A 57,105-nucleotide genomic window follows, 5' to 3' on the forward strand; every position below is an offset into this window, starting at 1 on the left:
GTGAAATGCCCACTTCCGTCATGCCAGCCCTCCCTGCGGATGCAACGCATCCGTCATGGTTTCCTTTTTCATCGTCCCCATCCTTTTCATTGATTGAACAAGCTACCTACCGGTAGGCAGTAAGTGTACAATAAAAAACACGGCGGCGTCCATGCCGTGTTTTTGAACGATGAAGGAAGCACAATGCAGCAGCAAACCACTCTCCCCGCCGCCAGTCTCGCTCTAGCGGCTTCCCTGGCCTTGGTGGCCGTGCTCGGTCCGGCCGGCATCGACATGTACCTCGCTTCGATGCCCGCCATGGCGCGCGAACTGCACACTTCGTATGCGAACGTGCAGCTGAGCCTGACCGTCTTCCTGCTGGCCCTGGGCGGCGGGCAGCTGCTGTGCGGGCCGCTGACGGACATGCTGGGCCGGCGCCGTCCGCTGCTGGCCGGCATCGCCGTCTACATCGTGGCCGCCGTATGGGCGTCGCAGGCGGAGCAATTGCACACCCTGCTGCTGGCGCGGGCGGTGCAAGGCCTGGGCGCGGCGCTGACCCTGGTCGTGGTGATGAGCATGGTGCGCGACGTGGCCGACGGCGTGCAGGCGGCGCAGCTGTTTGCCCTGTTGATGACCATCGTGGGCCTGGCGCCCGTGCTGGCACCCGCCGTGGGCGGCTTGCTCGATGCGCACTACGGCTGGCGCGCCGTGATGCTGGCCCTGGCCGCGCTGGGCGCCTTGACCCTGCTCAATAGCGCGCTGTTCCTGCCGGAAACCTTGCCGCCGAAGCAGCGTGTATCGCCGAAAGGCATGCACCGCACGTATGCGCGCATCGCGCTCGACCGCGCCTTCCTGCTGCCCGCGCTGGCCCTGTCGGCCGCATTCTTTTTCCTGTTTGCGTATATTGGCGGCGCGTCGCTCGTGTACCAGCGCGATTTCGGCCTGTCCGCCGGCAGTTTCGGCCTCGTGTTCGGCGCGACGGGCGTGGCCGTGCTGCTCGGTGCCATGGCCAGCGGCCGCCTGGTAAGCCGCCATGGCGTGGCGCGCTTGAGCGTGGCGGGCAGCGCCGCCATGCTGGCCGGCGCGGGGCTGGCCCTGCTCGGTGCCTGGGCCGGAGGGGGAATCATGGTCGTCGTCCCCGGCATGTTCGTGGCCCTGTTTGGCCTAGGCATCGCGGAAGCGGCGCTGATGGCCATGGCCATGGGCTCGCAGCAACGCGCGCTCGGCTCCACGGCCGCGCTGCTGGGCGCCATCCAGATGAGCTTGTCGTCGCTGGCCACGCCGCTGGCGGCCGGCCTGTCCGAATGGGGGCCATTGCCCTGGCTGCTGTTCTTGACCGTGGCCGGCCTGCTGGTATCATGGCTGACTCTGGCCACTGCGCGCATCCATCCGGCACACGCCAGCAGCCTGGGAGCGCACTGACGCTTCACCCAACTACTACCCTCATATGAAGAAACGCTCGGCCTCGGCCGATAACATCTGCGCCGTCGCCGTCGTGCATTTTTCGGAGCACGGCTACGACGCTTCCTCCCTCAGCGACATCGCCGCGCAGGCAGGCATGCGCAAGGCCTCGCTGTACTCGCACTTCGCCGGCAAAGACGCCCTCTTCCTCGACGTCTTTGCCGACGCGCTGGCCGAAGAGCAAGCCTTCATGGACGCCTGCTTCGCCGACGAGGCGGCGCTGGCGGTGCCGGGCGGACAGCGGGCCGGTGCCCTGTACTGCGACCGCATGGCGCAGCGCTATGCGGAGTCAGCCCATTTGCGCTTTTTGCTGCGCACGGCGTATTTGCCGCCCGCGCCCCTGCGCGTGGAAGTGGGCACGGGCTACGAAGCCTTGCTGGCGCAATTGCAGCGGCACTACGTGGCCAGCCTGGGCCGGCTGGCACCCGCGCTGCCGCCGCAACGCGTCGACCTGTACGCGCAAGCCTACCTGGGCATCGTCGACAGCCTGCACGTGGAACTGATCTACGCGGGCGGCGCCGCGCTGCAGCAGCGCCATGCGGCGCTGTGGCAGATATTGTCCGATTCGCTGGCGATGGCGGCGCAACCGGCCTGATGCGGTATAGCTAACTGTCACACGCTGAACCGACAACCAGGTCTGACACAAGCCGCCATCGACTCTTCGGAAGCAGCGGTTTGCCACCTTCAAATGTGGTGCGGCTTGCTGCCGGATTTTTCGCATGCGAAGTTCCGCGTGCGCCGTTTTCCGTCGTTGGCAGGCTCCGCCCCGTTGCATGCATTGCTTACTGTTTGCAACTGTCGCCCAGCCAGAGCTGATGAGCAGTTCAGCAGTGTCTAGTGAAATCGTGGCAAGTTAAGCATCCAGGAGCATCATCACAGCCGACAATACCAGCAACTGAAAAAAAGCGAGAAACAAAGCTCGTGGTATCGGCGGCATGAACTGCCATTGCAAGCTCTTCGTCGGTGAAATCAACGCAGACTTATTGCTTCCTACACAATAAAACAATGCCGATACAGCCAAGGAAAAAAACCTTACATTAGCCGGTACAACTTCAGGAGCAAAGGCGCAGCCAAAGAAAATTAAGGAGAAAAAAAATAAGGAAATGCGGGAAATTTTCTGTCCCAACTGAAGCTGTATTTGAGATTCCATAATTTTTAGCATTGATTTGAGTTACTCAAGTTGCGCTTCGAACGACTGCTCCTTGCCGTTGTTGGCAGGTCACGCCCTTTGATGTTGAAAAACTCAGGTACGTACACCATTAGATCAATATTCTGCGAGCCCAGCCCGGCCAGTACCGCCGCCGGTGAACGACCACCGGCGGCCTGGAGGTTGGAGACCTCCCAAAACTGTTGCCACTCAATTTCTTCAACACAATAAACCGAAAGACGTCGGCCGCTGCCAATAGTGCTGGCCGTATAACACTTATTCACGGGTTTCTACGCATGCGGAGCAGCAGCATCGTGGAAGCTGGCAGGGAACGCGCAGCCTTTAGCGAGGCGCGCCACGCCAAAAATGGATCAGGTTTAGGCGTGCACCAGTAGAAAGCAAGTCAGCGGAACGACGGCAAACAGCACAACAACGCCAAGGCATCCTGATCTCGAGCCGGATCTGAAACCTGCAGGAGTAGCGCGTCAGCGTACCCGAGCATAACGGATTGCCAAGCAGAAAGAATCACACATTGTCACAACAACGTGAATGGCCGTGGCATCGGACTTTCGTGTTCGTCCACGCCCACATTACACTTTGGAAACCTAAGATTTCTTCAGTTGACACTGTTGCAGCGCATCCATAAGATGCCCTCATTATTCATTTACGGAGTCCCACGTGGGTACTTGTTCTAGTGACAGTAGCCGATCTTGTATCGGTGATTGCCTCGGCAGCTAAGCAGCAAGCAACGCGGAATTCCCTTTCCTCCGTGCCTTGCTGAGCAAGGTGCGGTGTCTCGCGCGGCTACTCCGGCTGCGCGGCTCTCCCCCCTCTTTCCGATCGCGACCGGCTACTGACCCGGATTGCCCGCCAGCACGATTGTGTCTTGGCGGCACGCAAGTCTTGCCTGCGGCTGCGCCGCCCGTCAACACCTCGTCGTGAAAGGAAGAGCCATGAATCTCTTCACCCGCTTATTCGAATCGTTCCTGCGCAAGCGCCATACGGCCAGCAATTTCCGCCGCCGCGCCATGCCGCTGGAAAACAGCACGGCACGCCCCGTGCCCGACCACCTGGCGCGCCAGCTGCTGGCCGCCGCCCATGAAGACCTGGACAGCGCCCTGAACCGCCTGCACACGCGCCTGGAAGGCTTGCGCGATGCCGAGGCGCAAGTCATCGGCGCGCAAACAGGACCGAACGAGGTCGAACATGAAAAGCCGCTGGCCTGGTACCAGCACCTGTGGCTGTGCTACAAGAATCCGTTCAACCTGCTGCTCACCGTGCTGGCCATCGTTTCCTACCTGACGGAAGACCCGAAAGCGACCATCGTCATCGGCACCATGGTGATTTTGTCGACCCTGCTGCGTTTCGTGCAGGAAGGCCGCTCGAACCGGGCCGCCGAACGCCTGAAAGCCATGGTCAGCAATACCGCCACCGTGCTGCGCAATGGCCAGCAGATCGAGCTGCCCATCCGCCAGCTGGTGCAGGGCGACATCATCGTGCTGTCGGCCGGCGACATGATCCCCGCGGACTGCCGTTTGCTGTCTGCCAAAGACCTGTTCGTCAGCCAGGCTGCCATGACGGGCGAATCCTTGCCGGTGGAAAAGATGGCCGAGCTGGCCGACGCCCATGGCAAAGACCCGATGGAACTGGCCAATCTGCTGTTCATGGGCACGAATGTGATCTCGGGTGCCGCCACGGCGCTGGTCTTGGCTACCGGAAACCGCACCTATTTCGGCACCATCGCCACCCGGGTGACGGCCACCGAGCGCACGCCGACGGCGTTCGAGGCGGGCGTGAACAGCGTCAGCTGGCTGCTGATCCGTTTCGCCCTCGTGATGGCGCCGCTCGTGTTCCTGATCAATGGCTGGACCAAGGGCGACTGGATGGAAGCATTCCTGTTCGCCCTGTCCGTCGCCGTGGGCCTGACGCCGGAAATGCTGCCGATGATCGTCACCAGCACCCTGGCCAAGGGCGCCGTGAAACTATCGAAAAAGAAAGTCGTCGTGAAGCGCCTGGATGCGATCCAGAACTTCGGCGCCATGGACGTGCTTTGCACGGACAAGACGGGCACCTTGACTCAGGACAAGATCGTGCTGGAACGCCATACGGACGTGTTCGGCCAGCCGTCCGACGAGGTGCTGCAATTTGCCTATTTGAACAGCCACTACCAGACGGGCCTGAAAAACCTGCTCGACCGCGCCGTGCTCGACCACGTGGAATTGCAGACGGAAATGCAACTGGCCCGCGATTACGTGAAAGTCGATGAAATCCCCTTCGATTTCGTGCGCCGCCGCATGTCCGTTGTCGTGTCTGAAAAGAATGACCACCATGAACTGATCTGCAAGGGCGCCGTCGAGGAAATCCTTGCCGCCTGCAGCCACCTGCGCCTGGGCGGTGTCAACATTCCGCTCGACGCCGCCCTGCTGGACAAGGTACTGGAAACCACGCATGGCCTCAACGCGGAAGGATTGCGCGTAGTGGCCGTGGCCGTCAAGGAAGTGCCGCCCCATAAGACCGTGTACGGCGTGGCCGATGAAACGGCGCTGACCCTGATCGGCTATGTGGCGTTTCTTGATCCGCCGAAGGAATCGACGGCGCCCGCCCTGCGCGCGCTGGCGGAACATGGCGTCACCGTGAAAGTATTGACGGGAGACAACCACCTGGTGACGGCGAAGATTTGCCGCGAAGTGGGCCTGGCCGTGCACGGCGTGCTGCAAGGCCCGCAACTGGACGACATGGACGACGCCACTTTGGCCCGCGCGGCTGAAGACAACACGGTGTTTGCCAAGCTCAGCCCGCTGCACAAGGAACGCCTGGTGCGCGCCCTGCGCGGCAATGGCCATATCGTCGGCTTCATGGGCGACGGCATCAACGACGCGCCCGCCCTGCGCGCGGCCGACATCGGCATTTCCGTCGACTCGGCCGTCGATATCGCCAAGGAAGCGGCCGACATCATCCTGCTGGAAAAAAGCCTGATGGTACTGGAAGAAGGCGTGCTGGAAGGCCGGCGCACCTTCAGCAACATGCTCAAATACATCCGCATGACGGCCAGCTCGAACTTCGGCAATGTGTTTTCCGTGCTGGTGGCCAGCGCCTTTTTGCCGTTCTTGCCCATGCTGCCGCTGCACTTGCTGGTGCAAAACCTGCTGTACGACGTGTCGCAGATCGCCATCCCGTTCGACAATGTCGACGCCGAGCTGATCCAGCAGCCTTTGACCTGGAACCCGCGCGACATCGGCCGCTTCATGGTGTTCTTCGGGCCCATCAGCTCGATCTTCGACATCAGCACGTTTATCCTGATGTGGCATGTGTTCGGCGCGAATACGCCGGAACAACAGACCCTGTTCCAGTCCGGCTGGTTCGTCGTCGGCTTGCTGACGCAGACGCTGATCGTGCACCTGATCCGCACACCCAAACTGCCCTTCATCGACAGCATCGCGTCCGTGCCCCTGCTGGTGGCCACCACCGTCATCATGGCCGTGGGCGTGTTCCTGCCGATGGGACCGCTGGCGACCTACTTCAAGCTGCAAGCCTTGCCGTTGGGCTATTTCCCATGGCTGCTGGGCATCCTCGTCTGCTACACCGTGCTGACGACGTTCATGAAACGCGTGTATCTGCGCAAATTCGGCTGGCAATAGTATGATGAGCCGCTCTTTCCCCTACAAAAGGCACGCATGAGCGGCTCCTCCCTTTCCAAACGTCATCTCGCCCTACTGCTGTCGGCCCTGGTCTTCCCCGGCAGCGGGCATTTTGTCTTGCAACGCAAGGCCCGTGGCTGCCTCTTCCTCGTGCCGGCCCTGGTCGCGCTGGCGATCGTAGTGCGCCAGATCATGGCACGGTTAGACCAAGTTATGGCACAGATCGACAGCGGCGCCCTGCCCCTCGACGTGCAGCTGATCATGGAAAAAGTGGAGGCCCTCTCCACCAACGACGGCCCCGCCATGACGGTGGCCGTGTGTGTGCTGGTGGCGTGTTGGATAGGCAGCCTCATCGATACATGGTTCCTCAAACCATGACGGCGGAAGCAGAGGCGCGCAAACTGCGCAAGGAAGCGAAGATGCAGACGCGCCGCGCGCAGCTGGCGCTCAAGCGCCAGGACCATGGCGGCCCGCTGGCCTGGCGCGGCTGGTTCGACGGTTCCGCCCACCCGAACCCGGGCAAGCTGGGCATAGGGGCCCTGCTGCTGGGGCCGAACGGCGAACGCATCGAAGTGAGCGAAGCGGCCGGTTATGGCAGCAGCAGCGACGCGGAATACGCGGCCCTGACGGCCTTGCTGCAGGCGGCACTCAAGGTGCGTCCGCCGCCCGAGCAGTTGCTGCTGTACGGCGACAGCCAGGTGGTGATCAATGACGTGCTGGGAACGACGCCCGTGGGCGCCAGGGGGCTGGAAATGCACAGGGCCACCGTAGTGGCCCTGCTGGAACAATTCACGGATGTAAGCTTGCGCTGGCTGCCGCGCCACAGGAATGGCGAGGCGGACCGGCTGTCGCAGCTGGCGATCGCAAGCTTCACCCCAGAGGCTTAAATACCGGGGTCGTACCCTCAGGGTACGACCCCAGCCGTTACTGGGTAAGCAACTTAGGCGGCGCGGCCGAGCTGCAATGCTTCTGCTGGCGCCTTGGCTGCCGGACGCTTGGCCCCCTTCAAGCCGCCGGCACTGGCCTGCTGCCCATTCAATTTGAACACGCTGACCACCTGCGCCAGGTTGTGCGCCTGGTGCTGCATCGATTCGGCGGCGGCCGCCGATTCTTCCACCAGCGCCGCATTCTGTTGCGTGACGGCATCCATCTGGCCGATGGCCCGGTTGATCTCGTCGATGCCCACGCTTTGCTCGCTGCTGGCCGCCGTGATTTCCGTGATGATGTCGCTCACGCGCTGCACGCTGTCGACGATGTCGTTCATGGTCGAGCCTGCCTGCGCCACCAGCATGCTGCCCGCGTTGACTTGCTCCACGGACGCGCCGATCAGGGTCTTGATCTCTTTCGCGGCGCTGGCCGAGCGCTGCGCCAGGTTGCGCACTTCCGAGGCCACCACGGCAAAGCCGCGGCCCTGTTCGCCTGCACGGGCCGCTTCCACGGCCGCATTCAGGGCCAGAATATTCGTCTGGAATGCGATGCCGTCGATCACGCTGATGATGTCGACGATCTTGTTCGACGAGGCATTGATCGATTGCATCGTGCCCACCACTTGCGCCACCACCTCGCCGCCCTTGACGGCCACTTGCGCCGCCGATGCCGCCAACTGGTTCGCCTGGCGCGCATTGTCCGCATTCTGCTTCACGGTGCTGGTCAATTCTTCCATCGAGGACGCCGTCTCTTCCAGGGAACCGGCTTGCTCTTCCGTGCGGGAAGACAAGTCCTGGTTGCCTGCAGCAATTTCCGTCGACGAGGTCGCAATGCTGTCCGTGCCCGTACGCACTTCGCTGACGATGTTGAGCAGGCTCGTGTTCATGTCCTTCAACGCTTGCAGCAATTGCCCCGTTTCATCCTTGGCGCTGGCATCGATCTGCGCCGTCAAGTCGCCATCGGCCACCTTGCGGGCGATATCCACGGCCGTGCGCAGAGGACGCACGATGCCCATCGTCAGCAACCAGGCGCACACGACGCCAAAGCCCAGCGCCAGCACGGCCAGGGTCAGCAGCAAGTTGCGGCTCGTCTTGGCGACATCGTCGATCTCGCGCGCCGTCGTGTCGATGCTGGCGCGCTGGTGCTGCAGCATGTCGTTGACCACTTTCAGGTATTTCGTCGAACCGGGCACGAAGATACCCTGGAAAGCCTTCTCCGCTTCCGCTTCCTGTCCATCCGCCTTCAGCTTCGATACTTGCGCGCGTGAATCGAGGTAAACCTTGCGCTGTTCGCTCACCAGGCGGAACAGTTCCTTTTCTTCCGGGCTGGAAATCAAGGCTTCGATTTTCTTTTGCAGTTCGCCCGAGACGACGGACGACTGTTTCGCCTCTTCCGCAAAATACGCGCCCAAGGTCGTGTCGCTGCTGCGCGCGATGGCCGTGGTGCGGCGCACGCCGCTATCGATCTTGGAATACCAGTCGGAAATATAGCGTTCCTTCGCCAGCGGCAGTTCCATCATGGTGCGCGTGGCCGTGGCCACGTCGTGCAAACGCCACACGCTGATGCCCGTGATCAGCATGGAAAACAGCAAAATCACGGCAAAACCCAGGCCGAGGCGCACACCAATACTGACGTTTCTTAACAAATTCATGTGAATATCCTAAAAAAGCGGAACCAGACTATATAAAAGGGGGACAGCAGAAAGCGGCCGCACGGGGCGGCCGCGGCGGCATCAGCGTGTGCCGATGCGCAAGGCGGTTTGCGGCGCTGCCGGGCGTTTCAGCGCATGTGTGACACCGTTCGCACCGCTGGCCTGCTCGCCGTTGAGCTTGAACACGCTGACCACCTGCGCCAGGTTGTGCGCCTGGTGCTGCATCGATTCGGCGGCCGCCGCCGATTCTTCCACCAGCGCCGCATTTTGCTGCGTGACGGCATCCATCTGGCCGATGGCCCGGTTGATCTCGTCGATGCCCACGCTTTGCTCGCTGCTCGCCGCCGTGATTTCCGTGATGATGTCGCTCACGCGCTGCACGCTGTCGACGATGTCGTTCATGGTCGAACCGGCTTGCGCCACCAGCATGCTGCCCGCATTGACTTGCTCGACGGACGCGCCGATCAGGGTCTTGATCTCTTTCGCGGCGCTGGCCGAGCGCTGGGCCAGGTTGCGCACTTCGGACGCCACCACGGCAAAGCCGCGGCCTTGCTCGCCCGCGCGCGCCGCTTCCACGGCCGCATTCAGGGCCAAAATGTTCGTCTGGAAGGCGATGCCGTCGATGACGGAAATGATGTCGACGATCTTGTTCGACGACGCGTTGATCGATTCCATCGTGCCCACCACCTGCGCCACCACTTCGCCGCCCTTGACGGCCACTTGCGCCGCCGAGGCCGCCAACTGGTTCGCCTGGCGCGCATTGTCCGCATTCTGTTTCACGGTGGAAGTGAGCTCTTCCATCGACGACGCCGTCTCTTCCAGGGAACCGGCCTGCTCTTCCGTGCGGGAAGACAGGTCCTGGTTGCCGGCGGCAATCTGCGTCGAGGAGGTCGCGATGCTGTCCGTGCCGCTGCGCACTTCGCCAACGATGTTGAGCAGGCTCGTGTTCATGTCCTTCAACGCCTGCAGCAATTGCCCCGTTTCATCCTTGGCGCTGGCGTCGATCTGCGCCGTCAAGTCGCCATCGGCCACCTTGCGGGCGATATCCACGGCCGTGCGCAGGGGGCGCACGATGCCCGTCGTCAAGACCCAGGCACAGACAACGCCAAAAGCCAGCGCCAGCGCGGCCAGCACCAGCATCAGGTTGCGGCTGGTATTGGCGACGGCGTCGATCTCGCGCGCCGTCGTGTCGATGCTGGCGCGCTGGTGTTCCAGCAAGTCCTGCACCATCTTCTGGTACTTGGCGGCGGCCGGCACGAAGGTCTTTTCAAACACGTCATTGGCGGCATCGACCTGCGCTTCGCCCTTGAGCTTGTAGACCTGGTCGCGCGAACCGATGTACACCTTGCGCTGCTCCAGCAAGCCCGCGAACATGGCTTTTTCCTCGGGCTTGTCGATCAAGGCCTCGATTTTCTTTTGCAGCTCGGCCGAGCTGGCCGACGAGACCTTCGATTCTTCGGCGAAATAACCGCTGAGCGAGGTATCGCTGCTGCGGGCAATGGCGATGGTGCGGCGCACGGCGCTGTCGATGCGGCCATACCAGTCGGAAATATAGCGTTCCTTCGCCAGCGGCTGCTCCATCATGACGCGCGTGGCGCTGGCCACGTCGTGCAGGCGCCAGACGCTGATGCCCGTAATGAGCATGGAAAACAGCAAAATCACGGCAAAACCGAGTCCGAGGCGGACACCGATGCTGACGTTGCGTAATACATTCATGTGACTATCCTAAAAAGCCCTGATGCCAGCATGCCGCACGGCTGATGGCTTCCCTTTGGCGCGCTGGCTGGCGGCGGTGTCAAGGCGGGTGTAAAAGTGAAACTGAAGTGAAACTGGCGCACGGTTCGGCGGAACCGTGCGCCAGGAAATGCGCTAGCGTGCGCCTTGCAGAAAAACCAAGCAATGTCGAGAGTCAATTGTTTTTAAGAAACCCTCTCGGATTAGGATGTCGGGAAATGTTCAGGGGCAATGCAACGCCGTCCCGGACTTTTCCTGGCGGCCTAGGCTGCGAGTTTTTCGATCAGGCCCATGTCGGCGCTGGACATCAGCTGGTCGATATCGACCAGGATCAGCATGCGCTCGTCGATGGTACCCAGGCCGATCACGTATTCCGTGTTGATCGAACGGCCCATGTCCGGCGCCGGCTTGATCTGTTCCGGCATCAGGGTGGTGACGTCGGAAACGCGGTCGACGACCATGCCGACGACGCGGTTGCCGATATTGAGGATGATGACGACGGTAAACTGGTCATAGCTGGGCGTGCCCAGGTTGAACTTGATGCGCATGTCGACGATCGGCACGATGATGCCGCGCAGGTTGACCACGCCCTTGACGAACTCGGGGGCGTTGGCGATGCGGGTCGGCGTTTCATAGCTGCGGATTTCGCTGACTTTCTGGATGTCGATGCCATACTCTTCCTGGCCCAGGGTAAAGGCTAGGTACTCGGCAGCCTTGGCAACGGTGGCGCCAGTGTCGCTGGAATTGGTGTTCATGATGATCCTTTCGTTAACTCGCCTGGGGCGCAGTCAAGGCACGCTGCGCGCAACCTTGGATGTGACGCGCCATGCACGATGGAATGGCCGCCACTGCTATGTTTTTGCAAATACTTTCTCGCAATTAGCTTATGCTTCTAATTTCCGTGCGGCAATGTTACCCCATGTAAATTTTACATGCACTAAAAAAGAGCGGTCGTCTGATTTTGGCTTTTCAAAAATACAATTTATGTGGCGAATACGGCACGCCGCGGCGTCACGCTCCCCGCCGCACGGGGCGGCGTTTTATGCCACACTGGCGGCCCCCGCTTTTTATGATAGTGAACCATGCATTCTTTGCTTTCCCAATGGCAGCCACGCCTGCTGGCGCTGGCCACGGCCGGCCTGGGCGATGACAGCGCCCACGACATCAACCACCTGCACCGCGTCTGGCGCAATGCCAGCGTTCTGCTGCAGGAATATGCGCAGGCCGACGCCCTCACCGTGATGGCTGCCTGCTATCTGCACGACCTGATCAATCTGCCGAAAAACCACCCGGAACGCCATCTGGCCTCGCGCCAGGCGGCCGCGCTGGCTTGCCGCCAGCTGGCGGAACTGGATTTCCCGGCAGAAAAACTGGCCGGTGTGGCCCACGCCATCGAGACGCACAGTTTTTCCGCCAACTTGACGCCGCACACGATCGAAGCGCAGATCGTGCAGGATGCCGACCGTATCGACGCGCTGGGCGCCGTCGGACTGGCGCGCCTGTTCTACACGGCTGCGCGCATGGATAGCGCGCTGGCGCATGGCACGGATCCGCTGGCAGCGCATCGCCCGCTCGACGACAAGGCCTACGCACTCGACCATATCGTCACCAAGCTCGACAAGCTGCCCGGCAAGATGCAGACGGCGGCGGGCCGCGCGCTGGCTGAACGGCGCCTGGCCGTGCTGACGGATTTCCGCGCCGCCTTTGCCGACGAATGGGGAATGGGCGCATAAGCTTGGCGGCGATAGCCAGCAACGCGCATGCTGTCTATAATGCAAGCCTCAGCTATCGCGCCGCGCGTCAGCAGCATCCTGTAACGCGCCGGCGCGATGCCAACGCGCCGAAAGCATGCATGTCCGATAAAACCAGCCCCGACAGCCATTCCCCGTCCTCGCCCGCCGCGCCCGCGCGCGCCGGCAATCTCAATTTCATCCTCGTCTGCGTCTTCATCGACATGCTGGGCATCGGCCTGGTGGTGCCCGTGCTGCCCATCCTGATCGGCGACTTTGTCGACGGCAAGGATGCGCAGGCATTCTGGTACGGCATCATGGCGGCCGTCTTCGGCTTGCTGCAGTTCATCTTCATGCCCATGCTGGGCGCCATCAGCGACCGCGTGGGACGCCGTCCCGTGCTGCTGTACTCGATGGCCGGCATGGGCATCAACTTTCTCGCCACGGGCTGGGCGCCGAACCTGGCCTGCCTTTTCATCGGCCGCATCATCGGCGGTGTCTCGTCGGCCAGCATGTCGGTCGCGTCCGCCTATGCCTCCGATATTTCCACGCATGACAACCGTGCCAAGAGTTTCGGCAAGATCGGCGCCGCCTTCGGCCTGGGCTTCATCTGCGGGCCCATGCTGGGCGGCCTGCTGGGTGAGGTCAATCTGCGCCTGCCGTTTTACGTGGCGGCAGGCCTGTCGGCGGCCAATTTCCTCTACGGCTATTTCTGCGTGCCCGAATCGCTGCAGCCCGGTCCCCGCGCGCCCTTTACCTGGGCGCGCATCAATCCGTTTGCCACCCTGCTGAAACTGGTGCGCCGCGTGGAGATCCGCGGTCTGGTGCTGGCCTTCGGTCTGATGACGTTTGCGCAAATGATGCTCAACACCACCTGGGTGCTGTACACGCATTTCCGCTTCGACTGGACGCCGCGCCAGAACGGCATCGCCATGTTCTGCGTGGGCCTGTGCGCGGCCGTCGTGCAGGCGGGCTTGCTGGGCATCCTCATCAAGCGCTTCGGCGAAGTGCGTTTGTCCCTGCTGGGCATGGCCTCCGGCGCCCTCACCTACCTGCTGTACGGGCTGGCGACGCAGGGCTGGATGATGTATGCGCTGATCCTGTGCAACCTGCTGGCCTTTGCCGCCGGTCCGGCCCTGCAGGGCATCATCTCGAAATCATCGAACGCCGGCGAACAGGGTGAACTGATGGGCTCCCTGCAATCGATCAGCAGCCTGGGCATCATCATCATGCCTTTGCTCGGCAGCATGATCCTCGGCGAGGTGAGCCACTTGCCAGCACAGGACTGGCGCATCGGCAGCACCTTCTATCTGTGCGCCATCATGCAAACCCTGGGCATCGTGGTGGCCTGGCGCTACTTCCAGGCGCAGCGCCTGGCCAGACTTGCGGTTTCCACCACAAAGTAGTCGGCAGGATAATATTGCATTTGAGAAATAGATAGGCGAGAATGGGATAATCAAGCGGACGTTGCCGACGCCCGCGATTCGATGGTGAGCAAGGATGGGTATGACTGACTTTTATTCCAGCGCCTGGCGCCGGACCATGGCCATGCTGGCGCTGGCGCTGCCGACCCTGGCGGGCGCGCAATGCTCGCGCGACATTCAGGTGCCCGTCTCGGCCATCGGCGCCAGCGTGGTGGTCAATGGCGCCGCCATCGGCGGCATCTACCCCGACTTGCTGCGTAGCATGGGCGCCAAGCTCGGCTGCAATTTCATCTTCACGGCCGTGCCCCGTGCGCGCCTGGAGGCGATGTTCGAGGCGGGCAAGGCCGATATGCTGATTCCCGCCAGCAGCACGCCGCGGCGCGACCAGCACGGCCTGTTCATCCCCTTGATGGGCAACCGGCCCCTGCTGATCTCGCTGCAAGGCGCGCGCGCGCCCATCAACACCATGCAGGAATTGCTTGAGCGGCGCGACTTGCGCGTGGCGCTCGTGCGCGGCTACGACTATGGCGCCTCTTACCAGGCGCTGGCCAAGGAACTGAGCAGCCAGGGCCGCCTGTTCTACGAGGTCGATGCGCTGTCCGTGGCGCGCCTGATGCAAAGCGGCTTCATCGACGCCACGATCATGAGCCCCACCATCCTGGCCGGCGTGGCGCAAAACGATGCGCGCGTGTATGGCCTGGCCGACCGCCTGCGTCTGGAAGCCTTGCCGGAATTGCCGTGGGGCATGAGCGGCGTCTACCTGTCGCGCAAGTCGCTGACGGCGGATGACCAGGCGGCCCTGCGCGAACTGCTGGAAAAAGCCAGCCGCTCGGGCACCCTGATGGAAGGCTTCCAGCGCCATCACCGCCAGGAACTGTTGTCGCAGAGCATACGCCCGCGCTAAGGCCTGCATGTCCGGTTTCGTCGTCGCCGTCGTCCTGTTTGCCGCCCTGCTGCATGCCAGCTGGAATGCCATCGTCAAGTCGGGCAAGGATACCTTCCTCACGACCGTGCTCGTCTCCGCTGGCGCGGCCCTGATCTCGCTGGCAATCCTGCCCTTCGTCGATGCTCCCGCGCCCGCCAGCTGGCCCTACGTGGCCGCCTCGGCCGTGGCGCAGCTTGCCTATTATTCTCTGCTGGCGGCCGCCTACAAGGCGGGCGACATGAGCCACGCCTACCCGCTGATGCGCGGCAGCGCCCCGCTGATCGTGGCGCTGGCCAGCTGGCCGCTGATCGGCGAACGCCTGTCTTCCATGCAAATGGGCGCCATCGCCTGCATCTGCGCGGGCATCCTCGGCCTGTATATTGCCGCGCGCGGGCCCGCCACGGCCATCGCCGCGAAAAACACGGGACGCGCCACCGCCTTTGCACTGGGCAACGCCTGCGTCATCGCCAGCTATACCCTGATCGACGGCATCGGCGTGCGCCTGTCCGGCGCGCCGGCCGCCTACACGATGTGGATTTTCGTCTTGAACGGAACCGGGCTGCTGCTGTGGACGGTGCTGCGTCGCCGCGCCGGCCTGCTTGCCTATGCGCAAACGCAATGGCGTTTGGCCGCGCTCGGCGGTTTCGGCACCCTGGCCTCGTATGGACTGGCCCTGTGGGCCATGACGCAGGCGCCCGTAGCCGCCATCGCGGCCCTGCGCGAAACGTCGATCCTGTTCGCCATCGCCATTGCGGCCCTGTTCCTGCGCGAAAAAATCAGCCCCCGCCGCTATGTGGCCATCGGCCTGATCGCGGCGGGAGCAGTCTTGATGCGCATCGCCTAGCGGGCGTCGAGCGGCGCGATAGGCAACTCGATGGCGCTGGCCGCCCCTGCCGCGTGGTACACGCGCTGCGTCGCCTTTCTATAATGGCCCGGGTCGGCCAGGAAGATGTTCGGCACGTAGTTTTGCGGGTTGCGGTCGTACAGCGGGAACCAGCTCGACTGTACTTGCACGGCAATGCGGTGACCGGGCAGGAAGACATGATTCGCGTTCGGCAAGGCGAAGCGGTAGCGCTCCACTTTGCCCGCCGGTATCGGTGTCGGGTGCTCGAAGCTGTCGCGGTAACGGCCGCGGAAGATATCCATGGCCACGCCCAGCTGGTAGCCGCCCATGGCCGGCTGCGACGGTACTTCGTCCGGATACACGTCGATCAGTTTCACCACCCAGTCGGCATCCGTGCCGCTGGTGGCCGCGAACAGGTTGACCATCGGTGCGCCGGCGATGCGCACGGCCGTTTTCAACGGTTCCGAAACATAGCTGAGCACGTCCGTGCGGTCCGCATAGCCGCGCTGGTCGCTGACCAGCCATGGCTTCCACACGTCGCCATCGGCGAGGCGCACGGGACGGGGCACGAAAGGCACGGGTTTGGCGGGATCGGCCACGTATTCGTCGAAGGCGCCTTGCGCCGCATCCGCAGCGCCCGATGGCGCCGCAAAGCCCAGCCTGGAACCGTCCTGCAGGTAGATCGGCGTCAGCTTGGTGTCGCAGGTCTCGCAAGCCAGCGGCCACTGCTGCAGGCGCTGCCATTGGTTGGTGCCGCTCTGATAGGACACGACGGGCGCCGTGTTCGCTTCCGGCGCGCCATCCTTCAGGTATTGATTGAGGAATGGCTGCATGACTTTTTCGCGGAACTGGCGCGCCGTATCGCCGTCAAACTTCAGGGCGCCCAGGCTGGAACCGTCATAGTTGACGCCGCTGTGACGCCACGGGCCGATGGCCAGGTAATTGAGGTTGTTGTGCTTGTCGCGCCCTTCCATCGCCGTATAGGTGGCATAGGGGCCATAGATGTCTTCCTGGTCCCACTGCCCCACCACGTGCATGGTGGGCACGATCAACGGACGCTTGGCGAGGATTTTATCGAGCGCCTGTTCCTGCCAGTAACTGTCGTAGGCCGGATGCTCGAACAGCTTTTTCGTGTAGGTCAGCTTGTCGATGCCAAATTTCTTCGCGAAATCACCGGCCGAGCCGATGCGCAGATACGCGTCGTAGTCGTCGTAGACGCCCAGCACGGGCGCCTCACCGCTGCCGCGCACGCTCGTTTGCCACGCCAGGTAAGACAAGCTCGGCATGCGGAAGGCGCCGTTATGGAACCAGTCGTCGCCGCGCCAGCCGTCGACCATGGCGCTCATGGGAATGGCCACCTTCAGCGCCGGATGCGGATCGACCAGGGCCATCAGCACCGTATGTCCCTCATATGAGGAACCGAGCATGCCCACTTTGCCATTGCTTTCCGGAATATTTTTCGACAGCCACTCGATGGTGTCCCACGCATCGGTCACGTTATCGACCTTGGTATTGTTCAGCGGGCCGCGCACGGGGCGCGTCATCACGTAATCGCCTTCCGAGCCATGCTTGCCACGCACGTCCTGGAAGACACGGATGTAGCCGTTCTCCACCAGGGTGTCGTCGCCCTGCGGCAAGGTGGCCAGCATGCTGGCGCTGGTGGCGCGCTGGGCGCGGCGCGCCGCGTTGTACGGCGTGCGCGTGAGCATGATGGGCGCCCGCTTGGCGTCTTTCGGCACGACGATCACCGTGTACAGCTTGACGCCGTCGCGCATGGGGATCATCACCACGCGCTTGACGTAATCATTCATATCGGGCAGCACCAGCTTGGCGCCGATATCGGGCGTCATCGGCGGCGTTTGCGCCATCGCCGGTACTGCAAACAAGGAACTGATAACAAAAGCCAGGCCGGTGAGCCGGACGGGGGACGACACGCGCATACTGTTCTCCAATGATTCATGCCACGCAAAAGTGGCCGAATGGCAATAGTACCCGGAAAGCAAGTTCCACAATAGGCTAGCCTCTGACGCAGCGCAGCAGATATATGGGCACGCAACTTGACAGAACGCGCCCGAACTGCAACCATAACGCCATGAAATTTATCCCGTCACAACACGCCTGCTTGAATTGGTGGTCCCGCTCACTTTCGCGCGGCCACTCTATAGTGATGTGAATTTGATCCACGCCGCCTCGATCGGTGGCGTAACAGGCTCAGCCTGGATCATCCCCGATGCAGGCGGCTCAAAAGGAAACTTGATGAGCTTGCCTAACACCCCAGATACCCAAGACCAGAACGACGCACCGGCAGCACCGCTGTCGCCCGCCGCCATCGCGTCGCAATCCGTGATCCTGACGGGCGACCGCCCGACCGGCCCCTTGCACCTGGGTCACTACGTGGGCAGCCTGCGCGACCGCGTCCGCTACCAGAACAGCTACAAGCAATTCATCATGCTGGCCGACGCGCAAGCGCTGACGGACAATATGGAAGACATCGACAAGGTGCACCGCAACGTCGTCGAAGTGGCGCTCGACTACCTGGCCGTCGGCATCGACCCGAGCAAGACCACGGTCTTCATCCAGTCGCAGATCCCGGAACTGGCCGAGCTGACCTTTTACTACCTGAACATCGTCACCGTGGCGCGCCTCGAGCGCAATCCCACCGTCAAGGAAGAAATCCGCCTGCGCGGCTTCGAGCGCGACATTCCAGCCGGTTTCTTGACCTACCCGGCCAGCCAGGCGGCCGACATCACGGCATTCAAGGCGGGCGTGGTGCCCGTGGGCGAAGACCAGATCCCGATGATCGAGCAAACGAATGAAATCGTGCGCCGCTTCAACCGCATGTACAACCGCGAAGTGCTGATGGAATGCAAGGCGCTGGTGCCGGACATCGGCCGCCTGCCCGGCATCGACGGCAAGGCGAAGATGAGCAAGTCGCTGGGCAACACCATCAACCTGGGCGCGACCCCGGCCGAAATCACGGCTGCCGTGAAAAAAGTCTATACGGACCCGCTGCACCTGCGCGTGGAAGACCCGGGCCACCTGGAAGGCAACATCGCGTTTACCTATCTGGACGCGTTCGATCCGGAAAAAGCGGCACTGGCCGAAATGAAAGCCCATTACGTGCGCGGCGGCCTGGGCGACAGCATCGTCAAGAAGCGCCTGGACGTGGTCTTGCAGGAAATGCTGGCGCCGATCCGCGCCCGCCGCGAAGAGTTCGCCAAGGACAAGGGACAAGTCATCCAGATGCTCAAGGAAGGCACCTTCAAGGCGCGCGAAGTGGCGGCCCGCACGGCCGACGAAGTCAAGTCGGCGCTGGGCCTCAACTACTTCTGATCGCCCGCAGCAATAGCAAACTGATATAGCAAACTGATGCGCTCAGGCGGAGTCGGGTAAAATCCCGCTTCCGCCTGGGCGCAATTCGTTTGTCACCGTGGCACCAGCAATCCGTAGAGAAGACAACGCGCCATGACCGAGACCCCTATCGAACAGCTGCTGCAGCAGCATTTTTCCATCGATGCGCTACAGCAGGCACCCGCGCCCTTGCAGCAGGCCTTGCGCATGCTGGGCGGCTGGCTGGCCGCCGAACGCGCCGAACCGTATCCGCACACGCCGTATGCGGAACTGCTGACGCAGCTGTCCGATACCTGCCTGCCCGCGCATGGCATGCCCGTGGCGCAATTCCTGCAGGAGCTCGACACCACCGTGCTGGCCAATACGGCCCAGCTGAACCATCCGCAATACATCGGCCACATGACGCAGGCCTTGCCCTGGATCAGCGTGCTGGCCGAAGCGTTTACGGCCACCCTTAACCAGAACCAGGTCAAGATCGAGACGGCGTACGTATCGACCCTGATCGAAAAGCAGATCCTGGGCTGGCTGCACCGCCAAGTCTACCAGCAGCCGGACGCCGTCTATGCGCAGGCCATGGCCGCCACCAGCGGCGCGCTGGGCAATGTCGTCAATGGCGGCACCATGGGCAACCTGACGGCGCTGGCCGTGGCGCTGGAAAAACAATTGCCCGGCACGCGCAAGCGCGGTTTGTTTGCCGCCATGCAAGAATCCGGCTACGCGGGACTGGCTGTGATCGGTTCGGCCCGCAGCCATTATTCCGTGAAAAAGGCGCTGGCGACCTTGGGCCTCGGCGAAAACGCCCTGCACCTGGTGGCCGTCGACCGCGACAACCGCATCGACATCCAGGCGCTGGAAGCGACGATTGCCGACTTGAAATTGCGCAATATCAAGGTCGTCGCCATGATCGGCATCGCCGGCACGACGGAAACAGGCGCCATCGACCCGCTGGCCGCCATGGCGGCGATTGCCGCGCGGGAAGGCATCTGGTTCCACGTGGATGCGGCCTGGGGCGGCGCGCTCTTGATCGCGGAACAGTACCGCCCGCTGTACGACGGCATCGCCCTGGCCGACTCCGTCGTCATCGACGGGCATAAATTGCTGTGGGTGCCGATGGCGCAAAGCATGGTGCTGTTCAAGGATGGCGCCAGCCTGAACCTGCTGAAGCACAACGCCAACTACATCTTGCGCGACAATTCGGGCGACCTGGGCCAGACCTCGCTGGAAGGCTCGCGCCGCTTCGACGCCTTGAAACTGTGGACCTCGTTCAAGGTGCTGGGCGTGTCCGGCTACACGACCTTGCTGCAGCAGGCGGCCACCCTGTCCGGCCAGTTGCAGGACTTGTTGGCCGACCAGCAGGATTTCGAACTCGTCACGCGCTCCGACACCTTCATTCTGACCTACCGCTACGTGCCCGCGCCCTTGCGCCAGCGCATGGACAGCCTGCTGGCCGGCGGACAGGTCGAGGCGGCGACCGAGCTGAACAAGCAACTGAACACCTTGAACGCCAAGCTGCAAAACCGCCAAAAGGCGCAAGGCCACAGTTTTGTGTCGCGCACGGTCCTGGAATCGACGCGCTACCCTGGCCCGACGAATGTATTGCGCGTGGTCATGACGAATGTCAAGACGCGACCCCACCACCTGCGCGCCATTTTGGCCGAACAGCGGGCCATCGGCCAGGCGCTGGTGGCGGAACTGGGCCTGTAAGAAACACCCACCCATCGCCCATGACTGGATGACTGATGCACCGCCTGAGCGCCCTCACCGATCTGCTGCAGCATCTGTTGAAATGGCTGCTGCTGGCCTTTGTCGTGGCCGTGCTGGCTGGCACCGCCTCGGCCGGTTTCCTGTTCGCCCTCGACTGGGCAACCGCGACGCGCCTGGCGCACGCCTGGCTGATCTGGCTGCTGCCCGTGGCGGGCTTTGCCGTCGGCTGGCTGTATCTGCGCTACGGCAGCAGTGTCGAGGGCGGCGCGAATCTGCTCATCGATGAAATCCACGACCCGAAAAAAATCATCCCGCTGCGCATGGCGCCGCTGGTGCTGGGCGGCACCGTCATCTCGCATCTGTTCGGCGCCTCCGTCGGGCGCGAAGGCACGGCCGTGCAGATGGGCGGCGCGCTGGCCGACCAGCTCACGCGCATGTTTAGCCTGAACAATGAAGACCGCCGCATCATCCTGATGGCCGGCATCAGCGCCGGCTTTGCCTCCGTCTTCGGCACGCCGCTGGCGGGCGCCATCTTCGGCCTGGAAGTGCTGGCCATCGGCCGCTTGCGCTACGAAGCCATGCTGCCCTGCCTGGCCGCCGCCGTCATCGCCGACCAGGTAGGCTTGCTGTGGGGCGTCCAGCATACACATTACGCCGTGCCCTTGATCCCCGCCCTCTCCGCCTGGACTTTATCCGCCATGGTGATCGCGGGCGTGCTGTTCGGCGTGACCGGTAAACTGTTTGCGCAAGCCACGCACGGCTTGAGCGGCTGGATGAAGCGCAAAATTGCCTACGCCCCGCTGCGCCCGCTGATAGGCGGCCTCGCCGTCGCCGTCGCCGTGTGGCTGCTGGGCACCGACAAATATATCGGCCTGGGCATCCCCACCATCGTCGACGCCCTGAAGGAACCGCTGCCCGCCTGGGATTTCCTCGGCAAGATGGCGTTTACCATCGTCTCGCTGGGCACCGGTTTCAAGGGCGGTGAAGTGACGCCATTGTTCTTCATCGGCGCGACCCTGGGCAATGCGCTGGGGCCGCTGCTGCACCAGCCCGTCGCCTTGCTGGCCGCCATCGGCTTCGTCGCCGTGTTCGCCGGCGCCGCCAACACGCCGATCGCCTCGACCCTGATGGCGATGGAACTGTTCGGCGCCGAGATCGGCGTGTACGCAGCCATCGCCTGCGTCGTGGCCTACCTGTTTTCCGGCCACGCTGGCATTTACAGGGCGCAGCGGGGCGGACATGCCAAGCGCAGCGCCCACCAGGATCTTGAACCATGACACAAAATATCTACGACAACGACGCCTTTTTCACGGCCTACAGCCAGCTGCCCCGCTCCATCGGCGGCCTCGACAGCGCGCCCGAATGGCCGGCCCTGCGCGCCATGCTGCCAGACGTGCAAGGCAAGCAAGTACTTGACCTGGGTTGCGGCTATGGCTGGTTCTGCCGCTGGGCGGCAGAACAGGGTGCGGCGCGGGTATTGGGCGTGGACGTGTCGGAAAAGATGCTGGCGCAGGCAGGCGGCATGGGAGAATATGCGGCTGTCAGCTATGCGCGGCTTGATCTGGAACAACTGGTCTTGCCGCCAGCCGGCTACGACCTCGTCTACAGCTCGCTGGCCTTCCACTATATCGCGGATTTCGCCACCTTGCTGGCCGCCATCCGCCACGGCTTGAAGCCGGGCGGCAAGCTGGTGTTTTCCATCGAGCACCCGATCTTCATGGCGCCGCGCCAGCAGGGCTGGCTGACGGATGGACAGGGCCGCAAGCGCTGGCCCGTCGACAGCTACCAGCAGCAAGGTCCGCGCGTGTCGGACTGGCTGGCGCCTGGCGTGATCAAGCAGCACCGCACCCTGGGCACGACCATCAATGCACTGCTGCAAGCGGGTTTCCAGCTGGAGCATGTGGAAGAATGGGGGCCGAGCGACGAACAGGTGGCGCAGCAGCCGGCCCTGGCGGAAGAGCGCGAGCGGCCGATGCTGCTGCTGGTGGGCTGTAGCCTGCGCTAGTCCCTGGCCCGCTCGAACAATTTGCCCGCCAGTTCCTCGATATCGTCGCGCATGGCCAGCGCATCCAGCCATAGCGGGGGAATCGCCTGGGCGCCATAATACGCGCCGGCAAGCTGGCCGACGATGGCGCCGGTCGTATCGGCATCTTCGCCCAGATTGACAGCGCGCAATACCGCCGCTTCCAGTGAGTCGGTATGGAAGAAGCACCAGAGCGCCGCTTCCAGCGATTCCACGCAATAACCGGTGCCGCGTATCTGCTGCTCCGTTTTGGCGAGGAAACTGCCGCTGGCCAGCTCCACCAGCTTCGGTTCCGCAGGCCGGAACGCAATGCTGTCCAGCAGCGCGTCTTTCGCCGTGCCCGCCAGCGCGCTGCACAGCAAGGCGGCGAGCAGCTGGCAGCTTTCGACGGCTTCCGGCGCCGCGTGGGTGGTGCGGGAACTGTCGGCAGCGCAGGCCATGGCCGCTTCGGCATCGGGATAGGCAAACAGCACGACGGGGACCAGGCGCATGAGCGACCCATTGCCCGCCGTGTCAGGCGCGGCGGAGCCGCTCCAGGGATTGCCCGTCTCCTGGAAACTGGCCAGCGCGCTCCTTACCGTGCCGCCGATATCGAAGCAGGTGCCGGTGGAACTCAGGTAGCCCCATTGCCACCAGTTCAAGTACCGCACCATCTGGTCCGCCGCATCGAACGCCCCTTTCTGGACCAGGCTTTCGGCCAGGCACAGCGCCATCGACGTATCGTCCGTCCATTGTCCCGGCCGCAAGCCGAACGGACCGCCACCAGTCATGCCCGTCACCGGCGCAAAGCTGCCGCGCGGAGAAAATTCCACTGTGGTACCGACGGCATCGCCGCAGGCAAGCCCCAGCAAGGCGCCCAGATAGCGCTTGTGCAAGGTTGGTTTGTGCAAAGTTGCCGTCATGATGATTCTCCGTGGATTCCTGGCGGGCCACACTCATCCGGTTTCCGCTGCCAGCACAATTAGGCGCCTGCAGGCACTGGCCATCGCGCCATAAGGTCAGGCCTCCTTACGCCGCAGCGCCGTATCTCCATGCAGGGCCAGCGGCATGGCCCTGGCCCAGCGGTTAGACGACAGCGAAAACGTCAGCGCGCGCACCTGATGGTACCAGCCGGCGGGCACGTACAGCATGTCGCCCGGCTCGACGAGGCATTCGATCATGGTCGCCTGGCGCGCCAGGGGGAAGCGCTGGAAATCGGGCGCTTCCGGGTCGAAGGGCGAACCGAACAGGATGGCGTTCGCTTCGCTGGGATACAGGAAGGCGTCGTGGTGCGGCGGCGACAGGAAAATGCGCTTGCGGCCCCACACTTGCGCGAAAATATTATCGTCGTAATCGCAATGCAATGGCGTCACCGTACCGGCCGGCCCCACCCAGAAACGGGGCGGGCCCATCTTGTCGAAATACGTGGGCCAGTGGCACAGGCGGTTCAGCTCGCGCAATTCCAGGTTGCCCAGGTATGGCGGCAACGCGTACTCGCCCTCTGCCACCAGGTCCAGGTATTGCCCCATCGACATGTCCTGCATGGCACGGTCGGCCGCGAACGCCGTATTGATATAGTCGCCCACCCGCGCGCGCACGGGCACGTGGCTGAACCGTTCGCGCAAGACCTCTGGCCCCAATGCCGACAAAGGCCAGCGCCGCACCAGCCCGCGCATCAGGAAGGGCAAGCCCAGCGCGGCGCGCGCGCGGAAGGCGGCGGCGTCCAGCATGGCCAGGCGCGGCACTTCGGTAATGGCGGGCAAGTCACGCGCCGCCCGCTTGATGGCCTCGCGCATGGCGTCGATGGACGTGACGCCGCGCACCTGCGCATCCTTGTCTTCGCGCGCCAGCTTGCGTGCCAGGGCCGCTTCGGGCGAGCTGAATTCGGCTGGCGGCCGGGGCGGCAGCGCGCGCGGCGCGATGGGGGCGGCCGCAAGCGGGAGCGGCACTTCTTTTTCTACAGACATAAACCTTCTTTGCGATCAAGGCGTCACATGGCATGGCATGGCGAGACAGTGCGCCATTTTAAGCCAGCAAGGCCCGCATGACATATTCCCCCGACGTATCGACACCTGACAAAACCGGCGCGAGCGGAAGGTAGAGGTGGCTAAAAAGCGCAACCGTGCTGTAGCACGGTGAGCATCGCAGGCTACCTATACCGACGCGCAGCAGGTTTGGTCAGGTGTCCTCAGACAGGTGTTTTGAAGATCGGATCGACGATAAACTGCTGCGCCTTGATGCGCAAGGTACGTTCTTCGTCCAGCTCGGCGCGCGTTTCGCCCAGCTCTTCGCGTTCCGCTTCCAGTTCGAGGCGGGCGGCCGCCAGTTCCGTTTCCACGCGCGTCAGGCTTTCCAGCTTCAGCTGGGCCTGGATCAGTTCCGCGCGCGCCGCTTCGGCAGCCTCTTCCAGGCGCGGGATGCCTTCGAGCTTGAACTGCGCCTTGGCCAGGTCCATGCGCGCCTGCTCGGCCGCCTCTTCCAGGCGCGGCAAGCCTTCCAGGCGCAGCTGCGCCTTGGCCAGGTCCGTTCTAGCCTGATTCGCCACCTGCCGCTCGCGCTCGAGTTCCTCGCGCAAGGTTTCCAGCTCGCCCGCCTGCAGGTCGAGCAACTCTTGCTGGCGCTCGTTCTCGCTGGCCAGGTCCATCAATTCCTGTTGATTGTCGTTCATCTCGGCTTCATGCGCGCTGTGGCTGGCGCTTAATTCCTGTCCTACATAATCGAGGATGGCTTGCTGCAGCACGGGCGACAGTTCGGCGGCGGCGGCGATCTGGCGCTGCGCGCCCGCCTTGCGGCGCTGCAAGAGCTTGCTGATGGTGCCCAGGCAGGCAGCGTTGCCCAGCCGTTCGCGCAAGGCGCGCACCGTGATGGCCTGGCCTTCGCCGGCCATCGCTTCCATTGCCGCATTGATCTGTTCCGCGCTTACTTTTGCCATGTCGTCTGCTCTTGAATGTTGCCCAGGGCAATCTTGCCCAGGGGCATTATCTTATGCCAGCGGTGGCAAAGCGTAAAGTATTTCTCAATAGAAATTGCAATTGCACAACGGAAGCGCGAGAAAACATGCGGCCTGGCGTGTCTACTCTTCCAGCAAGCCGTTTTCCGTGAGCATATCCTGAACCAGTTCCAGGCGCAGCACGGGATTGTCCTGGCTCAGCAGCAATTGCTTTTGCATGGCGCTCAGCGACAGCAGCTCGCACCACCGGTTCGCCACCCAGCCGCACTCGTCGAGGCGGTACGGCGGCTGCAGGGGCATTTGATCGGGCGGAATCTTTTGCTCCTGCAAGGTGCGGATCAGGGCACCGAGTGCGTCGGCCACGTTCTGCTGCTCCTGGGGGATGGGAATGGTTTTATCGGGCGGCAAAGTTTCGACCTGCGCCATCCACAAGCCGTTTTTCAGCTGTTCGCTGGAGACGATATGAAAGCGCTGCATGCCCATGCATTTGATTTGCAGCAAGCCCGACAAGGGCGCGGCCCAGTCGATGACGCGCGCCAGGGTGCCCACGGGCGCCAGGGTTTCCAGCTGGCCCGGCTTGCGCACTTCCGCGCCGTCCAGCAGCTGCACCACGCCGAACGGCTGCTCGCCCATGATGCACTGACGTATCATGTCCAGGTAGCGTACCTCGAAGATCTGCAGGGGCAGATAGCCATCGGGATACAGCACCGTATTGAGCGGGAACAAAGGTATCGAGGTCATGGCGCATGATGGCACGAATGCGATATCCGTGCTGCGCGCCTTGTGCATCCCTTACTTATAAAAACGGCGCTTTTTCGCCCGCTCCGCCGCCTTCGGCGCCAGCACTTTCACGATCTTTTTCTGAATCGTGCCTCCGGCGGACGTGCCCGGCACGCGGTGTTCCGCCTCAAAACCAGGCTCCTCGTTGCGTTTGAGGGTTTGCCGCGTCAGCGCTTCCACGGCCGACAGCAACTCCACCTCGTCGGCGCAGACGAGGGAAATGGCTTCGCCCGAAGCGCCCGCGCGGCCCGTGCGGCCGATGCGGTGGATATAGTCTTCCGCCACGGTCGGCAAGTCGAAATTGACGACGACGGGCAATTGGTCGATGTCGAGGCCGCGAGCGGCCACGTCGGTAGCCACCAGCACCTGCACTTCGGCGGATTTGAATCGGGCCAGCGCGCGCAGGCGGTTCGGCTGCGTCTTGTCGCCGTGAATCGAATCGGCGCGCACGCCCTGCTCCAGCAAGGTGTTCACCAGCAGCTCGACACCCTTGCGCGTCTTGACGAAAACTAATACCTGGCCCCAGCGCTTTTTCTTCAGCAGGTGCAAAAACAGCTCCGGCTTGCGTTTCTTGTCGCACACGATGACCGACTGCTTGACGGCCTTGACCGTGCTGTTGCGCGCGTTCACTTCCACCGAGACGGGATCTTTCAGCATGGTTTTCGCCATGACGCGAATCGCGTCCGAGAAGGTGGCCGAGAACAGCAGGGTCTGGCGCTGCTTGGGCATGGTCATCAGCAATATATCGAGTTCGCGCTCGAAGCCGAGGTCCAGCATGCGGTCCGCCTCGTCCAGCACCAGCGTCTGCACTTGCTCGAACTTGACGGCGCCCTGCGTCTGCAAGTCCAGCAAACGGCCCGGCGTGGCCACCAGCACGTCGAGGCCCTTGCGCAGCTTGCTGATCTGCGGCTCGATGGGCACGCCGCCATAGGCGACAAAGCTGCGCAGCGGCAAGTTGCCGCCATAGCTGCGGAAGCTGGCATAGACTTGCTCGGCCAGCTCGCGCGTGGGCACCAGCACCAGCACGCGCACGCATTGCGGCGCCACCACGCCTTCCAGGGTCAGGCGCTGCAGCAGCGGCACGGCAAAGCCGGCCGTCTTGCCCGTGCCCGTCTGGGCGGCGGCCATCAGGTCGCGCCCGGCCAGCACGGCCGGGATTGCCTGTGCCTGCACGGGCGTGGGCTTGGCATAGCCGAGCTCATCGAGTTTGCGGGCCAGGGGATCGATCAGGCCGAGGGAGGAAAACGTCATGGGGAAAGCAATCTTGGCAAATGAAAAGGCGGCGCGCACGGGCTGGCCGCGCGCGCAATTGCCGAGATTATAGGCCAGCGGGGATGCCGGCCGGGGTTTTCAGCGCGAGAACATCGCCATCAGAACTTCATTTCCAAGGTGGCGCGCGCCTGCGGCGAGCTCGGCGAGATGCTGTTGCGCACGATCGTGCCGCTGGCATCCGTATAGATGGTGTCGCTTTCGAAGTCTTGCGCCAGCAGGTTAGACACGGCCAGGCGCAGCTGGTTCTTCGCATCGAATTTCCACAACGCATAAATGTCGAGGTCGCGCCGCGGCGACGTATAGGCGCTCTGGCGCTCGGTGATGCGCACGGGGCCGCCATTGCGGAAGTTGAAGCTGCCGCCCGTGGTCAAGATGCCGTCCGGCGTCTTGTAGTCGAGACCGACATTGCCGCTGACGGGCGTTTGCTGGTCGAGCCGGTTATTTGGCCCCGGCACCTGCTCCACTTGCGACCAGTTGCGGCTGACGCTGGCGCGCAGGTCGATGGCCGGCACGGGCGCGGCCAGCACGGCGCGCAGCGGGAACTTCGCTTCCAGTTCCAATGTCTGCGTATTCGCGCGGCCATCGTTGACGGGCGTGGATACCCAGCGGTCATTGATAAACAGCAAACCCTGGCGCGTATAGCCGTCGATGCGGCGGGCCGAGGCGCGCGCGCTGAGCAAGGCACCTTCGGCCCAGTAGTGCTCGTACGAAGCATCGATGCCCAGCGCCAGCTCCGGTTTCAGATAGGGATTGCCTTCGCGGTCGGGGTCCGTCTGGCTGTTGTTCGTCGAGGTATTGCGGCGCGGAATCAGGCTCGCCGTGGGCTGCGCCTTGTAGGTGCGCGTCAGGGCCAGGCGCACCTGGTCGCCCTTGGTATCGGGCAACTTCCACAGGGTTTGCAGCAGCGGGCTCCACACGCTGGTGCGCTGGTTCACTTCGTCGTAGGTATCGCCCGCGCTGCGCGTATCGATGCCTTCCCAGCGCACGCCCGCATACATGGACCAGCGCGGCGTGATTTCCCATTCATCCTGCACGTACAGGGCCAGGCGCTTGATGGTGGCGTCGAAACCCTCGTCGCTGTTGACGGGCGGACGCACGCCCAGGGCCGCTTCGCGCTGGCGGCGCGTTTCCTCGCGCTCCGTGTAGGCGCCATCCCAGCCCATCGACAGGGCATGGCCGGGCAGCAGGGGCGAGGAATACTTGCCGGTGGAACTGACGCCGTTTTCCGTCGCCTTCACGCCCACCTTGCGCTCGAGCGCCAGGCCCCCGCCGTCGATAAAGCCTTGCTGCAGGCTGTCAGACGTATTGCGGGCGGCCGAGGCGCCGATTTTCAGTTCCAGTTTGGCGCCGCCGGCCAGCTTGTGCATCCACGTCAAGTCGCTGCGGCCAAAGGCATTGTGGTTGCTTGAGCTGCCCGTGTTGGTATCGTAGTCGGGGCGCACGCCCTGCTCCGTTTCCGCGCGGCTGAAGTTGCGATGATTCGAGCGCCCGCCGTTGAAAAAGAATTGCGCCGTCACGTTGTCGCCGTTGGCCAGCACCCAGTTCAGGCGCGGCGACAGATTGATGCCTTCCGGGCGGCCATCGCCCGTGCCGTTCGTGCGACGCAGCAGGTTTTGCCGGCCGTCGGGCGCGTAGCCCAGTTCCAGGCCGGGATTGTCGTAATGGTAGTCGTAGCGGTACAGCGAACCGGCCAGCGAGTATGAAAAATTGCCGTCGCGGTCAGACAGTTGCAGATTCACGCTGGGCGAAAAGCTCACGTCGCTGCCTTGCACGCCCAGCTTGAGTTCGCGCTGCGCCGTCTTCACGGCTTTCTTGAGCACCACATTGATGGTGCCGGCGATCGACTGCGTGCTGTATTCGGCGCTGGCCGCGTGCAAAATCTCGATGCGCTCGATCACGTCGGGCGACAGGGTGTCGAGTGAAAAACCGGCCGGCGCCCGTTCGCCGTTGAGCAATATCTGCGTATAGCCGCTGCCCAGCCCGCGCATGCGGATTTCGCCGCCCGAGCGCCCGGCCGCGCCGGACACGGTAATGCCGGGCAAGCGTTTGAGCACGTCGGTGACGTTCGTGTCGCCATACTTGAGGATTTCCTCGCTGCCCACGATCATCTTGCTGGCGGTATCGTCGCGGCGCGGATCGTAGCCGCTGCCCTTGACTTCGACGGTTTGCATGGGATTTTCAGCCTTTTCGGCCTTCAACGGCACGGCGGCGGTATCAACGGCCGGCGTTTCGGATTGCTGGGCATGGGCATTCCATGCAAGTAAAACGGCGGAACAAAGGACGGTGAGGCGGAGGCAACGGCGTGGCATCATGACCTGACTGAGAAAAGTTGGCTGAATAAAAATGGCTGAAAGCTAAAAAACAGGCCGCCGTATTGTGCTGTAATTTTTTCTGACTGGCACAGTTTCCCGAAAATATTTCCTATAGCAAATTAAATTCGGCGGCAGGCTGCGATACGTCCCCTTGCATACGGCGCATATCATTGCGCGCCACATCGCCGCTATAATGCGTTTTCACCATTGTTCCCATCACCCCGTCAAAGGCTTCCCATCGTGTCTGACCGTCTTGCCGTCCTGCCTCAATATCTGCTTCCAAAAGGAGCATTGACCAACTTTGCCGGCCGGATCGCCGGCGCCAAAGGCGGCGCCATGACCACGCGTTTGATCCGCTGGTTCGTCGGCCGTTACAACGTCAACATGGATGAGGCGCTGGACCCGGACATCACGCACTACACGAGCTTCAACGACTTTTTCACGCGCGCGCTGCGCCCCGATGCCCGTCCGCTGGCCAAGGCCGACTACATCTGCCCCGTCGATGGCCGCATCAGCCAGTTCGGCAAGATCGACAAAGACCAGATCTTCCAGGCCAAGGGCCACAATTTCAGCACCACGGCCCTGGTGGGCGGCGACGCGGCCCTGGCGGCCCAGTTCGAACATGGCAGCTTCGCCAACCTGTACCTGAGCCCGCGCGACTACCACCGCATCCACATGCCGTGCGACGGCCGTTTGACGCGCATGATTTATGTGCCAGGTGAATTGTTCTCCGTCAACCCGACGACGGCGCGCGGCATTCCCGGCCTGTTCGCCCGCAACGAGCGCGTCGTCTGCGTGTTCGACACGGCCAACGGCCCCTTCGTCATGACCCTGGTCGGCGCCACCATCGTCGGCAGCATGGCCACCGTCTGGCACGGCGTCGTCAACCCACCCCGCACGGGCCAGGTGCGCGACTGGAGCTATGCGAACGACAATGTCGTGCTGAAACAGGGCGAAGAGCTGGGCCGCTTCCTGCTCGGTTCCACCGTCGTGATGCTGTTCCCGAAAGACACCGTGCAATTCAACGCCAACTGGCAACCGGCCGGCCCCGTGCAACTGGGCGAAGTCATGGGCAACCTGCCCAAGTAAGGCATCCGGACGCGCGCCTATACGGGCGCGTCAGTCTGGTACATCTCCTCCATCAGATCGAGAAACGCGCGCGTCTTGGCCGGCATCAGGCGCCGGCCGGGAAATACGGCCCAGCCCGTGACCAGCGGAAAACTCCACTCCGGCAACACGCGCACCAGCTCCCCCGTCGCCACATAGGCCTTGGCAAAGCGGTCCGTGCTGGCCGCGATGCCCACGCCCGTGCAGGCCATGCGCACCAGCAATTCCGGCGAGTTCGCCAGCAGGCGCACGGGCAAGTCGCGCTCCCACGTCGTCTTGCCGCGGATCAAAGTCCAGTGCACGAGGCCATGCACGGCACGCGGCAAGCTCAGCAGATCATGGCCATATAAATCGTCGGGATGCTCGGGCAAGCCGTGCACGCTCGTGTATTGCGGCGAGGCATACAAGGCCAGCGTACTGAAGGCCACGCGGCGCGCGGACAGGCTGGCGTCGTCGGGCAAGTTGCCCATGCGGATGGCCAGGTCGAAGTTCTCTTCCAGCAAATCCACGCGGCGCGCCGACAAGTCCAGTTCCAGCGAAATGGCCGGATAGCGGCGCACGAATTCGGCCAGCACCTGGCGCATCAGCGCGTCGCCGAAGTCGGCCGGCATGGAAATGCGCAGCAAGCCGCTGGGCCCCGCCTGCCGGTGCTGAGCCAGGGCGCCGGCCGCCTCCGTTTCCTCGACCACCTTGCGCGCATGCTCGAGCAGGCTGGCGCCAAATTCCGTCAGCGCCAGCTTGCGCGTGGTGCGCAGCAGCAGCCGTTCGCCCAGCTTCGCTTCCAGCTGCGAGATGCGGCGCGACAGGGTCGACTTGGGCAAGTCCACGCGCACGGCGGCGCGCGAAAAACTGCCGCACTCGACGACGCGGGCGAACAGCAATAAATCTCCGGGATCGATATCCATAGCTTTGATTGTTCCATGGGTGGATTAATGTTATCCATTTTAACGGCTTCCGGATGGTTTTTGGAATTGCTATAGTTCATCCATCGCAAGACACCTCACACGGAGAAAACAAGATGAACATCCTGCAAATCAATTCCAGCGCCCGCAGCACCGGTTCCGCCTCGACCCGCCTGGCTGACGCCATCGTTGCCCGCGTACAAGCGGCCAATCCCGGCGCCACCCTGGCCCGCCGCGACCTGGCTGCCCAACCGCACCCCGTGCTCGACGAGCCGACCCTGCAAGCGCTGTTCACCCCGGCCGACAAGCGCACGCCGGAACAGGCGGCCCGCATCGCCCTGGACGACGCGCTGATTGCGCAAGTACAAGCGGCCGACGTCATCGTCATCGGCGCGCCGATGTACAACTTCGGCATCACCGTGCAACTGAAAAGCTGGTTCGACGCGATTGCCCGCGCCAATGTCACCTTCAAGTACACGGAAAACGGTCCCGTGGGCCTGTTGACCGGCAAGAAAGTCTACGTGGGCCTGTCCCGCGGCGGCTTGCACCGCGATAGCGCCAACGATAGCCAGGTGCCTTACCTGAACACCATGTTCGGCTTCCTGGGCCTGACCGACGTGCAATACGTGTATTCGGAAGGCATGGGCATGGGCCCGGAAGCTGTGGCCAAGGCGCAGGCGCAAGCGGACGCCGAGATCAACGCGATCCTGGTGTAATTCCCAGCAGTGAAAGGGACGGCGCACTGGCGCCGTCCCGGCCTAGAGGAGAGAACAATGAGCGACACCACCACCGTCAACAAGCCACGCGCCGTCGAGCGCGTGATCGCCGGCCAGGCCGTCATGGATGGCGCCGGTGTGAAGATCAACCGCGTGCTGACGCAGCAGCTGCAGCGCCGTCTCGACCCGTTCTTGATGCTCGACAACTTTGCCAGCGACAAGCCGAACGACTATATCGCCGGCTTCCCCGAGCATCCGCACCGGGGTTTCGAGACGGTCTCGTACATGATCACGGGGCGCATGCGCCACAAGGACAGCGCGGGCCACGAAGGCTTGCTGACGTCGGGCGGCGTGCAATGGATGACGGCTGGCAGCGGCGTGATCCATTCGGAAATGCCGGAGCAGGAAGAAGGCGTGATGGAAGGTTTTCAGCTGTGGCTGAACCTGCCCGCGCGCGACAAGATGCGCACGCCGTGGTATCGCGATTTCACGAGCAGCGAAATCCCCCGCTACACGACGGACGCAGGCGTGGCCGTGCAGGTGATCGCCGGCGAGAGCCATGGCGTGACGGGCGCCGTGCAGCGCGAATTGACGGAACCGCTGTACCTCGATATCGACTTACCTGCCGGCAGCAGCTTCGAGCAGCCCTTGCCACCAGGCCATAACGCTTTCCTGTACACGTTCCGTGGCGAAGTGCGGGTCGATGGCAAGGCCGTACCCGCCCTGCGCATGGCCATCTTCGCCAATACGCCAGGCAGCGACGGCGTGCGCATCGAAGCACCGGAAGGCGGCCGCGTGATCCTCGTCGCCGGCCAGCCCTTGAACGAGCCCATCGCTCAGTATGGCCCGTTTGTCATGAATACCCAGGCGGAAGTATTCCAGGCCGTGCAGGATTTCCGCGAAGGCAAGTTTGGCGAGACGGCCGCATAGTAACTGACGTGTACCAGCAAAAACCTGCAGCGCCCCCGGGCCTGCGGGTTTTTTTACGTGCCGCCTATATTGTTGCTTTTCAATTACACTGACGGCAACCTCATTCAACAAAGCACTCCATGCAGCCGACGCACACCGAACACGACGCCACCCATTTGCACGCCCACCTGAAAGGCGACGCCAAGCACACCCACTCTTTCGAGGGCCGCAGCCAGAGCATCCTCGCGTGGGCGCTGGGCCTGACCCTGTCCTTTGCCGGCATCGAGGTGGCAGCCGGCTTCCTGTCCAATTCACTGGCGCTGATTTCCGACGCGGGCCACATGGTCACGGACGCGGCCGCGCTGGGCCTGGCCCTGCTGGCGCAGATCATCGCGCGCCGCCCGCCCTCGCCGCGCCACTCGTTCGGCTTCGGCCGCGCCGAAGCACTGGCCGCCTTCGTCAACGGCCTGGCCATGCTGTGCGTGGTGGGCTGGATCTGCTATGAAGCCGTGCTGCGCTTTTCCGCCCCGCAACCCGTCAAGGGCGGCATGGTCTTCATCGTCGCCTTCATCGGCCTGGCGATCAACGTGGTGGTGGCGTGGGTATTGTCGAAAGACAAGCAAAGCGTGAACACGCGCGCGGCCCTCGTGCACGTGATGGGCGATTTGCTCGGCTCAGTCGCCGCCATCGTCGCGGGCGCCGTGATTTACTTTACGGGCTGGATGCAGATCGACCCACTGCTGTCCGTGCTGGTATCGCTGCTGATCCTGAAATCGACTTTCGGGGTATTGAAAGAGTCCTACCACTTCCTGATGGAAGGCGTGCCCCTGCACATTGACTACATCGAAGTGGGCACGGACGTCGAGCAAGTGGACGGCGTAATCGCCGTGCACGATCTGCATGTGTGGGACATGTCGCCGGGCCAACCGGCCCTGATCGGCCATGTGGAAATCGAGCACCTCGACCATTGGCCGAAGGTCTTGCGGGCGATCAAGAAGATGTTGCTGGCCAAGCATGGGATAGACCACATCACCCTGCAGCCGGAGACGGCGGCGATGGCGGGGTTACATCAGGGTGACAAGACGCATTAATTGAACCCAACGGCAAAGACCGGGGTCAGACCCGCCGGGTCTGACCCCAGCCTCTGCTCTCGGGGTAACTCCAACTAACTGCGCCGCGCTTCCAGGACCCCACTCACATCCTTGATCACATTCAGCGCCTTCAACAGCTGCGCCGTCGAGCTGATCTCGGCCGTAAACGTCATGCGGGCCTGGCCCTTGGCGCTTTGGGTGTTGACGCCGATCACGTTGATCTTTTCGCGCGAAAAGATTTCGGAGATGTCGCGCAGCAAGCCCTGGCGGTCGCCTGCCAGAATAAAGATGTCGACCGGATACACGGTGTCGTGGCCGCCCGTGCTGCCCCATTCGGTAAAAATCACGCGCTCGGGCGACTTGGCGCGCATTTCCTCGAAGTTTTTACACGTGGCGCGGTGGATGGAGACGCCCTTGCCGCGCGTCACAAAACCGACGATGCTGTCCGGCGGCGCCGGCTTGCAGCACTTGGCCAGCACCGTCATCAAGCCTTCCGTACCGACCACCAGCACGCCGGACTTGGCGCCCTGCTCCACGCTGGAAGCGCGGCTTTTACCCACCAGCACGGCGTCTTCCGGCACCACCACTTCACCATTGTCGTGCAGCGCCTGCTCCACGTGGCGCAGGCTGAATTCATCCTTGCCGACAGACAGGAACAGCTCGTCGACCTTGGCAAAGCCCAGCTTTTGCGCCAGCGCCTCGAGGTTGACGGCCGTCTTGCCTTCGCGCTGCAAGGATTTTTCCACCAGCGCGCGGCCGTGGGCCAGGGTTTCCTGCATGTCGATGGCGTGGAACCAGGCGCGGATCTTCGAGCGCGTGCGCGTGCTGACGGCGTAGCCGGCGCTGAGCCAGTCGCGCGACGGCCCGGCCGTGCCCGGCGCGCCCTTGGCCGTGATGATTTCGCAGGTCTGGCCGTTCTTCAACTGCGTATTCAGGGGTACCATGATGCCGTCGACCTTGGCGCCGCGGCAGCGGTGGCCCACGTCCGTATGCAGGTGATAGGCAAAATCGACGGGCGTGGCGCCGACAGGCAATTCCAGCACCCGCGCCTGCGGCGTCATGACGAAGATGCGGTCGTCCAGGGTGGCGGACTTGAGCTTTTCCACCCATTCGCGCTGGATTTCCTCCTGGCCCACGACGGCGTCGGCCACCTCCGTTTTCCAGGCCAGCAACTGGCGCAGCCAGGCGATCTTTTCATCGTACTTCTGGCCGGCAAAGTTCGAGCCGCCCTCTTCCTTGTAGCGCCAGTGCGCAGCCACGCCGTATTCGGCAAAGCTGTGCATTTCATTCGTGCGGATTTGCACTTCCAGCGGGCGGCCGTCCTCGGCCGTCACCACCGTGTGCAGCGACTGGTAACCGTTCGGTTTCGGGCGCGAAATGTAATCGTCGAATTCCTTCGGGATGGGGGTCCAGATATTGTGGACCACGCCCAAGACCGTATAGCAGGTTTTCACGTCGGCAACGATGACGCGGAAGGCGCGCACGTCGTACAGGGCCGTGAAGTCCAGTTCCTTGCCGCGCATCTTGTTCCAGATGCTGTAAATGTGTTTCGGGCGGCCAAACACTTCCGCCTGGATACCGGCCGAAGCCAGTTCCGTCTGCAGGCGCAGAATCGCCGAGGACACGAAGCCCTCGCGCATCATGCGCTTTTCTTCCAGCATCTTGGCGATGCGTTTATACGCTTCCGGTTCGATGAAGCGGAACGACAAATCTTCCAGTTCCCACTTCAGTTGCCAGATGCCGAGGCGGTTGGCCAGCGGCGCGTACAAATCCAGCGTTTCCTTGCCGTACTCGCGCGTCATTTCATTGAATAGCTTTAAATCGGCAAAGTAACGCAAGGTCGTCACGCAGGCGGCCAGACGCACCAGCACGACACGCATGTCGGACGCCATCGCCAGCAACATCTTGCGCAAGGTTTCCACCTGGGCCACGGCTTGCTGCGCAGCATTCTTGCCGCGACCGGCAGCGCCGCCGTGCTGCGCCTGGGTCAGCGCACGCAAACGGATCAGCTGGCGCACGCCTGTCGCCAGGTCGCACACCTGCTTGCCGAAGCGCGGCTCGATGTCGGCCGCCGTATCGGGTTCCAGCAGGGTCAGCTCGAACATCAGGCCGGCGATGCGTGTTTCCGCATCGCTGCGCAGGAACGCCAGCGTCGTGGCCACGCCGATGGCGAAGTCCAGCGCGGAGCGGCCGGCAAAGGTCTGCTTGTCGCCATACGCTGCGGTGGCATACGCGAGCGCGTCCAGCACGCGCGCGCAGTCCGGCGCACTCAAGCCCTCTACCAGTTGTTCCGAGGTGGCGCTATTCGGGGCCGAGATGGAAACCATGTGATACCTTATAAACTTAACAACTCAATAACTTAGCGCTCTGCAGCGATGATGACGATTTCTACCAAGCAAGCCGGATTGGCCAGTTTCGCTTCCACGGTGGCGCGCGGCGGCGTGTGGCCGGAAGCGACCCAGTCGTCCCACACTTCATTCATGCCGTCGAAATCCTTCATGTCGGCGATGTAGATCTGGCACGACAGGATGCACGTCTTGTCGCTGCCCGCTTCCATCAGCAAACGGTCGACGTGGCCGAGCACTTCACGCGTCTGGCCAACGATGCCTTGCGTGGTGTCTTCCGCGATCTGTCCCGCCAGGTAGATGGTGTTGTTGTGTATCGCTACTTCAGAAAGGCGTTTGCCTACGTGCAGTCGTGTAATTTCCATGCTTCTTCTTTCGGTTGTTTCAAAATCTGTACAGCGGTATTGCTTGTTGCCTTCTTACTTGCCCAGCAAAAACTTGCGCGCGATGGCGATCTGGTCGTCGTGGACGAAAGTGGGCGCATGGCCCACGCCGGCGATTTCCACCAGTTCCGCTTTCGGGCCGCGGCCCAGCATGATCTGAGCCGTCTCGTGCGACAGCAGATCGGATTCCGACCCGCGCACCAGCAAGGTGGGGCAGCGCACGGCATCGTACGCGGCCCACAGCATGGCTTCGTCGCTGGCCGCCGATTCCGGCGTGGCCGAGCGGAACGGCATGGCCAGTCCCATATCATAGTGACGGCGCCAATGGCCATCCTTGTCCTGCCGCAACACATCGACTGCCAGTTTATGCCATTCCGCATCCGTGTGCGGGCCAAAGCTGGCGGACACGTCGCGCACAAATTTGGCGCCCTGCTCGAAGGTATCGAAACGCAAGTCCTGGCCGATGTAGTCGCCGATGCGCTGCAAGGCTTCCGGCGCCAGGGTCGGGCCGATATCGTTCAATACCAGCTTGCTGATCGGGCTGTGCGGCAACGAGGCCAGGCCCAGGCCGATCAAGCCGCCCATCGAGGTGCCGAACCAGTCCACCGTCTGGCGCTCGCCATTGGCCAGCACGCGCGCCAGCAGGGTCACCATGTCGCTCACATACTGGGGCACGCGGTAGAACTGGGGATTGGCCAGCCAGCCCGAGCGCCCGCGTCCCACCACGTCGGGGCAGATCACGCGGTAATCGCTGGCCATGGCGCGCGCCAGGTTGTCGAAGTCGTCCGCCACGCGCGTCACGCCATGGGCGCAGACGAGCACGTTCGGATTGTCGGGCGCGCCCCACTCCTTGTACGACATGGTGTGCAGGCCTGCGGGGGAGATGCACTGGACGGATTTGATGCTCGCTTCGATCATTCGATTTCCTTATTCGATATAAAAAGAGCACCGCTTTCTGCCTGCCAAGGGATGTCCCGCGCGCGACGCTACGGCAGTGTAGCGCAGCGCGGGCAATGCTCCAAGCGCGCGGCTGAAATGCTGCGCCGCAGCATAGCACTGGCACATTCGCCATGGCGCAATACCCGATATAGCGAAACTGCATATCTGCGGTTATCCACAATTGAGCACGCCTGCCAATGGGCGGATGATTCGCAGCATCAACCCGCAAGAGGAGACCACTCGTGAAAAAACCATTCTATAAAATCCTGTACGTGCAGGTGCTGTTCGCCATCGTGGCTGGCGTGCTGCTGGGGGTGTTCTACCCATCGAACGCCGTCGACATGAAACCGCTGGGCGACGGCTTTATCAAACTGATCAAGATGATCATCGCCCCCGTGATCTTCTGTACCGTGGTCTCCGGCATCGCCGGCATGCAGGACGTCAAGAAAATCGGCCGCGTGGGCGGCAAGGCGCTGCTGTACTTCGAAGTGGTCTCCACCTTCGCGCTCGCCATCGGCTTGCTGGTTGCTAACATCCTGAAACCGGGCGCCGGCTTCAATGCCGATCCGGCCCACCTCGATGCCAAGTCGATCGCGCAATACACGCACGCCGAAGGCATGAGCACCGTTGACTTCCTGATGAATATCATCCCGAAGACCTTCGTCGATGCCTTCGCCAAGGGCGACATCCTGCAAGTGCTGTTGATCGCCATCCTGTTCGGTTTCTCGCTGTCCCTGCTGGGCGAGCGTGGCCGTCCCGTCACCAAGCTGATCGACGAGCTGTCGCATGCCATCTTCGGCATGGTCAACATCATCATGAAAGTCGCACCGATCGGCGCGTTCGGCGCGATGGCCTTTACCATCGGCAAATACGGCCTGGCGTCGCTGATCCCGCTGGCTAAACTGATGGGTTCGTTCTACCTGACCTGCTTCCTGTTCGTCTTCGTCGTGCTGGGCCTGATCGCCAAGTACACGGGCTTCTCCATCGGCCGCTTCTTGTTGTACATCAAGGAAGAATTGCTGATCGTGCTCGGTACCAGCTCGTCGGAATCGGCGCTGCCGGCCCTGATGAAGAAACTCGAGCGCCTGGGCTGCTCCAAGCCAGTCGTCGGCCTGGTCGTGCCGACCGGCTACTCGTTCAACCTGGACGGCACCAATATCTACATGACCATGGCCGCCCTGTTTGTTGCACAGGCAACCAACACGGAACTGACGATCTGGCAAGAGCTCACCATCCTGGGCGTGGCGATGCTGACGTCGAAAGGCGCGTCCGGCATCACGGGCGCCGGCTTCATCACCCTGGCCGCCACCCTGGCCGTGGTGCCGACGATTCCCGTGGCCGGCATGGCGCTGATCCTGGGCATAGACCGCTTCATGAGCGAATGCCGCGCGCTGACCAACTTTGTCGGTAACGGCGTGGCCACCATCGTCGTGTCGAAATGGGAAAAGGAACTGGACATGGACAAGCTGCACAGCGAGCTGGCCCATCCCACCCACCCGGCCGAGGACGCCTACGTTGCACCGACCGTCAATATCGTCAAGTAAACCCGCCAAGCAAGCTGTACTCTCCATTGAAAAGCCCCGCAGAGCGATCTGCGGGGCTTTTTGCATGCGAGAGGGGTTTTTTATTGCATCATCAACATATGGTAAATCATGCATCAATATTTCATCGGATGATCAATGAATGAAAAACCATTACAGTGCTGTCTATTGTTCGCCGCCAGGCTCCCGCATAATGACATTACGTTAATGCAAGCCAGACACCGAACCATCCACCTTTGAATGGAGTACGCCATGTCCCTCTCGCCCGCCCTCTACGCCACCTGGTCCCCACGCTTGCTGGGCTTGCTGCGCATCATCCTCGGCTTCCTTTTCCTGCAACATGGCACGGCAAAACTGTTCGGTGCGCCGCACGTGGCCATGTTCGACGGCTTGCAACTGTTTTCCCTGATGGGCGCGGCCGGCGTCATCGAGCTGGTAGGCGGCAGCTTGCTGCTGGTCGGCCTGTTCACGCGCCCCGTCGCCTTCATCCTGTCGGGCCAGATGGCGGCCGCCTATTTCATCGCGCATGCGCCTGCCGGCTTTTTACCGATCCTGAACGGCGGCGAAATGGCCGTGATGTACTGCTTCACCTTCCTGTACTTCGCAGTTGCTGGCGCTGGCGCCTACAGCCTGGACGGCTTGCGCGGCAAGGCTGGCGCCGCATAAACGACCGGGCTAGCGCGAGCACTCCAAAGGATAGGGCCGTTGCTCGATCACACCCTGCATGCGCAACGGCGCGCTGCCGGCAACGGTCCTCACTTGCAGGGCCGGGGCCTGCATGGCGCCGTCGGGCAATACCCTGTCCTCGCAATGGCTGAACAAATTGGCCGGCCGGTCGCCGATCGACCAATGCGCCAGGCCCAGCGGATCGCCAGCCAGCTGCAACGGCGGGAGCGCATAATCTTGCGCCAGGCCCGTCATCATCCACGCCAGCGACAGGTCGGACAACGACCGTGAATCGGCGTAACCACCACCGATATCGGCATGCGATCCGGGAAACCAGAGTTCGCTGACGCTCGTGTAGTCCGCATTAATGGGCGGACACAACAAGATGGGATGGAAGCGGCTGCGCTTTTCATCGCGCGACACGGCGTGCAGGATGCGGCGGATCGGCGGATAGGAATCGGACTTGTAGCGGTCGCCGTCCCTGCCGTCGCTCATTTCCTTGCACACACCGAAGTCCTTGAACAGGGAACCGGGCACGGTATCCCACAGGCCGAGAAATTGGATTTCCACCGGCACCACGGCAACCTTGAAACGTTCGCGCAGTTCTTTACCGGCGATCGGCTCCTGTCCCGGCCGCCACGCCTTCCACGCATCCACATAGGCTTCATCGTTCTTGCGCTTGACCACTTCGAGGATGGCGTTATCGCGCCGAAGCCGTTGTTCGATTTCGTCTTCCGACCTGGCCGGCACGCCCGCATAGGCGATCAGGCCAGCCAGTGCACGGGCCTGGTGGGCGCCACGGCTGAAGCCCAAAATGTAGAGCTTGTCACCGGGGCGAAACGCCTGCGCGACGAAGTCATAGCCGCGCAGGATACGCGGCTCCATGCCAAGGCCGAGACTGGCGCCCAGCACGGGACTTTCGACGCTGCCCACGCCTTCGATATAGATGGCGCTGGTCTGCGCCTCGTCGGCATGGAGCACCGCATCAAAGACCCGGCGCACATTGGTCCCGGAGGCGCTGTCATTGCGCGTCCCATCCAGAAAGACAAAGATGTTTTTTGCCAGGGCGGGATCACCCGTGAATACTTTCTCCGTCACCACCGGGTTGACGTGCTCGCCGCCAGCGGCAGCACAGGCGGACAGCAACGCCGCCAAGCCCGCTGCCAACACACTCCCTGCCATGCGCCTCAGTAGTGGCGATGCGTACCAGTTTGCCTTCATGACTGCTCCTTGTCGTGACTTCGTCTGCCCTGCACCGTTCCAGCATAGGCACACTCCAGGGACAGCCTTAGACATGGCGCAGACGTAGTGCGTGCGCGGCGAAAAAAAAGCGGACATCGCTGTCCGCTTTTTTTATGCATGCAACGATCCGTTTATACGGCGGAAACGTCCAGTTCCGCGCCCGTGGCCGCCTGCACTTGCTCCTTGGTCACGCCCGGCGCCAGTTCCACCAGCTTCAAGCCGTTTTCCGTCACGTCGATGACGCCCAGGTCGCTGATGATGACGTCGACCACGCCCACGCCCGTCAGCGGCAGGTCGCATTGTTTCAGCAGCTTGTGCGACGTCGTGCCATCCTTGGCCGTGGCCACGTGCTCCATCAGCACGACGACGCGCTTGACGCCGGCGACGAGGTCCATCGCGCCGCCCATGCCCTTGACCATTTTGCCTGGAATCATCCAGTTCGCCAGGTCGCCCTTTTCCGACACTTGCATGGCGCCCAGGATAGCCAGGTTGATCTTGCCGCCGCGAATCATGCCGAACGAATCGGCCGAGCTGAAGTAAGCGGCGCCGGGCAAGGCCGTCACCGTCTGCTTGCCAGCGTTGATCAGGTCGGCATCAACCTCATCTTCGGTGGGAAACGGGCCGATGCCCAGCAAGCCGTTTTCCGACTGCAAAAACACTTCGATATTGTCCGGCACATAGTTGGCCACCAGGGTCGGCAAGCCGATGCCCAGATTCACATAAAAGCCATCCTGCAATTCTTTTGCCGCGCGCGCGGCCATTTCATCTCTTGTCCAAGCCATGATCATCTCCCAATCTTGTATTTAGTCGGCGCGCACGGTGCGCTGCTCGATGCGTTTTTCCGGGTTCGCGTTGACCACGATGCGGTGCACGAAGATGCTCGGCGTGTGGACCTGGTCCGGGTCGATCTCGCCCACTTCGACCAGTTTTTCCACTTCGACAATGGTGATCTTGCCCGCCATGGCCACGTTCGGGTTGAAGTTGCGCGCCGTCTTGCGGTAGATCAGGTTGCCGGCGCGGTCGGCCATGTAGGCTTTGACCAGGGCCACGTCGGCCACGAGGCTGCGTTCCATCACGTATTGTTCGCCGTCGAATTCGCGCAGTTCCTTGCCGTCGGCAACGATGGTGCCCACGCCCGTCTTGGTGAAGAAGGCGGGGATGCCGGCGCCGCCGGCGCGCAGTTTCTCGGCCAGGGTGCCTTGCGGCGTGAATTCCAGCTCCAGTTCGCCGGCCAGGTACTGGCGCGCGAATTCCTTGTTTTCACCCACGTAGGAGGCGATCATTTTCTTGATCTGGCGCGTGGTCAGCAACTGGCCCAGGCCGAAGCCGTCCACGCCCGCGTTGTTGGAAATGGCGGTCAGGCCCGTCACGCCCGAATCGCGCAAGGCGCCGATCAGGGCTTCGGGAATGCCGCACAGGCCGAAGCCGCCGACGGCGATGGTCTGGCCATCTTGGACGATACCGGCCAACGCCGAGGCGGCGTCAGGATAAACTTTATTCATGGGTGTCCCTCTATCTTTTGTTAAGCTTTGGTCTTGAGTCCATGACTCAGGCAGCGTCTCAGCATAAAATACGCGAGTGGAAAGTACAATACCGTAGAACTACCGGCGCCGTGCCGGCAATCCCCCTGTGAGAGTGATACGCATCAGATGAACGCCGCGTCAGCCATCGATTATGAAAGCATCTTCCTGCACGCGCCCGTGGGCATGTGCATGTCGGAAAACCGCATCATGCGCAGCTGCAACGAAGCGCTGGCGGCCATGTTCGGCTATGCGCGCGCCCAGCTCGACGACCAGTCCTTCGAAGTACTTTACCCCACGCACGACGAATTCCTGCGCACCGGTGACCGCATCATCCCCATCATGAACGCCAGGGGCCGCTATTCGGACGAGCGCATCATGCGCCGCAGTAATGGAGAATTGTTCTGGTGTCACGTGACGGGCCACGCCATGCTGCCGAACCAACCGCTGGGAGCGGGCATCTGGACGTTCGAAGATGTCAGCGAGAAACGCCCCGTAACGGCGGAACTGACCCCGCGCGAGCGCGAAATCGCCGCCCTGCTGGTGGAAGGCAAGACCAGCAAGGTCATCGCCCGCCAGATCGACCTCAGCCCCCGCACGGTGGAAATGCACCGCGCCAAGCTGATGCGCAAGTTCGCCGCCTCGACGTCGTCGGAGCTGGTGCACAAGCTGGTGGGACTGCAGCTGCAGCGCTAGCGGCGGAATTTACGGCGAACTGGCCTGCTCCCGCATTGCCTGCTCATACTTGATGATTTTCAGTACCCTGGAGTTGGCGAAATACTGGATGCAATTGAGCGGCGAATAGAAAATATCGGTCTTCCATTCGCCCGCGATCAATTCCTTGCCTGTCGGGTCGTCCGCAGGCTGGAAAATCGTATCGGCCAGAATGCGATGGACACCCGACACATTCGGTCCCGACTCATGCCACGTCGAACTGTGCATGACCACGAAATCGCCGGGATTGAGGATAGGCGTGACTTTGACGAACTGGATGTTGAAACTGTCAGGGTTGATTTCGCCGGCATCGCCGAGATAACCGAGTTTATGCGAGCCGACATAAAAACTCATCGCACCGTTATCCTCGTCCACACGGCTCAATGCGGTAAAAATGCTGCATTTGTTCAAGTTACCCAGGTGGTAACAGCTATCCTGGTGCAGGAATACCTTGTTCGGACTGAATGCATCCTTGATGACGAAGCGGTGATTGTACAGCGCCACGTCGGGACCGAATATGCGCGACAGCGTTGCGGCATACACCGGCGCGCGGTACATTTCCAGCAGCTTCTGCGGCAATTCCTCGGTCAGCGAAACGGGATTGGCCTGGCTGACATTGCGGCCGGAGCGAAGCTTGGCATCATAAAACCTATCCCACTCATGCTGCCATTGCGCCAGCAGATCCGGTGCAATCGCATTACGCACGACAAAAACGCCTGTCTCCCGGAAAACCTCCGGCAGGAACTGCTCCCCGCTGATGCGCTGCAAGACGTCTTGGGTCTGCTCATTGACTACAGCCAGTGTCATCGCCACTCCTAGATAAAGCGGAACGTCAGTTCATTGTCTTGCGTGTTTTTGAACTTATTGCACTTCGCCAGCACGTTATATTTGATAGGAAACAGCTCGCGGTCAGGCGTTTCCAGAATATCAATTTCAATGATGTCGAAATCGCGCAGCAAGGCGCTCCAGCCATGCTCGGTAATACGCCAGCAGTCCGGAATCGGACCATGGATGCGCCAGTTCAAGGGGGCGGAAATGAGCAGATAGCCTTCATGCTTGAGGATGCGGCGGATTTCCTTGACGGTGTCGAAGGGGTTGAGCGTATGTTCGATCACTTCCAGGCAGACGACGCAGTCATAGGCACTGTCGGCGATCGCCGAATTGACCTTGGTGATGTCGCCTACCAAGGTGGGGCTGTAAGTGTCGACGATGTCAAAGGTGTCGACGCTGAAATTGCTGAAGTTTTCGCGCACGGTGGAGCGGTCCTGCGGCCCCACTTCCAGCAGCTTGCCCGTCTCACCGGCAAGCTTGGCGGCCGTTCTTGCCACAAAAGCGTTCAAGTGATCGCGTGCCAGCTGAAACGTGTCATTGTCAAACTTCGAAGGAGTTGCCATCGTAAAAATTCTCGTATAGTGGTTATGCCCGGACGCTATGCCGCAAGCAAAAACATCATAGCCGCTAATTTTCCCTGTGGCAACAATACCTTCCCTCTGCCGCTTACATGCTGGCCATGCCGCCATCGGCGGAGATAATCGCGCCATTGATGAAGTGCGAATCCTCACCCGCCAGCAACAGCAGCAGGCCGTCGAGGTCCTCCGGCTTGCCCGGCCGTTTATTCGGCAGCATTTCGATCAGTTTCTTGCCCTGCTCGGTAGCGAAATAATCTTCATTGATCTCGGTGGAAATGTAGCCGGGGCAGATGGCGTTGGTGTTGATGCCATATTTACCCCATTCGACAGCCATGGCGCGCGTCATGTGCACCATGCCCGCCTTGCTCATGCAGTACACGCCGATCTGCGGCAACACCTGCAAGCCGGCCATCGAGGCGATATTGATGATGCGGTGCTGTTTCTTCGGGTCGCCCTTGGCGCGCGCGATCATGCGTTTGGCCGTCTGCTGGGCCACGAAGAACGAACCGCGCAGATTGGTGTCCATCACGAACGAGTAATCTTCGGGCGTGACGTCGACCAGACGTTGCGTGGTGGAGACACCTGAATTGTTGACGAGGATATCGATGGGACCCGCTTCCGTTTCCGCATGGGCGATGGCCGACTTGATGCTGGCAAAGTCGGTCACGTCGAGCGACACCACGTGCGCGGCACCGCCGTCCGCTTCGATCTCGGCGCGCAATTCCTTCAGGCGTTCGGTGCGGCGCGACGCCAGCACGACCTGCGCGCCCGCCTGGGCCAGCACTTTCGCAAAGCGCGCGCCGAGGCCACTCGATGCGCCGGTAATCAGGGCAATCTTGCCCTCGAAATTGACTTCTATGCCCACGAGCTACTCCTGTTTTATTTTAAACAACACTTTACGCCATGCCCATGGCAATCGGGCAAATTCCCCCGCCGCGCACTCGAGCAAAAGTAAACGCCATCATTACACAAAATGGCCGGATTTAGATTGCGGCGAGGGGCAATGTCACGCAAAATGGCGCCAAAGTTGCAATCCTCGTCAAAAACAAGCACACTCGTGCTTAAATTTCCCCGATGATGCTTTATTCCCTATCCTTGCTACCTAATTGAGTGACTATAAATCGAGACCATGACACAGCCTAATAACTTAGTTGAACAGTACGGACCGCGCGAAACCATGGAGTATGACGTGGTGATCGTCGGCGGTGGCCCCGCAGGCTTGGCCGCGGCGATCCGCCTGAAGCAGCTGGCCGCTGATAAGAGCCAGGAAGTGTCCGTCTGCGTGCTGGAAAAAGGCGGCGAACTGGGCGCGCATATCCTGTCGGGCGCCATCATGGACCCGAAAGCGCTGACGGAATTGATTCCGAACTGGAAAGAACTGGGCGCGCCCCTGAACACCGAAGTGACGGAAGACCGCATCCTGTTCCTGACCGAAACGAAAGCGTACAAGACGCCAGGCTTCGCCGTGCCGGCCTGCTTTGAAAACCACGGCAACTACATCGTCTCCTTGGGCAATGTGGTGCGCTGGATGGGCCAGCAGGCGGAAAACCTGGGCGTGGAAATCTTCCCCGGCTTCCCTGCCGCGGAAATCCTCTACAACGACGACGGCTCCGTGAAAGGCGTGGCGACCGGCAACATGGGCGTCAAGCGCGACGGCGAGCCGGGTCCCGACTTCCAGCTGGGCATGGAATTGCACGCCAAATACACCCTGTTCGCCGAAGGCGCGCGCGGCCACCTGGGCAAGCAATTGATGGCCAAGTATGACTTGAACGCCGGCAAGGACCCGCAATCGTACGGCATCGGCATCAAGGAATTGTGGGAAATTGACCCGGCCCAGCACAAGCCGGGCCTGGTGATCCACTCGAGCGGCTGGCCGCTGGACACGAAAACCTATGGCGGTTCCTTCCTGTACCACCTGGAAAACAACCAGGTGATGGTCGGCTACGTGGTAGGCCTGAACTACGAAAACCCCTACCTGTCGCCGTACGAGGAATTCCAGCGCTATAAAACGCATCCGGAAATCCGCAAGTTCTTCGAAGGCGGCAAGCGCATCTCGTACGGCGCGCGGGCGATTGCGGCCGGCGGCCTGCAATCGCTGCCGAAGCTGGTGTTTGCCGGCGGCGCGCTGATCGGCTGCGATGCGGGCTTTTTGAACATGAGCCGCATCAAGGGCAGCCACGCGGCCATCAAGAGCGGCATGCTGGCGGCGGACGCGGCCTTCGGCGCGCTGGGCGAACAGCGCCAGCACGACGAACTGACGAGCTACCCTGTCGCGTTCGAGAAATCCTGGCTGCATGAAGAGCTGCACGTGGCGCGCAACGTCAAGCCATGGCTGTCGAAAGGTTTGTACCTGGGCAGCCTGATGACGGGCATCGACCAGCTGATCTTCCGCGGCAAGGCGCCGTGGACCCTGCACCACTCGCATGGCGACCACGAATGCCTGAAACCGGCGGCCCAGTCGAAACCGATCGTGTATCCGAAACCCGATGGCAAGCTGACCTTCGACAAGATGTCGTCCGTGTTCATCTCGAACACGAACCACGCGGAAGACCAGCCCATCCACCTGACGTTGAAGAACGCCAGCGTGCCCGTCGATGTCAACCTGGCCACGTATGCGGGTCCGGAAGCGCGTTACTGTCCCGCCGGCGTGTACGAATTCGTGAAGAACGACGACGGCGCCGAACGCCTGCAGATCAATGCGCAAAACTGCGTGCACTGCAAAACCTGCGACATCAAGGACCCGACGCAGAACATCGTGTGGGTGACACCGGAAGGCGGCGGCGGCCCGAACTATCCGAATATGTAATTGTCATCGCGTCATCGCATCATCGCGTCATCACGCGTAGCTGGACAACAGCGCGGCACCCTCGGGTGGCCGCGCTTTTTTTATCTGGCGATGTCACTGCAGCGTCAGACAGCACAGCCCAGGCAAGATTCCGGCATCCCCCACTTGCCGATGCCGGAATCTTTTACTTTTATTGCAATCTTTCTTGCCGCTGTGGCCTGCCAGGAACACCAAAATTTGTTCAATGATGCACTAGGGCAAAATTCCTTGGGGAAATTTTCTATTCGCCACTCCCAGCAGTTACAATTGCCGCTGGTACACTTTTCTTCCCTCTCATGAACGCTGACGCCACCCTGGAAACGCAACTCGACACCCAACTGGCGCTGGCGCTGAAGGCGCATCAGGCTGGCCACCTGGAAGAGGCGGAAGACCTGTATGTCGCCATCCTGCAAGCCCAGCCCTACCATGCCATCGCCAACCACAATATGGGTTTGCTGGCCGGCCAGGTAGGCCAGTTCCGGGCAGGACTGCCGTATCTGCGCAAGGCGCTGTCGGTCAATCCCGATGAAGGCCAGTTCTGGCTATCGCTTGCCGACGGCTTGCTCAAGGCGGGCGAACGGGACGAGGCGCTCGACATCATCGATACGGCCATCGGCCGCGGCCTCGATAACGACCAGGCGCAAACCTTGCGCGCACGTATCGCCGCGGCGATTGCTGCCGCGCCCACGGCCGACGAATGCCAGCACGTGGTGGAGCTGTACCAGGCGGCACGGTATGTGGAAATGGAAACGGCCACCCGGGCGCTGATTGCGCGCTACCCCACCTCCGATTTTGCCTGGAGCGTACTCGGCACTGTCCTGCAGGCGCAGGGCAAGGATGCCCTCGACGCGCTGCAAACCACTGTCCAGCTCACCCCGTATGACGCCGAAGCCCATTGCAATCTGGCCAATGCGTGGCAGGCACGCGGGGAACATGCGCAAGCGGTCCAGTCCTACCAGCAGGCGTTGCAGTTCAATCCGGCATTCGCCGAAGCGCACAGCAACCTGGGCGGCGCCCTGCTGGCGCTCGGCGCCCTGGCGGAAGCGGAAGACGCCTATCTGCAGGCCATTGCCCTGCGGCCCGACTATGGCATGGCACACTTTAACCTGGGCAATACGCGCAAGGCGCGTGGCGACCTCGACGGTGCCGTGGGCGCCTACAATGCCGCCCTGGCAAGCATGCCCGGCGACGCCGAAGTGCTCTGCAACCTGGGCAATGCCCTGCAGGCGCTGGAGCGCAATGAGGAAGCGGCCGACAGCTATCGCCGCGCGCTGGCGCTCGAGCCCCGGCTGGTGATGGCGCACAGCAACCTCGGCGCAGCGCTACAGAATCTGGAGCAGTACGCGCAGTCGGAAGCGAGCTACCGCACGGCCTTGTCGCTGGCGCCGCGCCATGCGGACCTGTGGAATGGCCTGGGCAACAGCCTGCAGTCGCAGCAGCGGCTCGACGACGCCGCCGATGCCTATCGTCAGGCGCTGGCAGTGCAGCCCGACTATTCCCAGGCCCACTCCAACCTGGGCGGCGTGCTGGTGAGTCTGGGCGAATTCGATGCGGCGATCGCCAGCTATCGCCGGGCCCTGGAGCTCCAGCCGGACAGCGCCGACGCGCACACCCAGCTGGGCCTGGGCCTGCAATCGGTCGGCGAACTCGACGAAGCGCTGGCCCTGCACCAGCGTGCGGTACAGCTGGCGCCAGACAAGCTGCAGGCGCACACCTGCCTCGGACATTGCCTCAAGCAAATGCGCCGCTTTGAGGAAGCGCAAGTCGCTTACCGGCAAGCGCTCGCCCTGGCGCCCGATGTCGCCAACCTGCACAATGACCTGGCCATCGCCGTGCAGGACGCCGGCGATTATCCCCAGGCGATCCGCATCTACCAGCACGCGCTGGAACTGGACCCGCGCTCATCGCTGATCCATTGCAACCTGAGCGTGGCGTTCGAGGATAGCGGCCAGTCGGAACAGGCGCTCGAGTATCTGCAGCGCGCACGCGACATCGCGCCCGACTCCAGCCGCGTTCACTTTACGATGGGCAATTGCCTGCGCTCGCTGAAGCGCTACGACGAAGCGCTGGCCAGCTATGCGCGCTCGCTGGAAATCCAGGACGACTTCATCGGTTCCCACTTGAATACCTGCGCGACCTACAGCGAGATGGGCCGTACCGACGACGCCGTCCAGGCATGCCGCACGGCTCTGGCCAGGTATCCGCAGTACGATGAGGTCTACAGCAACATGCTGTTCGGCCTGTCGCACATGCATGCCGACGACCCTGCCGCCATGGTGGCCGAGCATTTCGGCTTCGGCGAGCGCTACGAAACGCCGCTGCGCGCCGCGTGGCAGCCGCACGCGAACGAGCGCGACCCGCAGCGCCAGTTGAAGATCGGCCTGGTCTCGGGCGACTTCTGCAACCATGCCGTGGCGCATTTCATTACGCCCCTGCTCGAGGAACTGGTGGCGATGCCGCAGTTTTCGCTGTATGCGTACTATAACAATAGCCGCGTCGACAATGTCACCATGCGTATCGCGCAACTGCTGCCCAACTGGCTGCCAGTGACCCACCTGAGCCAGGAAAAGCTGGCCGAGCGCATCCGCGCCGACGGCATCGACATCCTGATCGACCTGTCCGGGCATACGGCCAAGAATTGCCTGCTGGCCTTTGCCCGCAAGCCGGCGCCCATACAGATGAGCTGGATCGGCTATCCGCTGACCACGGGCCTGCAGGCCATGGATTACTACCTGAGCGACCGTCATTTCTCGCCGCCGGAGACATTCGCCAGCCATTTCACGGAAAAACTGATCTTCCTGCCGACCATCGCCCCATTCCTGCCATCCGAAAATGCGGACGGCATCCTGCCGGCGCCCGTGCTGAAGAACAAATACCTGACTTTCGGCAGCTTCAACCGCCCTAACAAGCTCAACCGCCAAACCATCGCGCGCTGGGCCAGGGTCTTGCGCGCCATCCCGGACGCCAGGATGCTGCTGGCCGCCATGCCGGCGCCCGGTCCCCACCCCGGGCTGACGGCGTGGTTCGCCGAAGAAGGCATCAGCGCCGACCGCCTGATCTTCGAACCGCGCGCCAACATGGCCAACTTCCTGGCCATGCATCACCGCGTCGACATGTGCCTCGATACGGCGCCTTACGGTGGCGGCACCACCACCTTCCACGGCTTGTGGATGGGCGTGCCCACCCTCACCGTTGCCGGACCGACAGTACCGAGCCGCGCCGGCACCTCGATTCTGCGCCACGTGCAGCTGGAGGAATTCATCGCCCGCGATGACGAGGAATTTGTCAGCAAGGCCCTGTACATGGCGGCCAACCCCATGCTGCTGGGCGCCTACCGCTTCAGCACCCGGCACCGCCTGGCGCAAACGGCGCTGGGCCAGCCGAAGTTGATTGCGGAAGGCCTGGCCAACAGCCTGCGCCTGGCCTGGCAGCGCTGGTGCGAAGACTTGCCGCCAGTCAGCTTCGACGCGCCGCTCGACAGTCAGTTGCCCGGGGAGATAGCGGCATGAGCGACGCCAAACCCATCTACGTCACCCAGCCGCTGCTGCCGGACCTGCAGGATTTCCTGCCATACCTGGAAAGCATCTGGGAAAACAAGATCCTCACCAATGGCGGCCCCTTCCACCAGCAGCTGGAAAAAGCGCTGTGCGACTACCTGGGCGTGCGGCATATCTGCCTGTTTACCAATGGAACGCTGGCATTGATGACGGCCTTGCAAGCCTTGCGCGTGAAGGGCGAAGTCATCACGACGCCGTATTCCTTCGTTGCCACGGCCCATTCGCTGCTGTGGAATGACATCAAGCCCGTCTTCGCCGACATCGATGCGCGCACGCTGAACCTCGACCCGGCGCGCATCGAGGCGGCCATCACGGCGCAGACCACGGCCATCATGCCCGTGCACTGCTATGGCCAGCCCTGCGATGTCGACGCCATCCAGAAGATTGCCGACAATTACGATCTGAAGGTCATCTATGACGCCGCGCATGCGTTCGGCGTGCGCCACGGGGGCACCAGCGTCCTCAATTACGGCGACCTGTCCGTGATCAGCTTTCATGCGACGAAGATCTTCAACACCTTCGAAGGCGGCGCCATCGTCTGCCCGGACGCCAAGACCAAGCAGCGCATCGACCATCTGAAAAATTTCGGCTTTGTCGACGAAGTCACCGTCGTCGCCGCCGGCATCAATGGCAAGATGAGCGAAATCAATGCCGCCTTCGGCCTGCTGCAGCTGAAGGGCATCGACCAGGCGCGGCAACAGCGGCGCAGCATCGACGCCCACTACCGCGAGCGTCTGGCCGGCGTCGCGGGCATCACCTGCCTGGAAGCGGCCGACGCCGAAGCGGCCAATCACGCCTACTTTCCCATCCTCGTCGGGCCCGGCTATCCGCTGGCGCGCGACGCGCTGTTCCAGCGGCTGCGCGATCACGAAATCTACGCGCGGCGCTATTTCTACCCGCTCATCAGCGATTTCCCCATGTACCGCGGCATGCCGTCCGCCGCGCATGCCAATCTGCCGGTCGCGCGCCAGGCCGCATCCCAGGTGATCTGCCTGCCGATCTACCCGGCCCTCGAGCTGTCGAGCGTGGACGCGATCACCGCCCTGATCGCCGGGGCGGCCTGAGCGCCCCGCCCTTCCCTATTGACCCAGACCGAACGGCCACCGCATGCCCCACTACGCCCACCTTACCGCGATCGCCTACCACCTGCCGCAGGCGATCCTGACGAATGCCGCGCTGGAACAGGAGTTCATCGACTGGCCGGCGCAAAAAATCCTCGACAAGACGGGCATTGCGCAACGGCATATCGCCGCGGAACATGAAACGGCCAGCGACCTGGCCTTCCATGCTGCGGAAAAGCTGTTCGCCACGCATGACGTCGCGCGCGGCGACATCGATTTCCTGATCCTGTGCACGCAGGCGCCCGACTACCTGCTGCCCAGCAGCGCCTGCGTGCTGCAGCAGCGGCTTGGCTTGCCGACCTCCTGCGGCGCGCTCGACATCAACCTCGGCTGTTCCGGCTACGTCTACGCGCTGGCCATGGCCAAGGGCCTGATCGAGAGCGGCATCCGCAAGAAAGTGCTGCTGCTGACGGCAGACACCTATTCCAAGTACATCAACGCGCGCGACCGCAGCGTACGCACGCTGTTCGGCGACGGCGCCGCCGCCAGCGTGATCGCCGGCGGCGCGCCCGAACTGGCGCTGGGGCCTTTCGTCCTGGGCACGGATGGCAGCGGCGCGAACAACCTGATCGTGCCGGCCGGCGGCATGCGCACGGCCCGCAGCGCGGCCACCGCCATGCCCGTCGAAGACGCGTCCGGCAACTGGCGCAGCCAGGACGACCTGTTCATGGATGGCGCGCAGATCGTCCAGTTCACCTTGGGCGCCGTGCCGCGTACAATGCAGGAGCTGCTGGACACGGCCGGCAAGACCCTCGATGACATCGATCATGTGATCTTCCATCAGGCAAACAAATTCATGCTTGACGCCTTGCGCCGCAAAATACGCATTCCGGAAGACAAATTTGTGATTGAAATCGATACTGTCGGCAATACCGTCTCCTCGACCATTCCCATCGCCATTGCCCGCGCGCGCGCCTCGGGACGCATCGTGCCGGGCGACACGGCCCTGCTGCTGGGCTTTGGCGTCGGCTATTCCTGGGCCGGCACGCTGGCGCGCCTGTAGGCGCCCGCGCATCTGCGTACTGAACTTCTCTGAAAGGAAACACAATGCAAGAATTTTTCAACGGCATGGCCGACATCCTGGAAATCGACGCCGACAAAGTCGTGCCGTCCCTGAAACTGGGCGATTACGCCTGGGATTCGCTGGCCATCATTTCCACCATCGCCCTGGCCGATGAGCTGTTCGATCAGATGCTCGAAGGCCAGGCCCTGGCCAATTGCGAGACCCTGGCCGACGTGCTGGCATTGATCGCCGTCAAGGTCTGACCATGTCCAGCCAGCGCCTGGAATCGGGACTGCCCTTCAGCACCGCCCATCTGGCCATGCGCGGCGTGGTGTGCGCGCTGCCGCGCACGCAAGTCCACAATGCCGACCTGGCCGAGCGCTTCGGCGCCGAGGCGGTGGCCGACGTGAGCAAGATGATCGGCGTGCAGTCGCGCCGCCGCGCCGCCGATGGCCAGACGACGGCCGACCTGTGCCAGGCGGCGGCACAAACCCTGCTCGACGACCTGGGCTGGGAGCGCGACAGCATCGACGCCCTGATCTTCATCTCGCAAACCCCCGATTACGTGCTGCCGGCTACCGCCTGCGCCCTGCATGGACGCCTGGGCCTGCACAAGGCTTGCGCCGCCTTCGACATCAACCTCGGCTGCTCGGCCTACGCGTATGGCCTGTGGCTGGCGGCGAAGATGCTCGACGGCCAGGCCATGTGCCGCATCCTGCTGCTAGTGGGCGACACCATCAGCAAGACCGTCGATGAGACCGACCGCGCCACCGCGCTGCTGTTTGGCGACGCCGGCACGGCCACGGCGCTGGAATTCGATGCGGCGGCGGCGCCCACCCATTTCATCGTCGGCAGCGACGGCGGCGGCGAACGGCACCTGATGATGGCTGCCAGCGCCTGCCGCCCCTACGCCGGCGACGATGCGCGCCTGGCGCAGCGCGATCCCGCCAAGCTGTACATGGACGGCGGCGAAATCTTCAATTTCACGCTGAAGAGCATTCCGCCGCTGGTGGCGGACCTGCTGCGCCTGGCAAACCGCACGAGCGACGAAATCGATGCCTTCCTGTTTCACCAGGCAAATACCTTCATGCTCAAGCACATTATCAAAAAAGCCAAATTGCCAGCCGGGCGCGCACCGATCAACATGGACCGCTATGGCAACACGTCCAGCGCCTCCATCCCCCTGCTGATCGCCGACAGCCTGGGAGCGGCGGCACAGGGCCAGACCATCGCCATGTTCGGCTTTGGCGTCGGCTATTCCTGGTCGGCGGCCGTGCTGGGCCTGCAATCGCTGACCGTCAACCGCCTTATCGAAGTCTGAACCATGATCTTTCAACCCGACATGCTGGCCGGCCAGCGCATCCTCGTCACCGGCGCCTCGTCCGGCATCGGCCGCGACACGGCCCTGCTGCTGGCGCGCTGCGGCGCGCAACTGCTGATCAGCGGACGCGACCCGGCTCGCCTGGAGCAAACCCTGCAGGCCCTCGACGGCAGCGGCCACCGGGCCGAAGTGCTCGAACTCGACGGCGGCGACCACATCGTCGACTTCCTCAGGCAAGCCACGCTTGAGGCGCCCTTGAACGGCATCTTCCATGCGGCCGGCATCGAGTTATTGCGCCCGGTCAAATTGTCCAAGGCGCAACAGTTTGACGACGTCTTCGCCTCCAGCGTCAAGACGGCGCTGGCGCTGGCGCGCGGCGCCGCCCTGCGCGGCGTGCTCAGCGATGGCGCGGCCCTGCTCTTCATGTCATCCGTGGCGGGCCAGAGCGGCCAGTCCGGCATGAGCGTGTATTCGGCGGCCAAGGCCGCCATTGACGGCCTGGTGCGCGCCCTGGCCGTGGAACTGGCGCCGCGCGGCATGCGCGTCAACAGCATTGCCGCCGGCGCCGTCGAAACGGAAATGCACGCGCGCCTGAGCCGTGGCTTGCCTGACGAGGCCATGCGCGCCTACGCGGAGCGCCATCCGCTCGGCTTCGGCCGCAGCAGCGACATCGCGCAGACGGCGGCCTTTTTGCTGTCGCCGGCGGCGCGCTGGGTCAGCGGCGCCACCTGGGCCGTCGACGGCGGCTACCTGGCCCGTTAGGAGTATTCATGCAAACCATCCTCATCGTCGGCGCCGGACGCTTCGCCCGAGAATTGCTGTGCTGGCTGGAAGACAGCCTCGACCCGGCCACGGCCCGCATCGGCGGCTTGCTCGACGACACGCTGCCGCCCGCGCCCATGCTCGACGCCGACTACCCGTACCCCGTGCTGGGCAGCATCAACGACTACCGGCCGGCGGCCGGCGAGGCGCTGATGCTGGCCATCGGCGCACCGAAAGCCCGGCTGGAAGTGGCGCTGGCGCTGGCCGCGCGCGGCGCCCGTTTCCATACGCTGATCCATCCCAGCGCCGTGGTCGCGCGCACGGCCCGCATCGGCCAGGGCGCCGTCGTCTGCCCGTTCGCCCTCGTCTCGGCGGGCAGCGAACTGGGCGACTATGTCACCATCAACAGCTACGCCAGCGTCGGCCATGACGCGGTGCTGGAACGGGGCTGCACGCTCAGCTCGCACGTCGACATCACGGGCGGCGTGCATCTGGGCCAGGCCGTCATGGTCGGCTCGGGCGCATCCATCCTGCCACGCGTGAGCGTCGGCGCCGGCGCCACGGTCGGCGCCGGCGCCGTCGTCATGCGCCGCGTGGCCGCCGGCGCCACCGTTTACACGCCACCGGCAAAGACATTATGAGCACCATCTCCGAGACGCGGCAGCTGCGCGACCAGTTCTGGCACTTGCTGTGCCACCGCAGCGAATTGCCGGCCAGCGGCGACTATCTGAAACTCGACTGGCTGGGCGAGGAAGTGGTCGTCTACAACGACCAGGGCGAGCTGATCGCCTTCGACAATCTGTGTCCGCACCGCGGCACGCGCTTCTTCACCGAAAAACGCGGCAATGCGCCGCTGGCCTGCCCCTACCATGGCTGGGCCTACCGGGCCGGCGCCATGCACATCCCCTGCCGCGAACGCTACGCGCCGGCCGAGCTGGACAATGCCCGCCTGCAGGTGCTGCAGCTGGACTGGTGCGCCGATTTCCTGTTCGCCTCGCCACAGCCGCGCATGCCGCTCGAAGCGCAGCTGGGCGAGACCCAGGCCACCTTGGAAAACATTTCCTTCAACGTCGCCGGCCTGGGCGATTTCAACGCCTATGACTATGAGTGCGACTGGCGTATCGCGCTGGAAAATGCGCTCGAGCCGCTGCACGTGCCGTTCGTGCACCCGGAATCGCTGGCGCAACTGCAACTGGACGACG

Annotated in this window: 51 protein-coding genes (2 of these 51 running past the window's edge); 29 read left to right on the plus strand and 22 right to left on the minus strand. The window is 62.7% G+C overall.

Annotation, left to right across the window (positions count from 1 at the left end; all coding sequences use genetic code 11):
- Positions 1-22: the 5' portion of a hypothetical protein gene (locus tag AC1RBA_RS26655; protein ID WP_162995629.1), read on the minus strand. Its footprint begins 137 nt before the window's first position; the window shows 22 of its 159 coding nt (coding positions 1-22); the start codon lies at positions 20-22; the stop codon falls past the left edge of the window.
- 161 nt (positions 23-183) lie between these two features.
- Between AC1RBA_RS26655 and AC1RBA_RS26660 the strand changes: the two genes are divergently transcribed.
- Positions 184-1,401 carry a Bcr/CflA family efflux MFS transporter gene (locus AC1RBA_RS26660; RefSeq protein WP_121671039.1) on the plus strand — a complete coding sequence of 406 codons (1,218 nt, stop codon included), beginning with the start codon at positions 184-186 and terminating at the stop codon, positions 1,399-1,401.
- A 25-nt stretch (positions 1,402-1,426) separates the two neighbouring features.
- On the plus strand, positions 1,427-2,035 hold the full coding sequence (locus tag AC1RBA_RS26665) for a TetR/AcrR family transcriptional regulator (RefSeq protein ID WP_070288507.1): 609 nt from the start codon (positions 1,427-1,429) through the stop codon (positions 2,033-2,035).
- A gap of 258 nt (positions 2,036-2,293) precedes the next feature.
- Here the strand turns inward: AC1RBA_RS26665 and AC1RBA_RS26670 are convergent, their stop codons facing one another.
- The gene (locus AC1RBA_RS26670; protein ID WP_139142884.1) at positions 2,294-2,590 is read right to left on the minus strand and encodes a hypothetical protein; all 297 of its coding nucleotides are present in this window, start codon (positions 2,588-2,590) and stop codon (positions 2,294-2,296) included.
- A gap of 950 nt (positions 2,591-3,540) precedes the next feature.
- Between AC1RBA_RS26670 and mgtA the strand changes: the two genes are divergently transcribed.
- The 3 genes from mgtA to AC1RBA_RS26685 are packed head-to-tail and all read left to right on the plus strand — an operon-like array spanning position 3,541 to position 7,112.
- The gene (gene mgtA / locus AC1RBA_RS26675; protein WP_492420408.1) at positions 3,541-6,225 is read left to right on the plus strand and encodes a magnesium-translocating P-type ATPase; all 2,685 of its coding nucleotides are present in this window, start codon (positions 3,541-3,543) and stop codon (positions 6,223-6,225) included.
- Between the two features lie 36 nt (positions 6,226-6,261).
- A complete protein-coding gene (locus AC1RBA_RS26680; protein ID WP_492420410.1) occupies positions 6,262-6,603 on the plus strand; it encodes a hypothetical protein in 342 nt (113 codons plus the stop codon).
- Complete coding sequence (locus AC1RBA_RS26685) at positions 6,600-7,112, plus strand: ribonuclease HI family protein (RefSeq protein WP_492420412.1); 513 nt, start codon at positions 6,600-6,602, stop codon at positions 7,110-7,112. Before AC1RBA_RS26680 ends, AC1RBA_RS26685 begins: the two co-directional genes overlap by 4 nt.
- A gap of 53 nt (positions 7,113-7,165) precedes the next feature.
- Here AC1RBA_RS26685 and AC1RBA_RS26690 read toward each other — a convergent pair whose 3' ends face one another.
- From AC1RBA_RS26690 to AC1RBA_RS26700, 3 genes are all read right to left on the minus strand, one after another.
- A complete protein-coding gene (locus tag AC1RBA_RS26690) occupies positions 7,166-8,803 on the minus strand; it encodes a methyl-accepting chemotaxis protein (protein WP_492420414.1) in 1,638 nt (545 codons plus the stop codon).
- 81 nt (positions 8,804-8,884) lie between these two features.
- Positions 8,885-10,519, minus strand: a complete 1,635-nt coding sequence (locus AC1RBA_RS26695) for a methyl-accepting chemotaxis protein (RefSeq protein ID WP_492420416.1) — start codon at positions 10,517-10,519, stop codon at positions 8,885-8,887.
- Between the two features lie 281 nt (positions 10,520-10,800).
- Complete coding sequence (locus AC1RBA_RS26700; protein ID WP_034752308.1) at positions 10,801-11,292, minus strand: chemotaxis protein CheW; 492 nt, start codon at positions 11,290-11,292, stop codon at positions 10,801-10,803.
- Between the two features lie 327 nt (positions 11,293-11,619).
- On the opposite strand from AC1RBA_RS26700, the gene AC1RBA_RS26705 reads away from it, so the two are divergent.
- The 4 genes from AC1RBA_RS26705 (at position 11,620) to AC1RBA_RS26720 (ending at position 15,460) form a co-directional block, all read left to right on the plus strand.
- Positions 11,620-12,270, plus strand: coding sequence for an HD domain-containing protein (locus AC1RBA_RS26705; RefSeq protein ID WP_492420418.1), 651 nt, complete (start codon positions 11,620-11,622; stop codon positions 12,268-12,270).
- Between the two features lie 119 nt (positions 12,271-12,389).
- Positions 12,390-13,673 (plus strand): TCR/Tet family MFS transporter, encoded by a 1,284-nt coding sequence (locus AC1RBA_RS26710; protein ID WP_492420420.1) that lies wholly within the window; start codon positions 12,390-12,392, stop codon positions 13,671-13,673.
- Between the two features lie 100 nt (positions 13,674-13,773).
- Positions 13,774-14,595 (plus strand): substrate-binding periplasmic protein, encoded by an 822-nt coding sequence (locus tag AC1RBA_RS26715; RefSeq protein ID WP_492420422.1) that lies wholly within the window; start codon positions 13,774-13,776, stop codon positions 14,593-14,595.
- A 7-nt stretch (positions 14,596-14,602) separates the two neighbouring features.
- The gene (locus AC1RBA_RS26720; RefSeq protein WP_121669210.1) at positions 14,603-15,460 is read left to right on the plus strand and encodes an EamA family transporter; all 858 of its coding nucleotides are present in this window, start codon (positions 14,603-14,605) and stop codon (positions 15,458-15,460) included.
- On the opposite strand, the gene AC1RBA_RS26725 is transcribed toward AC1RBA_RS26720, so the two are convergent.
- A complete protein-coding gene (locus AC1RBA_RS26725) occupies positions 15,457-17,400 on the minus strand; it encodes a CocE/NonD family hydrolase (RefSeq protein ID WP_492420424.1) in 1,944 nt (647 codons plus the stop codon). The genes AC1RBA_RS26720 and AC1RBA_RS26725 overlap by 4 nt on opposite strands.
- A 316-nt stretch (positions 17,401-17,716) precedes the next feature.
- Here AC1RBA_RS26725 and trpS point away from each other — a divergent pair, with 316 nt between their 5' ends.
- The 4 genes from trpS to AC1RBA_RS26745 all read left to right on the plus strand — a co-directional run bounded on the left by trpS (position 17,717) and on the right by AC1RBA_RS26745 (position 22,520).
- Positions 17,717-18,793 (plus strand): tryptophan--tRNA ligase, encoded by a 1,077-nt coding sequence (gene trpS, locus AC1RBA_RS26730; RefSeq protein ID WP_205602349.1) that lies wholly within the window; start codon positions 17,717-17,719, stop codon positions 18,791-18,793.
- A gap of 132 nt (positions 18,794-18,925) precedes the next feature.
- A complete protein-coding gene (locus AC1RBA_RS26735; protein ID WP_492420426.1) occupies positions 18,926-20,515 on the plus strand; it encodes a pyridoxal-dependent decarboxylase in 1,590 nt (529 codons plus the stop codon).
- 35 nt (positions 20,516-20,550) lie between these two features.
- A complete protein-coding gene (locus tag AC1RBA_RS26740) occupies positions 20,551-21,792 on the plus strand; it encodes a voltage-gated chloride channel family protein (protein ID WP_492420428.1) in 1,242 nt (413 codons plus the stop codon).
- Positions 21,789-22,520, plus strand: coding sequence for a class I SAM-dependent methyltransferase (locus AC1RBA_RS26745; RefSeq protein WP_492420430.1), 732 nt, complete (start codon positions 21,789-21,791; stop codon positions 22,518-22,520). Before AC1RBA_RS26740 ends, AC1RBA_RS26745 begins: the two co-directional genes overlap by 4 nt.
- Here AC1RBA_RS26745 and AC1RBA_RS26750 read toward each other — a convergent pair.
- From AC1RBA_RS26750 to AC1RBA_RS26775, 6 genes are all read right to left on the minus strand, one after another.
- Positions 22,517-23,440 carry an ADP-ribosylglycohydrolase family protein gene (locus AC1RBA_RS26750; RefSeq protein WP_492420432.1) on the minus strand — a complete coding sequence of 308 codons (924 nt, stop codon included), beginning with the start codon at positions 23,438-23,440 and terminating at the stop codon, positions 22,517-22,519. The two genes, AC1RBA_RS26745 and AC1RBA_RS26750, sit on opposite strands and share 4 nt — an antisense overlap.
- A 96-nt stretch (positions 23,441-23,536) precedes the next feature.
- Positions 23,537-24,484, minus strand: a complete 948-nt coding sequence (locus AC1RBA_RS26755; protein WP_492420434.1) for a cupin-like domain-containing protein — start codon at positions 24,482-24,484, stop codon at positions 23,537-23,539.
- Positions 24,485-24,705: 221 nt separating this feature from the next.
- Positions 24,706-25,449, minus strand: a complete 744-nt coding sequence (locus AC1RBA_RS26760; protein WP_492420436.1) for a DNA-binding protein — start codon at positions 25,447-25,449, stop codon at positions 24,706-24,708.
- Positions 25,450-25,590: 141 nt separating this feature from the next.
- Positions 25,591-26,208, minus strand: coding sequence for an LON peptidase substrate-binding domain-containing protein (locus tag AC1RBA_RS26765; RefSeq protein WP_070287945.1), 618 nt, complete (start codon positions 26,206-26,208; stop codon positions 25,591-25,593).
- A 51-nt stretch (positions 26,209-26,259) separates the two neighbouring features.
- Entirely contained in the window at positions 26,260-27,498 is a 1,239-nt protein-coding gene (locus AC1RBA_RS26770; protein ID WP_492420438.1) for a DEAD/DEAH box helicase, read from the minus strand.
- A gap of 119 nt (positions 27,499-27,617) precedes the next feature.
- A complete protein-coding gene (locus AC1RBA_RS26775) occupies positions 27,618-29,690 on the minus strand; it encodes a TonB-dependent receptor plug domain-containing protein (protein ID WP_492420440.1) in 2,073 nt (690 codons plus the stop codon).
- A 381-nt stretch (positions 29,691-30,071) separates the two neighbouring features.
- Here AC1RBA_RS26775 and asd point away from each other — a divergent pair, with 381 nt between their 5' ends.
- Entirely contained in the window at positions 30,072-30,920 is an 849-nt protein-coding gene (asd, locus tag AC1RBA_RS26780; protein ID WP_492420442.1) for an archaetidylserine decarboxylase, read from the plus strand.
- Between the two features lie 17 nt (positions 30,921-30,937).
- On the opposite strand, the gene AC1RBA_RS26785 is transcribed toward asd, so the two are convergent.
- On the minus strand, positions 30,938-31,843 hold the full coding sequence (locus AC1RBA_RS26785) for a LysR family transcriptional regulator (protein ID WP_070311834.1): 906 nt from the start codon (positions 31,841-31,843) through the stop codon (positions 30,938-30,940).
- 113 nt (positions 31,844-31,956) lie between these two features.
- On the opposite strand from AC1RBA_RS26785, the gene AC1RBA_RS26790 reads away from it, so the two are divergent.
- The 3 genes from AC1RBA_RS26790 to AC1RBA_RS26800 all read left to right on the plus strand — a co-directional run bounded on the left by AC1RBA_RS26790 (position 31,957) and on the right by AC1RBA_RS26800 (position 34,556).
- Positions 31,957-32,556: an FMN-dependent NADH-azoreductase gene (locus AC1RBA_RS26790; RefSeq protein ID WP_070311835.1), complete on the plus strand. Its 600-nt coding sequence runs from the start codon at positions 31,957-31,959 to the stop codon at positions 32,554-32,556.
- Between the two features lie 57 nt (positions 32,557-32,613).
- A complete protein-coding gene (locus AC1RBA_RS26795; protein ID WP_070311836.1) occupies positions 32,614-33,486 on the plus strand; it encodes a pirin family protein in 873 nt (290 codons plus the stop codon).
- A gap of 119 nt (positions 33,487-33,605) precedes the next feature.
- Positions 33,606-34,556, plus strand: a complete 951-nt coding sequence (locus AC1RBA_RS26800; RefSeq protein WP_070221555.1) for a cation diffusion facilitator family transporter — start codon at positions 33,606-33,608, stop codon at positions 34,554-34,556.
- A gap of 74 nt (positions 34,557-34,630) precedes the next feature.
- Here AC1RBA_RS26800 and AC1RBA_RS26805 read toward each other — a convergent pair whose 3' ends face one another.
- From AC1RBA_RS26805 to AC1RBA_RS26815, 3 genes are read right to left on the minus strand one after another with little or no spacing between them, the layout of a single operon-like run.
- Positions 34,631-36,883: a RelA/SpoT family protein gene (locus AC1RBA_RS26805; RefSeq protein WP_070221556.1), complete on the minus strand. Its 2,253-nt coding sequence runs from the start codon at positions 36,881-36,883 to the stop codon at positions 34,631-34,633.
- Between the two features lie 32 nt (positions 36,884-36,915).
- Entirely contained in the window at positions 36,916-37,266 is a 351-nt protein-coding gene (locus tag AC1RBA_RS26810) for a RidA family protein (RefSeq protein WP_070221557.1), read from the minus strand.
- A gap of 54 nt (positions 37,267-37,320) precedes the next feature.
- Entirely contained in the window at positions 37,321-38,202 is an 882-nt protein-coding gene (locus AC1RBA_RS26815) for an alpha/beta fold hydrolase (RefSeq protein ID WP_070221558.1), read from the minus strand.
- A gap of 263 nt (positions 38,203-38,465) precedes the next feature.
- Between AC1RBA_RS26815 and AC1RBA_RS26820 the strand changes: the two genes are divergently transcribed.
- Positions 38,466-39,767: a dicarboxylate/amino acid:cation symporter gene (locus AC1RBA_RS26820; protein ID WP_409026548.1), complete on the plus strand. Its 1,302-nt coding sequence runs from the start codon at positions 38,466-38,468 to the stop codon at positions 39,765-39,767.
- Positions 39,768-40,016: 249 nt separating this feature from the next.
- On the plus strand, positions 40,017-40,430 hold the full coding sequence (locus tag AC1RBA_RS26825; protein WP_070221585.1) for a DoxX family protein: 414 nt from the start codon (positions 40,017-40,019) through the stop codon (positions 40,428-40,430).
- Between the two features lie 9 nt (positions 40,431-40,439).
- On the opposite strand, the gene AC1RBA_RS26830 is transcribed toward AC1RBA_RS26825, so the two are convergent.
- The 3 genes from AC1RBA_RS26830 to AC1RBA_RS26840 form a co-directional block, all read right to left on the minus strand.
- The gene (locus AC1RBA_RS26830) at positions 40,440-41,651 is read right to left on the minus strand and encodes a phospholipase effector Tle1 domain-containing protein (RefSeq protein WP_492420445.1); all 1,212 of its coding nucleotides are present in this window, start codon (positions 41,649-41,651) and stop codon (positions 40,440-40,442) included.
- Between the two features lie 152 nt (positions 41,652-41,803).
- Positions 41,804-42,454: a CoA transferase subunit B gene (locus tag AC1RBA_RS26835; RefSeq protein ID WP_070221586.1), complete on the minus strand. Its 651-nt coding sequence runs from the start codon at positions 42,452-42,454 to the stop codon at positions 41,804-41,806.
- Positions 42,455-42,475: 21 nt separating this feature from the next.
- Positions 42,476-43,174, minus strand: a complete 699-nt coding sequence (locus tag AC1RBA_RS26840) for a CoA transferase subunit A (RefSeq protein WP_070289089.1) — start codon at positions 43,172-43,174, stop codon at positions 42,476-42,478.
- Positions 43,175-43,321: 147 nt separating this feature from the next.
- On the opposite strand from AC1RBA_RS26840, the gene AC1RBA_RS26845 reads away from it, so the two are divergent.
- Entirely contained in the window at positions 43,322-43,888 is a 567-nt protein-coding gene (locus AC1RBA_RS26845) for a LuxR C-terminal-related transcriptional regulator (protein ID WP_070221561.1), read from the plus strand.
- 9 nt (positions 43,889-43,897) lie between these two features.
- Here AC1RBA_RS26845 and AC1RBA_RS26850 read toward each other — a convergent pair whose 3' ends face one another.
- From AC1RBA_RS26850 to AC1RBA_RS26860, 3 genes are all read right to left on the minus strand, one after another.
- Positions 43,898-44,713 carry a phytanoyl-CoA dioxygenase family protein gene (locus AC1RBA_RS26850; protein WP_492420447.1) on the minus strand — a complete coding sequence of 272 codons (816 nt, stop codon included), beginning with the start codon at positions 44,711-44,713 and terminating at the stop codon, positions 43,898-43,900.
- 8 nt (positions 44,714-44,721) lie between these two features.
- Positions 44,722-45,300, minus strand: coding sequence for a class I SAM-dependent methyltransferase (locus AC1RBA_RS26855; protein ID WP_070221563.1), 579 nt, complete (start codon positions 45,298-45,300; stop codon positions 44,722-44,724).
- 103 nt (positions 45,301-45,403) lie between these two features.
- Positions 45,404-46,180 (minus strand): SDR family oxidoreductase, encoded by a 777-nt coding sequence (locus AC1RBA_RS26860; RefSeq protein ID WP_070221564.1) that lies wholly within the window; start codon positions 46,178-46,180, stop codon positions 45,404-45,406.
- Between the two features lie 264 nt (positions 46,181-46,444).
- On the opposite strand from AC1RBA_RS26860, the gene AC1RBA_RS26865 reads away from it, so the two are divergent.
- The 9 genes from AC1RBA_RS26865 to AC1RBA_RS26905 form a co-directional block, all read left to right on the plus strand.
- Entirely contained in the window at positions 46,445-48,121 is a 1,677-nt protein-coding gene (locus AC1RBA_RS26865; RefSeq protein WP_175445164.1) for an electron transfer flavoprotein-ubiquinone oxidoreductase, read from the plus strand.
- A 314-nt stretch (positions 48,122-48,435) separates the two neighbouring features.
- Complete coding sequence (locus tag AC1RBA_RS26870; protein WP_409026551.1) at positions 48,436-51,648, plus strand: tetratricopeptide repeat protein; 3,213 nt, start codon at positions 48,436-48,438, stop codon at positions 51,646-51,648.
- On the plus strand, positions 51,645-52,760 hold the full coding sequence (locus AC1RBA_RS26875) for a DegT/DnrJ/EryC1/StrS family aminotransferase (RefSeq protein WP_070310082.1): 1,116 nt from the start codon (positions 51,645-51,647) through the stop codon (positions 52,758-52,760). The genes AC1RBA_RS26870 and AC1RBA_RS26875 overlap by 4 nt, the downstream gene beginning before the upstream one ends.
- Positions 52,761-52,803: 43 nt before the next feature.
- Entirely contained in the window at positions 52,804-53,820 is a 1,017-nt protein-coding gene (locus AC1RBA_RS26880; RefSeq protein ID WP_121669197.1) for a ketoacyl-ACP synthase III, read from the plus strand.
- Between the two features lie 44 nt (positions 53,821-53,864).
- A complete protein-coding gene (locus tag AC1RBA_RS26885; protein ID WP_070221569.1) occupies positions 53,865-54,083 on the plus strand; it encodes a phosphopantetheine-binding protein in 219 nt (72 codons plus the stop codon).
- Between the two features lie 2 nt (positions 54,084-54,085).
- Entirely contained in the window at positions 54,086-55,141 is a 1,056-nt protein-coding gene (locus tag AC1RBA_RS26890; protein ID WP_121669195.1) for a ketoacyl-ACP synthase III, read from the plus strand.
- A 6-nt stretch (positions 55,142-55,147) separates the two neighbouring features.
- Positions 55,148-55,903 carry an SDR family NAD(P)-dependent oxidoreductase gene (locus tag AC1RBA_RS26895; RefSeq protein WP_430886696.1) on the plus strand — a complete coding sequence of 252 codons (756 nt, stop codon included), beginning with the start codon at positions 55,148-55,150 and terminating at the stop codon, positions 55,901-55,903.
- Between the two features lie 8 nt (positions 55,904-55,911).
- Entirely contained in the window at positions 55,912-56,544 is a 633-nt protein-coding gene (locus tag AC1RBA_RS26900) for a NeuD/PglB/VioB family sugar acetyltransferase (protein WP_492420450.1), read from the plus strand.
- A protein-coding gene (locus AC1RBA_RS26905; RefSeq protein ID WP_070289081.1) for an aromatic ring-hydroxylating oxygenase subunit alpha crosses the window boundary here: on the plus strand, positions 56,541-57,105 show its 5' portion. The gene runs 455 nt beyond the window's last position; 565 of the gene's 1,020 nt are visible here — the first part of the coding sequence; the start codon lies at positions 56,541-56,543; the stop codon falls past the right edge of the window. The genes AC1RBA_RS26900 and AC1RBA_RS26905 overlap by 4 nt, the downstream gene beginning before the upstream one ends.

This window comes from Janthinobacterium sp. GW823-FHT03B06, assembly GCF_058796955.1.

Excerpts from the sequence above, each read along its gene's own strand:
- AC1RBA_RS26890 (WP_121669195.1), top strand. The coding sequence starts at position 54,086 with ATGTCCAGCCAGCGCCTGGAATCGGGACTGCCCTTCAGCACCGCCCAT.
- AC1RBA_RS26845 (WP_070221561.1), top strand. The coding sequence starts at position 43,322 with ATGAACGCCGCGTCAGCCATCGATTATGAAAGCATCTTCCTGCACGCG.
- AC1RBA_RS26725 (WP_492420424.1), bottom strand. The coding sequence starts at position 17,400 with ATGCGCGTGTCGTCCCCCGTCCGGCTCACCGGCCTGGCTTTTGTTATC.
- AC1RBA_RS26745 (WP_492420430.1), top strand. The coding sequence starts at position 21,789 with ATGACACAAAATATCTACGACAACGACGCCTTTTTCACGGCCTACAGC.
- AC1RBA_RS26690 (WP_492420414.1), bottom strand. The coding sequence starts at position 8,803 with ATGAATTTGTTAAGAAACGTCAGTATTGGTGTGCGCCTCGGCCTGGGT.
- AC1RBA_RS26835 (WP_070221586.1), bottom strand. The coding sequence starts at position 42,454 with ATGGCTTGGACAAGAGATGAAATGGCCGCGCGCGCGGCAAAAGAATTG.
- AC1RBA_RS26785 (WP_070311834.1), bottom strand. The coding sequence starts at position 31,843 with ATGGATATCGATCCCGGAGATTTATTGCTGTTCGCCCGCGTCGTCGAG.
- AC1RBA_RS26700 (WP_034752308.1), bottom strand. The coding sequence starts at position 11,292 with ATGAACACCAATTCCAGCGACACTGGCGCCACCGTTGCCAAGGCTGCC.
- AC1RBA_RS26800 (WP_070221555.1), top strand. The coding sequence starts at position 33,606 with ATGCAGCCGACGCACACCGAACACGACGCCACCCATTTGCACGCCCAC.
- AC1RBA_RS26720 (WP_121669210.1), top strand. The coding sequence starts at position 14,603 with ATGTCCGGTTTCGTCGTCGCCGTCGTCCTGTTTGCCGCCCTGCTGCAT.
- AC1RBA_RS26770 (WP_492420438.1), bottom strand. The coding sequence starts at position 27,498 with ATGACGTTTTCCTCCCTCGGCCTGATCGATCCCCTGGCCCGCAAACTC.
- AC1RBA_RS26790 (WP_070311835.1), top strand. The coding sequence starts at position 31,957 with ATGAACATCCTGCAAATCAATTCCAGCGCCCGCAGCACCGGTTCCGCC.
- AC1RBA_RS26795 (WP_070311836.1), top strand. The coding sequence starts at position 32,614 with ATGAGCGACACCACCACCGTCAACAAGCCACGCGCCGTCGAGCGCGTG.
- AC1RBA_RS26760 (WP_492420436.1), bottom strand. The coding sequence starts at position 25,449 with ATGGCAAAAGTAAGCGCGGAACAGATCAATGCGGCAATGGAAGCGATG.
- AC1RBA_RS26885 (WP_070221569.1), top strand. The coding sequence starts at position 53,865 with ATGCAAGAATTTTTCAACGGCATGGCCGACATCCTGGAAATCGACGCC.
- AC1RBA_RS26735 (WP_492420426.1), top strand. The coding sequence starts at position 18,926 with ATGACCGAGACCCCTATCGAACAGCTGCTGCAGCAGCATTTTTCCATC.
- AC1RBA_RS26810 (WP_070221557.1), bottom strand. The coding sequence starts at position 37,266 with ATGGAAATTACACGACTGCACGTAGGCAAACGCCTTTCTGAAGTAGCG.
- AC1RBA_RS26865 (WP_175445164.1), top strand. The coding sequence starts at position 46,445 with ATGACACAGCCTAATAACTTAGTTGAACAGTACGGACCGCGCGAAACC.
- AC1RBA_RS26805 (WP_070221556.1), bottom strand. The coding sequence starts at position 36,883 with ATGGTTTCCATCTCGGCCCCGAATAGCGCCACCTCGGAACAACTGGTA.
- AC1RBA_RS26665 (WP_070288507.1), top strand. The coding sequence starts at position 1,427 with ATGAAGAAACGCTCGGCCTCGGCCGATAACATCTGCGCCGTCGCCGTC.
- AC1RBA_RS26765 (WP_070287945.1), bottom strand. The coding sequence starts at position 26,208 with ATGACCTCGATACCTTTGTTCCCGCTCAATACGGTGCTGTATCCCGAT.
- AC1RBA_RS26875 (WP_070310082.1), top strand. The coding sequence starts at position 51,645 with ATGAGCGACGCCAAACCCATCTACGTCACCCAGCCGCTGCTGCCGGAC.
- AC1RBA_RS26815 (WP_070221558.1), bottom strand. The coding sequence starts at position 38,202 with ATGATCGAAGCGAGCATCAAATCCGTCCAGTGCATCTCCCCCGCAGGC.
- AC1RBA_RS26850 (WP_492420447.1), bottom strand. The coding sequence starts at position 44,713 with ATGACACTGGCTGTAGTCAATGAGCAGACCCAAGACGTCTTGCAGCGC.
- AC1RBA_RS26695 (WP_492420416.1), bottom strand. The coding sequence starts at position 10,519 with ATGAATGTATTACGCAACGTCAGCATCGGTGTCCGCCTCGGACTCGGT.
- AC1RBA_RS26880 (WP_121669197.1), top strand. The coding sequence starts at position 52,804 with ATGCCCCACTACGCCCACCTTACCGCGATCGCCTACCACCTGCCGCAG.
- AC1RBA_RS26900 (WP_492420450.1), top strand. The coding sequence starts at position 55,912 with ATGCAAACCATCCTCATCGTCGGCGCCGGACGCTTCGCCCGAGAATTG.
- trpS (WP_205602349.1), top strand. The coding sequence starts at position 17,717 with ATGAGCTTGCCTAACACCCCAGATACCCAAGACCAGAACGACGCACCG.
- AC1RBA_RS26840 (WP_070289089.1), bottom strand. The coding sequence starts at position 43,174 with ATGAATAAAGTTTATCCTGACGCCGCCTCGGCGTTGGCCGGTATCGTC.
- AC1RBA_RS26685 (WP_492420412.1), top strand. The coding sequence starts at position 6,600 with ATGACGGCGGAAGCAGAGGCGCGCAAACTGCGCAAGGAAGCGAAGATG.
- AC1RBA_RS26870 (WP_409026551.1), top strand. The coding sequence starts at position 48,436 with ATGAACGCTGACGCCACCCTGGAAACGCAACTCGACACCCAACTGGCG.
- AC1RBA_RS26830 (WP_492420445.1), bottom strand. The coding sequence starts at position 41,651 with ATGAAGGCAAACTGGTACGCATCGCCACTACTGAGGCGCATGGCAGGG.
- AC1RBA_RS26705 (WP_492420418.1), top strand. The coding sequence starts at position 11,620 with ATGCATTCTTTGCTTTCCCAATGGCAGCCACGCCTGCTGGCGCTGGCC.
- mgtA (WP_492420408.1), top strand. The coding sequence starts at position 3,541 with ATGAATCTCTTCACCCGCTTATTCGAATCGTTCCTGCGCAAGCGCCAT.
- AC1RBA_RS26750 (WP_492420432.1), bottom strand. The coding sequence starts at position 23,440 with ATGACGGCAACTTTGCACAAACCAACCTTGCACAAGCGCTATCTGGGC.
- AC1RBA_RS26710 (WP_492420420.1), top strand. The coding sequence starts at position 12,390 with ATGTCCGATAAAACCAGCCCCGACAGCCATTCCCCGTCCTCGCCCGCC.
- AC1RBA_RS26775 (WP_492420440.1), bottom strand. The coding sequence starts at position 29,690 with ATGCAAACCGTCGAAGTCAAGGGCAGCGGCTACGATCCGCGCCGCGAC.
- AC1RBA_RS26680 (WP_492420410.1), top strand. The coding sequence starts at position 6,262 with ATGAGCGGCTCCTCCCTTTCCAAACGTCATCTCGCCCTACTGCTGTCG.
- AC1RBA_RS26755 (WP_492420434.1), bottom strand. The coding sequence starts at position 24,484 with ATGTCTGTAGAAAAAGAAGTGCCGCTCCCGCTTGCGGCCGCCCCCATC.
- AC1RBA_RS26670 (WP_139142884.1), bottom strand. The coding sequence starts at position 2,590 with ATGGAATCTCAAATACAGCTTCAGTTGGGACAGAAAATTTCCCGCATT.
- AC1RBA_RS26715 (WP_492420422.1), top strand. The coding sequence starts at position 13,774 with ATGACTGACTTTTATTCCAGCGCCTGGCGCCGGACCATGGCCATGCTG.
- AC1RBA_RS26825 (WP_070221585.1), top strand. The coding sequence starts at position 40,017 with ATGTCCCTCTCGCCCGCCCTCTACGCCACCTGGTCCCCACGCTTGCTG.
- AC1RBA_RS26660 (WP_121671039.1), top strand. The coding sequence starts at position 184 with ATGCAGCAGCAAACCACTCTCCCCGCCGCCAGTCTCGCTCTAGCGGCT.
- AC1RBA_RS26855 (WP_070221563.1), bottom strand. The coding sequence starts at position 45,300 with ATGGCAACTCCTTCGAAGTTTGACAATGACACGTTTCAGCTGGCACGC.
- AC1RBA_RS26740 (WP_492420428.1), top strand. The coding sequence starts at position 20,551 with ATGCACCGCCTGAGCGCCCTCACCGATCTGCTGCAGCATCTGTTGAAA.